Here is a 56,571-nt window from a genome sequence, read left to right as displayed (position 1 = left end):
CACAAGTTCGGCGTCGCAGCCCTGATCCAGAAGCAGGCGGACGGCGCGCAGGAGGGTCGGGAAATCTTTCTGCCAGCGCAGGGAGCCAACAGCCAAGATGCGATGCTGCGCCTGCGCCGGCCAGACGGCGGCGCCCGGCTTGGGGTCGGGCATGGCAACGGGATTGTGGATCACCTTGACCCGATGGGCGGGTAGCCGCCCCAACCGCTACAGATCGCGCGCAGACCCGGCCGAGACCGAGACATTGGCCCGCGCCCTGGGGTATGTCGCGCGGATGCTGGTCCGCTGCGCCAGCCGGTGCAGCGGGCCTTTGGTCGCGTATTGGTCCGACAGGGTGGCGTGATCGGTGGTGATGACCGGCACACCGGTCCCGCGTGCAGCCCAGACCGCGATGCTGGTCAGGGGCCACATGGCAGGCATCAGGGCCGAGGGCCGGTGCTTGTGCAGCCATTTCCGCAAGGGGGCGGCGACGCCGCGAAAACGCCTTGCCTTCAGGTCGGTGATCGGAAGCCCCGCGCGGCTTGCATCATCCATCAACGCGCCACGCGCGTTGGCAAGGATCAGATGCGGGGCATAGCCGAAATGGGCAAGCTCGGTCGCGAGGGTCAGCATCACCCGTTCCGCCCCGCCCCCCCGCAGATCGGGCAGAACGAACGCCAGTTTCGGCGCAGATGCGGTGTCCGGCTGTGTGATGGGCATATGCTTCATGCCGCCACCCCTGCAAGTGCGCGAAACCCGTCATGTTGCGCGATCAACTGCGCATAGGTGCCGCTTGCCGCTATGTGACCCTGTTCCAGCACAATAATCTGATCACAGGCTTCGACGGTCGAGATGCGGTGGGCGATCATCACGATGGTTTTTTGACCCTGAAGCGCGGCAATGGCCTTCATCACGTCGCGTTCGGTCCGGGTGTCCAGCGCGCTTGTCGCCTCGTCAAACACCAGAATATCGGGGTCGTGATACAGGGCACGGGCGATGCCGATGCGTTGGCGCTGCCCGCCGGACAGACGCACACCGCTTTCGCCAATGGTGGTGTCATAGCCATCGGGAAGCTGCGTTTCGACAAAGTGATCCAATTGCGCCATGCGGGCGCATTCCGCGATGCGGCCCATGTCGATCTGGTCGCGGGGCGTGCCAAGGGCGATGTTCTCGGCGATGCTGGTATCGGCCAGAAAGATCGACTGCGGCACATAGCCGATGGACGCCTGCCAACCCTTCACATTCGCAGGGGTGATTGGCATGCCATCGACCCCGATCCGCCCGGATTGTGGCGTTAGTAGGCCCAAGAGCAAGTCGATCAGTGTTGTTTTGCCTGCCCCGGTGCCGCCGACGATGCCGACCGATGCTCCCGCCGGGATGGTCAGGGACAGATCGGATATGCTGCGGGCGGTGCCGTCATGGGAGTAGCTGACATTGCTGACCTCCAAAGCTGAAGTCAGGCGCATCGGCTGCACTTCGTCCGCTTCGGCTTCGCCGTCCGGCAATCCCTGCATGTCGTCAAACAGCACATCCACCGCACCCGCGCCGAAACGCAGTTCGACCATCGCGCGATAGATGCCCTGCACAGATGGCAACATCCGGTAGCCCGCGAAGGCATAGACACCCAGTTTCGGCAGGATCGCGGCGGTGCTGGCGTTGGGGCCAAGGGTCGCCAGAAGCGCCACGCACAGAAGCAACATGCCGCCGAAGCCGATTGCCTCGACCAGATATTTCGGCACCTGACCCAGCACGAGGTTGGCGGCCTGCATCCGCGACACTTCGATCGAGGGCGCGCGGAAGTGGCGGATATAGGCGTCCTCTTTCGCCAAAATGCGGATGTCCTTGATGCCGCCCAGCGCCTCGCGCGCGATGGTGTATCGGGCCTCGTCGGCGGCAACCCGGCGGGCGCTGTTGCGGGTGACAAGGCGGCGGATGGTCAGGAAGATCGCACTGTACGCGGCGCCCAGAACAGCGATGGCGGTGACGGCGATAATCGGGTCCATCACGATCAGAAAACCCAGCATCGCCAGAAGCGTCACAAGCGATGTGGTCAGCCGCAACACCGGGGCCAGTGCGAACATGGTGACCTGTTCGACCTCGGACAGGATGTTTTTTGCCATCTCGCCGGTGTGTCGTCCCAGAAAGAACGCATAGGGCTGGCGCAGATAGCGGGTGATCAGCCGCGTGCCAAGGCTGTGACGGCGCATTTGCACAAACCGCGTCATCGCGTATTCCCCCGCGCTGCGGATCAGCGCACCGCTAACAAGAAGGGCGAAGGTGACAAGCGCCAGCGCCAGAAGGAAATCTTGGTGATTGGCGAACCCGCCCCATTGATAGGCGGCGGACAAGTAGGGGTTTGTGGTCACAAGATCGGGGTCAGACAGTGCCAGAAAGAACGGAAAGACCGAGGCGACGCCCAGCACCTCGAACAGCGCCATAACCAGCGCTAGGCCCAGCACCAGCGTGCCGCGCCTGCGTTCTCGTGGGGTCAGAAGCGACCAGAGCTTGCCAAGAGTTCGCATCATCACAGCCGCAGATCCGCCATTTCCCGCGGCAGGGCGGATTTGATGTCATAGATCACCGACAGGTTCTTGGCATAGCGGTTGATCCATCCCGCCGGGCGAACCAGATAGGCGCGGTGCGGCACGGCCAGCATCACACCGTCATAGCGATGCGCTTCGGGCGTGCCGGTCAGCTCGATCCCGTATTCCGCGCGGGCGGTGTCCGGGTCGGCATAGGGGTCGTGAACGTCCACCTGAACGCCGTAATCGCGCAGCTCCTCCAGAATATCCACAACGCGCGTGTTGCGCAGATCGGGGCAGTTTTCCTTGAAGGTCAGGCCCAGGATCAGCACCCGCGACTTCGCGACGTTGATTCCCTTGCGCATCATCGACTTGATCATCTGCCCAGCGACATAAGCGCCCATGCCGTCATTGATCCGGCGGCCTGACAGGATGACCTGTGGGTGATAGCCGATTTCCTCGGCCTTGTGGGTCAGGTAATAGGGGTCCACGCCGATACAGTGACCGCCGACCAGCCCCGGCTGGAAGGGCAGGAAATTCCACTTGGTCCCGGCTGCTTGCAGCACCGCGCCCGTATCAATGCCCAACCGGTTGAAGATGATCGCCAGCTCGTTCACCAGGCTGATGTTCAGGTCGCGCTGGGTGTTTTCGATCACCTTGGCGGCTTCGGCCACGCGGATGCTTTCGGCCTTGTAGGTGCCCGCCGTGATGATCCCGGCATAAAGCGCGTCGATCCGGTCGGCGGCTTCGGGGGTCGAGCCAGAGGTCACTTTCACAATCGTCGGCAGCCGGTGGTCGCGGTCGCCGGGGTTGATCCGCTCGGGGCTGTAGCCCACGAAAAAATCGCGGTTGAAGGTCAGACCCGAGGTCGCTTCCAGGATCGGCACGCAGACCTCTTCCGTGGCGCCGGGATAGACGGTGCTTTCGTAAATGACGATATCACCTTGTGACAACGCGCGGCCCACGGTTTCGCTGGCGCGGCGCAAAGGCGTCAGGTCGGGGCGGTTATGGGCGTCGATTGGGGTCGGGACGGTCACGATAAAGATGTTTGCCGCCACCAGATCACCCGGGTCGCTGGCAAAGCGCAGGTGACGGGCATTGGCAAGGTCGTCTGCGGTGACCTCCTCCGTGCGATCCATGCCGGAGCGCAACTCGCCGATGCGGTGAGGGTCGATGTCAAACCCGATGACCGGCCGCGTCTTTCCGAACTCGACCGCCAGTGGCAGGCCAACATAGCCCAACCCGATCACCGCGATCTGTCCCAGGTCCGGAAAGTCTTTCATCGCCTAATGCGTCCGTTATCCATCCACAAAACAACCATTGCGGGTGTAACATTGCGTAAATTTTCGTTAAAAGAAAGTTAAAACTCAACCTAGAGAGGTGTAATGCAGCAAGGTATCTTATCCTGCCCCGAAAACGCAGGACATCAGACCTTGAAATAGTCCCGATACCACGCGACGAAACGGTTCACCCCATCGCGGAAATCAGTGGCGGGGCGATAGCCGGTCAGGCGTTGCAGAAGCGTTGCATCCGCCCATGTGGCCGGAACATCGCCCATCTGCATCTCCATATAGTTGCGCTGGGCTTTCCGGCCCAAAGCATCCTCGATCGCATCGACGAAATCCAACAGGCGCACCTTGTCGGAATTGCCAAGGTTCACCACGCGATAGGGGGCAGCGGGGGACAGGCTGTCGCCCGGCTCAATGTCGTCCGGGCTGTCAGGGCGCACCGGGGCCGCGTCGATCAATAGGCGGATGCCGCGCACCAGATCCTCGACATAGGTGAAATCGCGGAACATGTCGCCGTTGTTGTAGATGTCGATGGGCGTGCCGTCGAGGATACCCTTGGTGAACTTGAACAGTGCCATATCGGGCCGCCCCCAAGGACCATAGACGGTGAAGAAGCGGAACATCGTTGTCGGCAGATCCCACAGATGGGCATAGCTGTGCGCCATGCTTTCATTGGCCTTCTTTGTGGCGGCATAGATGGTCAGTTGGGTATCGGCCTTCTCGGTCTCGGTGAACGGCATGTCGGTATTCGCGCCATAGACTGAACTGGTTGAGGCCATCAGCAGGTGATCGACCTTGTGACGCCGTGCGGCCTCCATCACGTTGAAGGTGCCGATCACGTTGCTGTCCAGATAGGCGCGCGGATTCTCGAGGCTATAGCGCACGCCCGCCTGCGCAGCGAGGTGCACGATCACATCGGGTTCGAAGTCGTCGGCCACCTGATCGAACAGCGCCTGATCTTCCAGCATTCCTTCGGTCATTGAAAAGCCGGGGTCTTGCAGCAACATCTGATGGCGGCGCTGCTTCAGGGTGACGTCATAGTAATCCGTCATCCCGTCATAGCCATGCACCCGAAATCCTTCGGCCAGCAGCAGTTTGGACAGGTGATAGCCGATGAACCCGGCGGACCCGGTGACCAGAACTTTGCGCGATGCCATGGGAATATGCCTTTCAGGAGAGCGTTTGCAACGCTTCTAGCGTGGGTGCCGGGCAACGCCAAGCCCGATGAAAACGGGCAATCCGCGCTGGCGTCAGGGCGCATGGAATGGTAATCCGCGTTCTGACTCCAATTTTCAGACAAGGTGGGGACCGCATGCCTGCTTATCGTTCCAGAACTTCGACCCATGGCCGCAACATGGCTGGCGCCCGCGGCCTGTGGCGCGCGACCGGCATGACCGACGATGATTTCGGCAAGCCGATCATCGCCATCGTCAACAGCTTCACGCAGTTCGTGCCGGGCCATGTCCACCTGAAGGATCTGGGCCAGATGGTCGCGCGCGAGGTCGAGGCGGCAGGCGGTGTGGCCAAGGAATTCAACACCATTGCGGTCGATGACGGAATCGCGATGGGCCATGACGGGATGCTGTATTCTCTGCCGTCGCGCGAGGTGATCGCGGATAGCGTGGAATACATGGTCAACGCACATTGCGCCGATGCGATGGTCTGTATCTCGAACTGCGACAAGATCACGCCGGGGATGCTGATGGCCGCGATGCGTCTGAACATTCCCGTCATTTTCGTGTCCGGTGGCCCGATGGAAGCGGGCAAAATCGACATTGCCGATCTGGACGTCAAGAAAATCGACCTTGTCGATGCCATGGTCGCCGCGGCGGATGAGCACTATACCGACGAACAGGTCCAGCATATCGAGGAAAACGCCTGCCCGACCTGCGGGTCGTGTTCGGGCATGTTCACCGCGAACTCGATGAACTGTCTGGCCGAGGCGCTGGGCCTGGCGCTGCCCGGCAATGGCTCGACCCTTGCCACGCACTCGGATCGCAAGAACCTGTTTCTGGAAGCCGGGCGCAAGATCGTCGAAATCACAAAACGCCACTACGTGAACGAGGAAAAGGGCCTGCTGCCGCGCGAGATCGCAACCTTTGATGCGTTCGAGAACGCCATGTCGTTGGATATCGCGATGGGTGGGTCAACGAACACCGTGCTGCACCTGCTGGCCATTGCGCATGAGGGCGAAGTGGACTTCACCATGAAGGACATGGACAGGCTCAGCCGCAAGGTGCCGTGCCTGTGTAAAGTTGCGCCCAACATCGCCAATGTTCATATGGAAGATGTGCACCGCGCCGGTGGCATCTTCTCGATCCTTGGCGAGTTGCATCGCGCGGGGCTGCTGCATGGTGATTGTTCCACCGTGCATTCTGCCACGATGGCCGAGGCGATTGCCAAGTGGGACATCAAGGTCGCCAACAACCCCGAGGCGGAAAGCCTGTTCAAGGCCGCGCCGGGTGGTGTGCGCACGACGCAGGCGTTCAGCCAGTCGAACCGGTACAAGGAACTGGACACCGACCGCGAAGGTGGCGTGATCCGGTCCAGGGACCACGCCTTCAGTGCAGATGGCGGTCTGGCCGTGTTGTTTGGCAACATCGCGCTGGATGGCTGCATCGTGAAAACGGCGGGTGTGGACGAAAGCATCCTGAAATTCACCGGTACGGCCCATGTCTGCGAAAGCCAGGATGCGGCGGTCAGTGACATTCTGACTGGCAAGGTCAAGGAAGGCGACGTTGTGGTCATCCGCTACGAAGGGCCGCGTGGCGGGCCGGGGATGCAGGAAATGCTGTATCCGACAAGCTATCTGAAATCGAAGGGTCTGGGCAAAGCCTGTGCGCTTTTGACCGATGGGCGGTTCTCGGGCGGCACCTCGGGCCTGTCGATCGGGCACGTCTCGCCGGAAGCCGCCGAAGGCGGTGCGATCGGGCTCGTGCAACAAGGCGACAAGATCGAGATCGACATCCCCAACCGGACCATCCATCTGGCGGTGTCGGATGACGAACTGGCCGCGCGCCGGGCCGCTCAGGACGAAAAGGGCTGGCACCCCGTCGCGCCACGCAAACGCAAGGTGTCCAAGGCGCTCAAGGCCTATGCGATGCTGGCGTCCTCTGCCGCCAAGGGGGCGGTGCGCATGATCGACTGATCATGGGCGACACGATGTTGCGAGGGCGGGGCAAGTCCCCGCCGTCTTCAATTTTGCAGCAACGAGTTTTCCCAGTTTCGCAGGAAACTCTGCCGTTTCAGACTGTCCAGAAACACCAGCAAGCCCGGCCCGAACCGGATCGGGCGCAGCGACGGGTTGGCGAGCAATGCTGCGGGATCAATGGCGGGCAGGCCGGATGCGGCGACCAGATCTTTGCGTGACCTCAGATCAAGCAGGAAATCCAGCATGATGCGGGCATCATCTGCATTCCTGGCCGTGCGCGGGATCAAGGCCGTGCGCGACATGACGTTTACGTAGTCGCTCATCTCGATGATTTGGAACCCATCAGTGGTATTCTGCTGGGCAACCGCATAGCTGCCCAGCACGTTATAGGCCAAGGCCAGCTTGCCTGATGCCACATCGCGGATCATGTCGCCCGAACAGCAATACAGTTTCGCATCCAGACGCCCCATCACCTCCATCAGCCGCCAGAACGCGTCCGAGTTTCGGCTGTCCTGCGTGGCCATCAGATAGCCAAAGCCCGAGCGGCGCACGTCATAGGTTCCAATCTTGCCCTGAAAAAGTTCGGGGTTGGCGCGCAGGATGGCGATCAGTTCATCCCGGTTTTGCGGCGCTTCACCGGGCGGGAAAAAGCGGTCCGAAACCACGACCACCGCCGGTTCTTGTGTAAAGGCAAACAACTGGTCGCGCCAACTTGCCCAGGTCGGAAGGGTTGCAGACGCGGTCGGGGTGTGGGTCTGGGCGAAGCCGTCATTCGCCAGTTTGGTCTGCAAATCCATGGCCGAGGAAATGGCGAGGTCGAAGGATGCGCCCTCGTCATACAGCGCCTGCATCAGGTCGGTCGTGCCCGTTACCACATAGTCCACCGATATATCCGAGTGGCTGGCCTGAAACGCGCGGATGATCGGTTCAAAAACGTCAAGATCCGCGGTCGAGATCACGCTGAGCCGGGTCCGTTCGTCCGTTGCTTCGAACAGGCGGCGATCTTCGATCTCGAAGCCCTGCGCCGCGCTGATACTCAGCAGCAGTCCAAGCAGAATGCCCGTCAAGCGCGCGGGAAAATCAGCGAAACACATGCGCCTTCCCCTTTCGTGTTGGGTGAAATCTCCAGCCGACCGCCATGTGCCTTGGCAACTTCGTCTGCGATGGTCAGACCAAGCCCCGACCCGACGATGTCACCGACATTCGCGCCGCGCATATATCGCGTGGTCAGGTCAGACAGGTTGGTGTCGCCGAACCCGCGCCCCTGGTCGGTGATCGACAGGGTGATGCTGCCGTTCAGGGTCAGGCGCGCGGTGATGTCGCTGTCATCCGGCGAATACTTGATCGCATTGTCCAGAATGTTCTGAAGCGCTGCTTGCAACAGGATGCCGTCGCCGGTGAAGGCCACGGGATCGGGGCCAAGGTCGCGCCGGATCGTGATGTCTTTCAGATCGGCTGTCGGGGCAAGCCGGTCGCAGGTTTCCTCCATAAGCGCCCGCAGGTCCAGTGCGTCTTGCGCAAGGCTGTCGGCACGAAACGTTACCATCGCGTGATCCAGCATCTGCCCGGCCGAGCGAGAGCTTTCGTCAATGGCGCGGATCATCTCGCGAATGGCTTGTTTGTGTTCGGGTTTGTTCAGTTTGCGATGGGTGATTTCAGCCTGTGCGCGAACGGTGGCCAGCGGGGTGCGAACGCGGTGGGCGGCCTCGGCAATGAAATCTTCGGTGCGCGACAGCGAGGCGCGCAGCCGTCCCATGAAGGAATTGAGCGCATTGATCAGCGGCACAAGCTCGTCCGGTGCGTTGGCTTGCACGGGGCGCAAATCGGTCGGTCCGCGGCGCGTGACCGACCCGGTGATCCGGGTGATCGGCGCCAGCGCCGACCCGGCGGCCCACAGGCTGAGTGCGGTCGCCAGCAGGAAAAATCCAACCCCGATGCCAGTTGCCGTTGCGGTGATCTGGCGGGAAATCGCGGCCAACCCCTGCCGGGTTTGGGCCACTGTCACCACGACCTGCGCGGCATTGACGCCGGTGCCGACGGGCCGGGTGACAGACACCGCGCGAATTTCGTCGCCGCGATAGGTCAGGGTCTCGACGCTGGGGGTGCTGATGCGCGGTGGCACATTGGGTTGCGGAAGGTCGGCATATCCGGTCAGCGTCCGGCCGTCTGACACGACACGATAAAACACCCGATCCTCGTTGATCGACCCCAGCATCGACAGCGCGGAATAGGGCAGGTCAAGCGTGACGCGGCCATCTTCGCTGCGCAGACTGTCCGCGATGGCCGTGGCCGAGGCAGACAGGATGTCGTCCTGCGTCCCTTCCGCGGCCCGCTCGGCCACCCCGCGCACGACCAGAAAGAAGGCCAGCGACAAGACCGCCGCGACTAGCGCAAGCTGGATGAAAAGCCGCCTGCGGATGGACCCCGAAATTCTCACCGCGCAACCATCCGATAGCCCATGCCACGCACGGTTTCGATCTTTGTTCCCGACCCTTCCAGCCGCTTGCGCAACCGGCCCACATAAACCTCGATCGCGTTTTCCGACGCCTCATCGGACAGGGAAAACAGCCGGTCGATCAGGTGGGTTTTCGAAAAGACCTGCCCGGGGGCGGCAAAGAACACCTCAAGCAGTCGCAGCTCGCGATTGCGCAGCGGGACGGTCTGACCAGCAAAACGCAGCTCTCCTTTGGTCGAATCCAGCGTGGTTTCCCCAAACGTTACCGCGTTGTCAGCCGCGCCGACCTGACGCCTCAATACGGCGCGCACGCGGGCTTCGAGTTCGGAAAAATCGAAGGGTTTGACGATATAGTCATCCGCCCCAAGATCCAGCAATCCGACGCGATCCGACACCGCAGAACGCGCTGTTATGACAATCACGGGGGTGCGTTTTTCCGCCTGTCGCTGGCGTTCCAGAAAGTCGCGGCCATCCCCATCGGGCAGCATTATATCCAGCAAAATCAAATCGTAATCCGCAACAGCCGTCAGGTCTGTGGCATCGGACAGGGTGGCGGCGTGGTCCACGGCGTGACCGTCCAGTTGCAGACGCTCGGCCACGACACCCGCCAGTTTGGGATTGTCCTCGATCAGAAGGAACCGCATTTATTGCCCTTTTTTCCGCTGCGTGACAGGTTGGTGTCAGGTTCAGGCGATTGGGTCTGAGCATGGGCGGGTGTTACGCCCCTGTCAAATGGGAGGAAACTATGACGAAACGTCTTTTCAAGGCGCTGGCGACCAGTGCCATTCTGGGCCTTGGTGCCACCACCGCTGCAACGGCTGCCGAGTGTATTGCACCGGCCAACCCCGGCGGCGGCTGGGATTTCACTTGCCGTCAAATCGGCAAAATCATGTATGACATTGGCGCGGTCGAAAAGCCAATTCAGGTGACCAACATGGCCGGCGCAGGTGGTGGCCTGGCGTTTACTCACGTCGTGTCGGAACGCAACGATGATGCCGATCTGATTGTCGCGGCGTCCTCTGCGACCTCGACCCGTCTGGCGCAAAATGCCTATGCTGGCATGACCGCCGATCAGGTCCGCTTTGTGGGCGCCATCGGGGCCGACCCCGGTGTAATCGTTGTGGCCGCAGACAGCCCCTATCAATCGCTGAACGACCTGATCGAAGCCGTGAAGGCGGATCCGGGCGGGATCGCCTTTGCGGGTGGATCGGCCGTTGGCGGATTTGACCACCTGAAACCCCTGATGATCCTGCAACGCGCAGGTGTCGAGGATGTGAAAGCGGTGAAATACATCGGTGTTGACGGCGGCGCCGATGCGATCACCCAGACCGTTGGCGGCTTCACCCAGGCGATGTCGGGCGACATGTCCGAAATCGTGGGCTTCCTGAAATCCGGCGACGTGCGCGCAATCGCGGTTCTGACCGAAGAACGCGTGCCGGGGTTCGAGGATATTCCCACCGCGAAGGAACAGGGCATCGACGTTGTCGCTGTGAACTGGCGTGGCCTTTACGTGCCCAAGGGCATCAGCGACGATGATTTCCAGAAATGGGCTGATCGCCTGCAACAGGTGGCCGACAGCGACGAATGGAAAGAGGCGATGGCAGCAAACGGCCTTGCGCCCTTCACCAAGGTTGGCAATGACTTCCAATCCTATGTCGATGGTGTGGTTTCCGAGATCCGCGCCCTTTCGAAAGAAATCGGGGTGATCCAGTAATGGCATCTGACCGTATCTTCGGAGCGGTCGTGACCCTGGTGGCGCTGGCTTATGTTGCCAGCGCCATGCAGATCCAGACCAGCTTCATGGCGGATCCGGTTGGCCCAAGAACCTTCCCGATCCTTATTGGATGTGTCGCGGCCTTGTGTGGGATGATCGTGGCGGTAAAGCCCGACCCCGATCCGGAATGGCCGGTGCTGGCGACCTTTGGTTCACTGGCGCTCGCGGTAGTTGTGCTGGTGGGCTATGCCTATGCGTTGAAACCGCTGGGGTTCCTGATCCCCACGGCGATCACAGCGTCCATTCTGAGCTATCAGATCGAGCCGCGCGCCGGGCGTGCCGTATTGGCCGGAGTGGGTCTGTCCATCGGCTTGTTCCTGATCTTCAAATTCGCGCTGGGTTTGGGGCTTGTCCCGTTTCCCAAGTCGCTGACTGGCTAAGGATACCCGCATGGAACTCTTTTCAAATCTCGCGATCGGGTTCGATATCGCGCTGTCGCCTTATACGCTGATGCTGGCGGTGATCGGCTGTTTCATCGGTACGATCATCGGCGCGCTTCCGGGCCTTGGCCCGTCGAATGGCGTGGCGATCCTGATCCCGCTGACGTTCACGATGGGGCTGGATGCGACGTCCGCGCTGGTCTTGATGACGTCGGTTTATTACGGCGCAATGTATGGCGGGCGGATCAGTTCGATCCTGCTGAACATTCCGGGGGACGAACCCGCGCTGATGACCACGCTGGATGGCTATCCGATGGCAAAAGCGGGGCGCGCAGGCGATGCGCTGGTTCTGTCGGGCGTTGCGTCCTTTGTCGGTGCGTTTCTGGCCACGGTTGGCCTGATGTTGCTGGCGCCCATGCTGGCGCAGGTGGCGTTTCTGTTCGGCCCCGCCGAGTATTTCGCGCTCTACCTGCTGGCCTTTGCCACGCTGGGTGGCATGGCGTCGAACAACCAGGCCAAGGCCGCGATTGCGTCCTGCATCGGCCTGGGCATTGCGATGATCGGGGTCGACAACAATTCCGGCCTGCCGCGCCTGACCGGGGGCAACATGCACCTGTTTGACGGCATCGACTTCCTTGTCGCCATCGTCGGCCTGTTCGCCATTGCCGAGGTGTTTTTCTTCATCGAAAGCCACGGCAAGAACACCTCCATCGGTGTGAAGCTGGAAAAGGTGACGATCCCGGTCAAGGACATCATGGCATCCGGCTGGACCATGTTGCGTTCGTCTGTTGTGGGCTTCATCGCGGGCGTTCTTCCGGGCGCGGGTGCGTCGCTGGGCAGTTTTTTGGCGTATATGAGCGAGAAATCCATTGCGGGCGAAAAGGGCGGTTTCGGCACCGGTGTGCCGCGCGGGATCGCGGCGCCCGAGGCGGGCAACAACGCCGCCGCCGGTGGCGCGTTGGTGCCGATGCTGACGCTGGGCGTGCCGGGGTCCGGCACCACGGCGGTGCTTCTGGCGCTTCTGATGACGCTCAACATCACCCCCGGCCCGATGCTGTTCACCGAACGGCCAGAGGTCGTCTGGGGCCTGATCGCTTCGCTTCTGATCGCCAACTTCGTGCTGCTCTTGATGAACGTGCCGATGGTGAAAATCTTTGTAAAGGTGCTGTCCGTCCCGCCATGGGTGCTTCTGCCCGGTGTCACGATGATCAGTTTCGTGGGCATCTATTCGCTGTCGGGCAGCTATTTCGACCTGCTTCTGATGGTGGGCTTCGGGGTGCTTGGATACGTGTTGCGTAAGCTCGATGTGCCGACCGTGCCGATCATCCTTGGCATCCTTCTGGGTGGCCATATGGAGGACGCGCTGCGCCGTGCCATGGTGTTGTCGAACGGTGATTGGACCTTCCTGTTTTCGTCCGGCATTTCGATCACCTTGTGGATCATTGCGGTGGTGGGCTTTGTCGCCCCGATGTTCCTGCGCAACATCCTGAAAAAACCGCAAAGGATCACGGATTGATGGTGAAAGTGCTTGTTCCCTCAGGCGCGTTGGGTCTGGGATATGACCGCGACGCCTTGGCCCGAGGGATCGCTGAGAAACCGGACATTATTGCAATTGATGGGGGCTCGACCGACTCGGGCCCTCACTACCTTGGCACCGGCACGTCGAAATACTCGCGCGGGTCAACCCGCGCGGAATGGGCCGAACTGATGGCCGCGCGGGCCGAGGCAGGCGTGCCGCTGGTTATCGGGACGGCCGGCACATGCGGGGCGGATGACGCGGTCGACTGGCTGGTCGACATCACCCGCGAGATTGCGGCAGAGCGGGGTGAGCACCTGAGGCTTGCGGTGCTGAAAAGCGGGCAAGATGGCGGGGCAATGGCCCGCGCGCTGGACGCCGGTCGGATCACGCCCCTGACCCCGGCGCCTGAAATCTCGGGCGAAATCTTGCGTGACTGCACCAATATCGTGGCGCTGGCCGGGGCTGAACAGATACAGGCCGCGCTTGATACGGGCGCCGATATCGTGATCGCGGGGCGCACCACGGACACGGCCATCATATCCGCGCTGCCGCTGGCGCGGGGCTGCCATCCGGGCGGCGCGTGGCATGGCGCCAAGATCGGTGAATGCGGGGCGCTGGCGACGACCAGCCCGAATACCGGTACCATCCTGATCGAATTTGACGCAGACGGGTTCACCATCACCCCGATGGGCGCGGAGGCCCGCGCGACCCGCCGCACCGTGTCGGCCCACATGCTTTATGAAAACAGCGATCCGTACCGGCTGTATGAACCCGGCGGCTATCTGGATGTGACGGCGGCACGCTACGCCGCGCTGGATGAACGTCGCGTGCGTGTGACGGGCAGTGAATGGGTAGCGACCGAACCTTATACCGTGAAGCTGGAGGGCGCACGGCGCGCGGGGTTTCAGACCGTATCGCTGGTGCTGGTGCGCGATGCGCACTATGTCGAAAACACCCGGGCCTGGGTCGATGATATTCAGACCAAGTGCACCGCCAAAGCGACTGCGCGTGTCGGCGGCGACTTCCAGATCGAGTTGCGGATCATCGGCGCGGACGCCACGCTTGGACCCTTGGACACCAGCGCCAAGCCCGGCAGCGAACTGGGCGTAATGGGCATCGTCACCGCTGAAACCGAGGCGCTGTCGCGCGAGGTTGCCAAGATGCTGAACCCCTATCTTCTGCACCACCCGCTGACCGAGCAGGAAGAAATGCCCACCTTCGCTTTTCCGTTCTCGCCCCCCGAAATGCCGCGTGGCGCGGTTTATGAGTTCTGCCTGAACCATGTGCTGGCTTTGAATGACCCGATGGACGCTTTCAGGTTGTCGACTGAGGAGATTGGCGCATGACGGCCTTGAAAGACATCGCAGACAAAGTGCGGTCGAAAAACGCGGGGCCGTTCTGGCTGACACTGGATGTGTTCTGCGGGACAGAGGAAGCATATCAGCGAATCTCGAACGGGTTGGACACGGACGCGGTGGCCCGCCTGTTCGGCACAGACCCCACCCAGTTGAAACGGTTTGATATGCCGGAGTTGAATGTGGTGAAGTTCAGCCTGCCGCGCCCCGCCGTACAGGGCACGCGCGCGGATCGGGATATGCATGGCGCAAGTTTCGCCGTCTTGTTGGGTGAGGTCCGGATTGATCGGTAAGGCTCACGTTGTGAGCCTGTAAGGGGCCTTGCCCCTCGCGGCGTTGCCGCTCACCCCAGGATATTTCTGGCCAGAAGAAGCACAGGGTGATTTCATTCGTGTGCGTCTACGGTGTGAGAGGGGGGAGCATGAAGATCAAAGCGATTGCGTTTGATGCCTATGGGACGCTTCTGGATGTCTATTCGGTTGGCGCGCTGGCGGAAACGATGTTTCCCGGCAAGGGGGTGGCGATTGCCAACACCTGGCGCGACAAGCAGATCGAATACACGCGTTTGCGCAGCATGTGCGGCAGGTTCGCGGATTTCTGGCATGTGACGGGCGACGCGCTGGATTACGCCTGCGAGGCGCAGGGGGTGGTTCTGACAGAGGGGGCACGTCGCGCTTTGATGGATGCCTATCAAGTGTTGACCGCCTTTCCCGAGAACCGGGCGGCGTTGGCGCGTTTGCAAGAGGCAGGTGTACCCATGGCCGTTCTGACCAATGGCAGCATGGGCATGATCGGGGCCGCGCTGCGGGCGTCCGGGCTGGACGGGTTCTTTGATCATGTATTGAGTGCGGACAGCGTTCGGGTGTTTAAGACCGCGCCTGAAGTTTATCGGCTTGGGCCTGATGCGTTTGGCTGCGACGCCCAAGATATGCTGTTCGTGTCGTCCAATTGCTGGGATATCTGCGGCGCGACCTGGTTTGGATATCACACGATATGGCTGAATCGCCAGGACCAGCCGATGGAACGGTTGGGGGTGACGCCGGACGCGCGGGGGCGGTCCCTGACCGACGTGGCGGATTATGTGTTGGGGTGATGGCGGGATTGCCGTTTGGGGCCGTTATTGGTGATCGTGTCCAGCGACAGAGTGTGATCCGTGTTCTGCATTCGGTGGCGCAGCATCAGGCGGGTCAGGCGCGACAGCTCTGTGGCGAAAGCGGGGTTGTCGGCAACGTTTTCCATCTCGCCCTGTTTTGCGTTATCAAACAGGAGCGGGGGCAGGTCGGCGGCAAACTCGACCAGGGTGAAGCGCGCATCGCGCAGGATGCCGAGGCAGGAGTTGCTGTTGGTCGTGCCCAGCCGCTTTTGCCAAAGGGTGGGTGCCTCTGGTTCGGCAAAGTCGAGTTCCGAGAAGGAATAGCTGCGCCAGTCATCGGGGGTTGTGCCGGTCAGGAAGGGCAACAGCGATCGCCCGTCCATTGAGTTTGGAACCGTCTGCCCGACCCAGTCGAGGATGGTCGGGGTCAGGTCAATGGATTCGGTGGGGAGGTTGACCTCGTGCCCGGCCACGCCACCCGGGGCGTGGATGATCAGCGGCGTGTGATAGGCCGCGTCATAGACGTTGTGTTTGCCCCATGCGTGGTGGTCGCCCAGCATTTCCCCATGATCGGCGGTGACGATCAGCAGGGTGTCGTCCCACTGTCCGCTGTCCTTGAGGAAGCTGACCACACGGCCGATATGGTGGTCCACCTCGGTCGCCAGCCCCAGATAGACCGCGCGCAGGGTTTGGGTGGTGTCGTTCGAGGGGGTCACGTTCGCGCAACCGATGACCATGTTGGCGGCGGTGGCGTTTTCCAGTGCAGGCCCAAAGAAGGGATGGCGCGCGGCTTCCTGTTCGCGATCTCCGATGCAGGCAGGCCGGGGCAGCGCGGTGGGGTCATACATGTCGTTATAGGGCGCGGGCGCGACCAGCGGCGGATGAGGGCGGATATACGTCAGATGCGCGAACCAGCTTTCGTTCGCATAGGATGGCATCGCCTCCAGAAACCGGTCGGTCAGGAAGGCGGTGTCGCTGTCCTCGGCCCCATAGATCGCGGGGGCGTTCAGCCGCGCGCCATCCCCTCCGGGGATATACAGCTGCCAGTAATTGTCGAAAGTGTAGCCTTTGTTCAGCAGATACGACCGCCACGGATAGGACATTTCAAGGCGCATCTCGACCTGCTCGGCAAAGCCGTCCATAGGAAACTCATAGGTCTGCATCGCGGGGTCGCCGGGATCATGAATGCGCGGGTCATGCGACGTGTCGGTGTATCCAAACAGCATCGGCAGATAGCCTGCCTTGCGCATTTCACTGGCGAGCGTCGGGGTGTCATGGCGCAGGGGGGTGCCATTGCGGACCGAGCGGTGGTTCATCGCGTATTGCCCCGTCAGGATCGACGCGCGCGACGGGCCGCAGGGATTGGTCACGGAAAAATGGCGCTTGAAGGTCACCGATGCAGTCATGAGCGCCCGCAGGTTTGGCAACTCGACATGATCGGCCAGCGCACCGTGCAGGCAATCGGCGCGAAGTTGGTCAATGATGATGAAAAGGACGTTCCTGTTCCGTGCCATAAGTGTCTTTCTGTCAGGCCCGCACCTGTCGGGGTCAGGGTGAGGTTTGGGGATATTCAAGGCTCCGGCAAGGGCTTTTTGCGACGTGTTCCGGATCCGTTGATGGTTCGTTGCGGCGCATGTGCCAAAAAAAGAGTTGATTGGCAGGATGTTGACAGCAGGCACACCGGCGCGGGACACTTTGCATGTCTTCTCCGGGCGTATGTCACATAACCGATTCTTTTCTTTTGGAGTGTTGCGCGCGTATCGGGGATGTCGCCCTTATGCCAGGGCGTAAAGTGGGGGCGCGATGTTCCACACAAGCCATGTGAAGCAGCAGGTGCCGCCAGAGCCGTGCAGCGGGTCGCTGGTCCGAACTGGACTGATCAGGCGTTGTAAGCTGGCGCTATTTCAGGTCGGGATAATGACCAACACTGTCGGCACAAAAGAAGAAAAAACAAATTCAACGGGAGAACAACATGACAACGGATACCAAATTCAGCCGCCGCTCGGTGCTGAAGGGGGCGACAACGATGGGCGCCGCCGCGCTGGCCACGCCGCTTTATGTCAAGCGAGCATTGGCATCGTCGGGCGAGGTCAACATCCTGATGTGGTCGGATTATCTGCCACCGGAGTTCATTGCCGGGTTTGAAGCGGAAACCGGAATCAAGGTGAACTACACCGGGATCGGATCAAATGAAGAGATCATCAACAAGATGAAGGCCACGAAGGGCCAGGGCTTCGACATCATTTCACCGACCAACAACCGGTCGCTGCAATGGGGGCCACTGGAGCTTTTGCAACCGTTCGACCTGTCGAAGGTGAATGTCGACGCGGTGAACCCGGCAATGGCGAAGATCGGCACGGACGCTTGGAATTTCGGGGATGCCGGGTCGCATTGGCTGCCACATATCTGGGGCACCGAAGGCATCGCCTATCGCACCGACCTTTGGCTGCCTGCGGGTGACGCACCAAGCTACGGTGACGTATGGTCGGAAGAGAACGCTGGCAAGACCATGGGCCGCGCGCATTCGATGATGCTGGGGGCCGGGCTTTACATGGAAGCGTCCGGCGAGATGGAGCCGGGGTCGATCTGGGCCGCCTATGAAGACGAAGAGACGATGCGCAAGGTCTGGGGGCAGGTCACCGACTGGTGCGTGGCACGCAAAGACCGCATCAAGCTGATCTGGAACGATGCTGACACCCAGAAGAACGGACTGCTGAACGAAGGCGTCGTGGTGGGTCAGACATGGGACGGCCCGCCGCTGGCGCTGAAATCTGCGGGTGAGCCGGTGCATTACCAGGCGCCGGTCGAAGGGGCGATGGCCTGGGTCGATGGTATGTCGATGCCGATCGGGGCCGAGAATGTCGAACAGGTCTATGCCTTTATCGACTATGCCTATCGGCAAGAGCCTGCGGGCAAGGCGATTGACAGCCACGGGTACAACTCGCCGGTTCTTGGGGCAGACACCTATTCGGGTGACACCTACAAGAAGAACTTCTCGGAAGCCTATCCGGGTGACAGTCTGGCTAACCTGAACCCATGGCCGGCGGAAGCGCCCTGGTATGCCGATGTGCGGACCGAGTTCGTCAACAAGTTCAAGAGCGCCTGATCGCCTTGGACCTGCGGTCCCCTGCCTGTGGGTGGGGGACCGTGCCAATCCAGACTGAAACGATAAACACGGAGCCGCGCCCCGCCAGAAGGGTGTGACCAGCCGTGCATGGGGAGAAGCCATATGAGTGCCGGAGTAGGCGTCGATCTCGAAAACCTGTGGATCCGCTTTGGAGATTTCGTCGCCGTGCGCGACGCCAATGTGCACATCAAGGGGGGCGACTTCTTTTCGTTTCTGGGGCCGTCGGGCTGTGGCAAGACCACGATCCTGCGCGCCGTGTCCGGGTTTCTGGAGCCCAGCGAAGGCAATGTGCTGATCGGGGGCAATAACATGAAGGGCATCGGGCCGAACAAGCGGCCCACGGCTCTGATCTTTCAGAACCTCGCCCTGTTTCCGCTGATGAAGGTCTGGGAGAACATCACCTTTTCGATGGAAATCAAGGGGGCTTCGGCGAAGGAACGTCGCAAGCGCGCGGATGAGCTTCTGGACATGATCGCGCTGCCCGGTCAGGGTGACAAGCTGCCCAGTGAACTGTCAGGGGGGCAGCGGCAGCGGGTGGCCATTGCGCGCGCCTTGTGTGCCGAACCGCATGTGCTGCTGCTGGACGAGCCCCTGTCGGCGCTGGACCTGAAGCTGCGCCAGCATATGCGCACCGAATTGCGCGAGATTCAGCAGCGCGTGGGGATCACCTTCATCTATATCACCCATGATCAGGGCGAGGCTTTGACCATGTCCGATGACATCGCCGTCATGCGCGCCGGTGTGATTGACCAGATCGGCGACGGCAAGACGATCTATAACGACCCTGCGACGGCGTTTGCTGCCTCTTTCGTGGGCGAAAACAACGTGTTCCGCGGCAAGGTGCTTGAGGTGAACGGCAATGAGGCCCTGATCCGCACCAACCGGTCAGGCGATCTGCGCTCTCGCATCTCGACCGCGAATATTGGCAAGATGAAGGTCGGGGATGATGCGATGATGTTTATCCGGCCCGAGGCGCTGGACCTTGCCCCGACCGGCACCAAGGGCGAAAACTTCGTCACCGCACAAGTCACGCATGAAGAGTTCGAAGGCAATTCCTTCAACATTTTCATGGAGGGCGACGGCGGCAAGGAAATCAAGGTTGCCATACCGAATGTCGGTCAATCCTTTGACGACCATACCGGGCAGGCCATGACGCTGGAATATGAGGTCGACAACGCGGTTGTCGTTCCCGCCGGCGAACTGGCGGCGGAATAGGGGGTCGTCATGCCGCGTTTCCTGAAAGAATTCTTCAACCGGAACGGCACGCTGATGGGGTCGCTGATGTTGGGTCTGGTCCTGTTCTGGACCGTGGGTCTGATCATCCTGCCGCAACTGTCGATGCTCGACTTTTCGTTCCGCCCGAACCTGCCGCCGCCCGAGATCGGGGGGCCGAAAGACGTCTACACGCTTGAGAACTACAAATACCTGATCTATGGGCCGGAAGGCGGCAGTCAGGACTATAACGCGGTCGATCTGCGGGTCTTCTTTCGCACCATTGTCGCCGCGATCTGCGTCACGATTTTCAACCTGATCCTGTGTTATCCGATCGCCTATTATCTGGGGCAGACCAAGGGCAACCACATCCGCATTCTCGCGCTGATGCTGATCATTCCCTATTGGATCAACGAAATCCTGCGCGCCTTCGCGCTGCGCATCATTTTCGGGGAAAGCGGCGTTCTGAACACGATGCTTGTGGGATTGGGTATCTTTGATACGCCGTTTGACTTCATCCGCAACGACATCGCGCTCTATGCCGGTCTTGGATACGCCTATATCCTGCTGATGATCTTCCCGATCTACAACGTGATCGAAAGCCTGGATCACAACCAGATCGAGGCCGCGCGCGACCTTGGCGCCCCGTGGTGGCGCATTCACAAGCGCGTGGTGATCCCCTATGCGAAGCCGGGGATCAGTTCAGGTTGCACGATGGTGTTTATGCTGTCTGCAGGTGCGCTGGCCGCGCCGCAAATTCTGGGTGGGCCATCGTCGCTTTGGTTCACGCAACTGATCTATCAGCAGTTCAACGATAACTCTGATTGGCCGCAGGGCGCGGCCTATGCGATCGTGCTTCTGGTGACCTGTATCCTTCTGGTTCTGGCCGTGATGCGCCTGTTCAAGGTGAACATGGGGGATATCGGCAAATGAACAATCCCGTCATCCGCATCTCGATCTGGGTCTATCTGGCGATCTTTTTCGCCTATCTGCTTGGCCCGCTCGTGATCATGTCGATCACCGCCTTCAACTCGCCCAGCTTTCCGCGCGCGACGCCGTGGGAATGCCTGACCTTCGAATGGTTCTCGGCCCTGTTTCGGGACGAACGTATCCTGAACGGCATCAAGAACTCGATCCTTGTGGGCATTGGCACGATCATCCTGTCGGTGTCGATGGGGCTGGCAGGGGCGCTGATGCTGACGCAAATCTGGCCCAAGCTGCGCGCGACCTACTACACGGTCATCATCGCGCCGATCCTGATCCCCGGCGTGGTGCTGGGTATCTCGACGCTGGTGTTCTGGGACCGGATCAACCGGATGCTGGGGCTGGGGGCCGATAGCGTGCTGTCAAACGGGTTGTTCCTGACCATCATCGGTCAGTCCACCTTCATCGCAAGCTATTGCATGTTGGTGCTGGTCGCGCGTCTGCAACGCTATGACCTTGCGCTGACCGAGGCGGCGCTGGACCTTGGCGCCACCCACGCGCAGGCGTTTCGCAAGATCCTTTTGCCCTTCATGCGCCCGGCGATTGCGTCGGCGGCGGTGCTGGCGTTTCTGGCGTCGTTCGAGAACTACAACACCACCACCTTCACCTTCGGGGAATACCCGACCCTGACCATCGAACTGGCGCAAAAGGTGCGCTATGGCATCACGCCCGCGATCTCGGCTTTGGCCTTCATGATTGTTGTGCTGACGGTGTTCGCGGCCCTGTTCAACGAAGCCAACATCAAACGAAAAGAGGTGTTGGCCAAGGCGCGTCGGGACGGGGCCACGGTGGGCGAGGTGTCGGGCGGCGTCAAGCTGCCCGGGTTCTTCACGGGAAATGCCGCGGCGGTGGCGCTGGTGGTGTTTGCCATTGCGACCATTGCGGTGGTTGGAACCGCCACCGTTTATAACCCCAAACAGTGCATCGCAAACGTGCAGGAACAGAAACGTCTTGAGACCGAACGGCGCATTCAGGAGCTGCGCGAACAGCGCAAGCGGGATGCCGAGGCAAAAGCAGCCAAGGATGCCGCCGAAGGGGCCACCACAACGGCGCCCAGACCGTCCAACGACAGCGGGTTCGGTGGTGTGTTTGCACCTGGCACATTGCAGGGGGACGACGAAACCGCGCCGCCTGAAGATCAGGAACCGTCCGACAACTCGGGCTTCGGAGGTGTGTTCGATCCTACCAATATCGGGGGTGGCGACTAGCGGCGAGCCCCTGGCTTAGGGGGTCTTGGCGCGATTCGTCCTTGCCGGGTGCAAAGGCATGACCGCGTCGCGCGGGCGATAGAAGTCATCATTAAGTAGAAGTCCGAGTTTTGAATGACCCCTCAGGGTTGCTGTATGGCGTGTTTGCGAGCCCCGCGGCCCTTCCGGAGCTGATTTCGATTTGTGGCAGCAATGTGGCGTGATACATTCAACGTGTTTAAATTTAGGAGGGGGGACCATGTCTCTTGTTAACACATTAAAAGGTGTTGCGGTTACCTCCGTACTGTCAATTTTCAGTATGGTGGGCGCAGTGAATGCTGCGACGTATACGCCCGATACATTGTTGGGGTCGGCTCAACTTGGCAATTCCGGCGACGGTGATGAACTGGCTGCTCTGGCTTCAATCGCCGGTGTGGATGTCAATTCTCTTTCAATAGATACCAAGGATGAAAGCGGCAGCTTCATGCGCGACGATGTGGGCAACTATTTCGTTGATGTCGCGCCACGCACTCCGGGGTATTTCATTTTGAAATTCGGCGTGGGTGGAACAAATGCGGTGTCGCATTATTTCTTCCAGAACATTGCGGATTTGACCAAGCTGGTCTGGACGGATGCACAGACCAATTCCTTGCTGGCGAATTGCACCAGCGATTGCCGTCTGAGTCATGTGACGCAGACCGGTGATGTGTCGCCCGTGCCGGTGCCGGCAGGTGGTGTGCTTTTGCTGACCGCACTGGGCGGATTTGCCTTGATGCGTCGGCGCAAGACGACGGTCTGACCGACAACATCTGACATTTTGGCGCCATGGTTTGGCGTATAAAGAAAGAAGCCCCGGTGGTCTCACCGGGGCTTCTTTGTTGGTGCTGAAAAAGGTCCGGGAAGGCCCGGACCGATCAATCACGCGTCTTCATCTTTTTTCTTCTGTTCCGGCACGATTTCTTCGCCAGTTTCCTGATCGACGACTTTCATCGACAGGCGCACCTTGCCGCGATCGTCAAAACCCAGAAGTTTGACCTTCACGTCCTGACCTTCTTTCAGAACGTCCGACGGGTGGTTCAGGCGGCGGTTTTCGATCTGGGACACGTGGACCAGACCGTCGCGCTTGCCGAAGAAGTTCACGAAGGCGCCGAAATCGACGATCTTCACGACCTTGCCGGTGTAAATCTCGCCTTCTTCCGGCTCTGCCACGATCGAATGGATCATGTCATAGGCCTTCTGGATGGCGTCGCCGTTGGGCGATGCGATCTTGATCACGCCGTCATCGTTGATGTCGACCTTGGCACCCGAGGTTTCCACGATCTCGCGGATCACCTTACCGCCCGAGCCGATCACTTCACGGATCTTGTCGGTGGGGATGTTCATGGTCTCGATGCGCGGCGCATGTGCCGAGAACTCTTCACGGCCCGAGGACAGGGCTTTGTTCATTTCACCCAGAATGTGCAGACGGCCCTCTTTGGCTTGTGCCAGGGCTTTCTCCATGATCTCGGGCGTGATGCCTGCGACCTTGATGTCCATCTGCAAGGACGTGATGCCGTCTTCGGTGCCTGCGACTTTGAAGTCCATGTCGCCCAGGTGATCTTCGTCACCCAGAATGTCGGTCAGAACAGCGTAAGAGCCGTCATCTTCCAGGATCAGACCCATCGCCACACCAGCGACCGGTGCTTTCAACGGAACAGCGGCGTCCATCATGGCCAACGAACCACCACAGACCGATGCCATTGAGGACGAGCCGTTGGACTCGGTAATCTCGGACACGACGCGGATCGTGTAGGGGAAGTCGGTCGGCGTTGGCAGAACCGCCTGCAGCGCACGCCATGCCAGTTTCCCATGGCCGATTTCACGACGGCCAGTAAAGCCGAAGCGGCCCACTTCGCCGACCGAATAGGGCGGGAAGTTATAGTGCAGCATGAAGTTCGATTTGTAGGTGCCGGTCAGCGCGTCGATCATCTGTTCGTCGTCGCCGGTGCCCAAGGTGGTCACGACCAGACCTTGGGTTTCGCCACGGGTGAACAGGGCCGAGCCATGAGTCCGGGGCAGAACACCCACTTCGGACACGATCGGGCGGACGGTGTCCAGCGCGCGACCGTCGATGCGCTTGCCGGTTTTCACCACGTCGCCACGCACCACGGCGCTTTCCAGTTTCTTCAGCGCAGAGCCGAGGTTTTCGTCTTCCTGCTGCTCTTCTGACAGCGATGCGATGATCTCGTCCTTGGCAGCAGCAACGGCGGCCACGCGCTCTTGCTTGTCGGTATGGCCATAAGCGGCGCGGATCTTGTCCTCGCCTGCCGCTTTCACAGCTGCGTAGAGATCCGAGTAATCGGCAGGCTGGAAGTCGAACGGCTCTTTCGCGGCTTCTTCGGCCAGGTCGATGATCAGGTCGATGACCGGCTGAATTTGCTCGTGTGCGAAGTTCACGGCGCCCAGCATCTCGGCTTCGGTCAGCTCATAGGCTTCCGATTCCACCATCATCACGGCGTCTTTGGTGCCGGCAACAACAAGGTCCAGACGTTGGTCGGGGTTGTTACGCAGCTGGTGCATGTCGTCGCAAGTCGGGTTCAGGATGTATTCGCCATCCTCATAACCCACGCGTGCGGCAGCAATCGGACCCATGAAAGGTGCGCCCGAAATGGTCAGTGCAGCGGATGCGGCGATCATCGCGACGATGTCGGGGTCGTTCACAAGGTCGTGGCTCAGCACGGTGCAGATCACCAGAACTTCGTTTTTGAAGCCGGGCACGAACAGCGGGCGGATCGGACGGTCGATCAGGCGCGATGTCAGCGTCTCTTTTTCCGTCGGACGCGCTTCGCGCTTGAAGAAGCCCCCGGGGATTTTACCAGCGGCATAGTATTTTTCATTATAGTGAACCGTCAGCGGGAAGAAGTCCTGACCGGGCTTCTGTTCCTTCGCGAAGGTTACGTTGGCCATCACGGATGTTTCGCCCAGCGTGGCGATGACCGATCCGTCGGCCTGACGGGCAACCTTGCCCGTTTCCAGAGTGAGGGTTTCTTCGCCCCACTCCATCGATTTTTTGGTTACGTCAAACATCATGTTTTCCTAGCTGGAAGCACTCCCGGCCCTCCGGGTCTTCCGTTGTCATGGTGGCCCCATTGCCACCGACCCCTCTACCTTCTTCATGCGCCGGGGTCGAAGCGTCACGTCTCAGATGGGCGGTCCATAACGGAAAAACAGGTGTTTGGAAACAGGATTGTTTGTGCTCAGGCCAACGGCTTCGGGCTTTCGGTGGCACCTCGCCGGGTCAGCTTGCCCCGTGGGAGTTTGGTGATGCCAAACGCCTTGCGTGCCGTCACCAGACGCAGGTCCTCCGGGTCCATGCCCATCGACAGGATCGTGTCACGGTCATACCGGGCGCGGGCGGTGTCGGGATCGTGTTTGGTCCCGAACAGACGGTCGATCCAGCCCATGCCGAAACTGACATGATAGGTGGCCTGGTGATCCTGAAAGTGATGCGCCAGGTGGCTGCGGGTGACGCGCTGCCCGAACCAGCCTTTCGGCACGTTCACATGCGCCAGCGTGTGGCAGTATTCATAGAAGGTGAACGCGCTGACCGATCCAACGAACAGGGCGACATAGGCTGTCAGCACCGCAGGCCCCAGCCCCAGAAACGGCCACAGGATCAGGCTGTGCACCGCGAACGAGATCAGACCGAACCGCACCGGATACCAGTGGTCGCCACCGGTAAAGAACTCCGGGTCGCCGGGAAATTCGTGATGCCCGATATGGCTGCGATAAAGTTCATTGAAGACACCTTGATCGGTGGGCGGTTCGCGGTGCAGCAGAAAGCGGTGCATCGCGTATTCGACAAAGAACTGCGCCACGATGCCATAGGCAACAGCCAGCAAGAGCCACGGTGTGAACCAGAACACCAGCGCAAAAACGCCGACAAGCCAGAAGGGAAACAGCCGGTGCAGACTGCCCATGTTGATCAGAATCGCCAGCGTTGCTTTCATCTCAACCTCCGTTGATCCGCTGATCTTGACGGGGCGGCGGGGGTCGGATCAAGCAAGACCTGACGTAAAGTGACCGGTTGCCGATGCGCGTAAAAAAGAAAAAAGGGGCCGCAAAGCAGCCCCTTCGTCCGATTTTCTGGTGCGCGGCTTAGCGGCGCAGGCCCAGGCGATTGATCAGGTCCTGATAACGGGCCTCGTCTTTTGCGCGGGTGTAGTCCAGAAGTTTCCGGCGCTGTGCAACCATTTTCAGAAGACCACGGCGGCCGTGGTTGTCTTTCTTGTGGGTTTTGAAGTGTTCGGTCAGGGTCGCGATGCGCGAAGACAGGATTGCAACCTGCACTTCGGGCGAACCGGTGTCGCCGTCCTTGGTGCCGAACTCTTTGATCAGGCGGGCTTTTTCATCAGGCGTAATCGACATCGGGGTCTCCTTCATAGGTTAGGGTTGATGGCGCAGGCCGGGATGTCGTCCAGCAAGGCCCGTGGAGAGATCTGCCCACACGAGGCGAGCAGATGGGGGCGTATAGGAAGATTCCCCGCAAAACGCAAAGGAAAAAACGTTTCATGCGTGCGGATGGGCTATTGCTGCATCTCGTCGATGATCTGCTGTGCCCAGTCGCCCAATACCGGGATGAAGTCGATGGACGCCAGCAGATACACCAGAATCGACACCAACAAGGATGCCCCAAGAACTGATCCCAGGCCGAAGGCCAGTCCCCGATAAAGTTGAAACAGGCCAAGCTTCCAAAGGGAATCGTGCAGTTTGATAAAGCGGTGATTGTTCATCCGCTCGACCTCGGCGCGCAGGGCGCGCACCTCGAAGGACAAGGCTTTTTCGCGCTCTGCCAGCTTCTTTCTGGCCTCGGTGCGCGGGTCGTCTGGTGTGTTAACCATTTGTTAACCAATCGTTAATTTAAGTTTGTAACTATTATTTCCTAGGAGTTTGCGCCCAGTTGCCTACAATCGCAAGCGGTTGTCTGTGTCAACCTGCTCCGTGTCGAAAGGCGTTGTGCCGCGAAGCCTGCCTGTTCGGGCTGTTATGGGAAGCGAGTCGTTAAATGTTGTTTTCGTTGTTGTTTCTGGGCCTGTTGCCCGTCGCTTTCATGGCAGAAAGCTTCGCCGAGGGTCCGTCTGACGACGAAGACGAAGATCAGGCCGGTGCTGGCACCGAACCTGACGTTGTTGCCGGCACGGGGGATTTCATCGCGGTCAGTGACGGACAATCCGACGGTGTTATGGACGAGCAGGATGTACTGTTGCCCGTCACTGGCGATCAGGTAATCCCCGGTTCCGATATCGATTCGGCTGACACAGTCCTTGCCCCGAATGACGGGTTGGGCGATGGCGATTCCCCTCATCTTCAGGCCACGCTGCTGGATCAGCTGTTGGGAACGGAAACCGACCAGCACTATGGGCGCGAGGATATGGGGCACTTTCTGGGGGCTATGGACGACATGTCGCTCACGAAGGGTGCTGACCAGATGGACCTGTCAGACGATGGTGTCGATGGCACAGGCTCAGGGGTGATCGACGAGTTCCATGGCACCCCCGTTCTGCGCGACGAAGGGCAGGAGGCCGTTGCCGTGGTCGACGGCGGTGATGGCGATGACACGCTGACATCAGGTGACGGCGCGGCCTACCTGTTCGGCGGCGATGGCGACGATCTGATCTCTGCCGGCGAAGGCGTATTGGCCGGGTTCGGCGGCGATGGCGATGACACGCTGGACGCGACACGCAGTCTTGACAGTTTTCTGGATGGCGGATCGGGCGACGACCTGTTGCTTGGCGGGGACGGTGACGATCAGTTGTTTGGGGGCGCGCATGAAGCCGCTTTGGATACGGACCAGTCCGACGATGATGTTCTGATCGGCGGGGCGGGTGATGATGCGATTTTCGGAGGTCACGGCGCCGATGTGCTGTCGGGCGGAGAGGGGAATGACGTGATCAACCACCTTGGCCACGCGATGGAACGTGGCGGGGCCGAGCGTCATGATTTCGACTGGCATATCGACGGTGATCAGGATCGGCTCGACGGCGGATTGGGCGATGACGTGCTGATCATGGACCGCAGCGATATTGCCACCGGGGGCGATGGTGAAGACGTGTTCTGGATCTACTCCGACGCGGCGGCAGGGGATGACTTTGCCGAGGTGATGGATTTCGTCCCCGGTCAGGATTTCCTGCGGGTGTCACTGGACCCGGAACAGGATGCGAAGTCGCTGGAATATGATGTTCAACCATCCGACACGGGCGAGGATGGCGTCGTGACCGTGAACGGAGAGATCGTCGCCGTCTTGCGCGGTGCGCCGGGCGCCAGTGTTCACGACGTCTATGTCGAGGTTGTTCCAAACGTGCTGGGGTGATTGTGGCAGCCTGTCGCGCGCCGGTTCAGAACCAGGGCTGCGGCTGCTGTGCATAGGCGATGTATAGCGGATGCTTCGGATGCCCATCCTTGGTCAGGCCCAGATGAAAGACGGGCCGGCCTGTGTTGCGCAACAGCGTTTCAACCTGTGCGCCGCGGTCCAAATGTGCGCCATGGGTGCCCCACCCGCAAATGATCTGGTCGGCCCAGGGACAACTTTCGGCAATGGCCGCGTCATTGGCTGTTCCGACCGGGTCGGCAGCGGCGCGCATGTTGCGCGGGTCGGTGTCGCGCCAGGCAAAGATATTGGTGACACGAAACGCCCCAAACCCAAGCGTGCGCGCACGTCGTTCGCAGCGTTCGACGGTCGGGTCGTTCTGCACCTCGGTCGCGGTTGAGGGGTTGAGCATGATGAACAACGCCTTGCGCCTAGCCGGATCCCAGGTGCGGGTCAGTTGATAGCGATATTTCTCGCAATCCGAATAGACGGCAATGGAATGGGCATCGCCCTTCTGGAACGCGCGCGTAATCATGGCGGCGTTTTGAAGGGTGTTGGCGCCATTGGCAAGCCCTTGCACCAACGCGTGTTTGATCACAGACTGGTCCCATAAGGAAAGGGCACCCCATGCTGATCGCCGAAATTATCCGCAAGAAACGAAACGGGCAGACTTTGCACACGGACGAGATTGCCAAGATGGTGCAGGGCATTTCGGATGGCGGTGCAAGTGACGCCCAGATCGCGGCTTTTGCCATGGCCGTGCTGCTGAACGGCATGGATCGGAACGAAGCTGCGGCCCTGACCATGGCAATGCGCGACAGTGGGGATGTGTTCGACTGGGCGCATTTACCTGGCCCGGTGGTGGACAAGCATTCAACCGGGGGCGTCGGCGACAATGTCAGCCTGATGCTGGCGCCGATCGTGGCGGCCTGCGGGGCTTATGTGCCGATGATCTCGGGCCGGGGGCTGGGGCATACGGGCGGGACGCTGGACAAGATGGAATCGATTCCGGGCTACGTGGCGACGCCGGACAACGACCTGTTCTCGAAGGTGGTTGCTGAGACTGGCTGCGCCATCATCGGCCAAACCACGCATCTGGCCCCTGCCGACAAGCGGTTTTACGGCATCCGCGATGTGACCGCGACGGTGGAGAGCGTCCCGCTCATCACTGCCTCGATCCTGTCGAAGAAACTGGCCGCCGGGCTTGGGTCACTGGTGATGGATGTGAAGTTCGGCAATGGGGCCTTCATGGCGGATTTCGACAAGGCGCGAGAACTCGCGCTGTCGATCACCGGTGTCGCGCAGACTGCGGGATTGCCGTGCCATGCGTTGCTGACCGACATGAACCAGCCCTTGGCAGATGCCGCCGGAAACGCGGTCGAGGTCACGAACGCCGTCGAATTCCTGACCGGCACGCGGCGCGAGGCACGGTTGACCGAGGTGGTCATCGCCCTGTGCGGAGAAATGCTTGTCACGGCGGGGATCGAAAATGACCGTCACCGCGCGCGCGATTTGGCGCTGAGCGCGCTTGAAGATGGCCGCGCCGCCGAGCGGTTTGGCAAGATGGTCGCAGCACTTGGTGGCCCCGCGGATTTCATGGAAAACCACGCTGCCCACTTGCCGCAAGCAGCCCTGCAACGCGCGGTGCCCGCCCCAGACGCGGGGGTCGTCCGCGCGATTGAAACCCGTGATGTCGGGCTTGCCGTGGTCGAACTTGGCGGCGGGCGGCGCGTGTCCAGCGACGCGGTCAACCCGGCGGTCGGCCTGACGGCCCTTCTGCCTGTCGGAACTGAAGTTGCGAAAGGTGATCCGCTGGTGCTTGTTCATGCCGACAGCGAAGATGCGGCGGATCAGGCGCAGGCCACCCTTTTGGCGGCCTATGAAATCGGTGCGCAGCCCGAGGCGCAGGCCGTCCTGCGCGAGATCATCGAGTAAGTTGGGTGGCGATTACTGATTGAACACGCGCGAGGGGTGCAATTCGCCCGCGCGATATATGCCGACAGCTACGGCCTTGCCGTCGTGCGAGGCCCACGCCTCGTCGCCATATTCGACGTCTGACGCGATCACCAAGCCGGGGTTGCCGTGGCGCAGACGCGCAGCGCCTTCGTCGGTTGTTTTCAGTTCGGGAAGATCGGCCAATCCATCCTCAAGCGGGCGCAGATAGGCGTCAAGCTCGCCGGTTTTGGCCAGCTTCTCGACCAGATCAAGGCTGACGCTATCCGCGGCATCGAAGGGGCCGGACCAGATGCGGCGCAGCTCGCGGACGTGACCCAGGCATCCCAGCGCCTCGCCCAGATCGCGGGCAATGGACCGGACATAACCGCCTTTGCCGCAGGTCATCTCCAGCGTTACGTGATCCGCGTCAGGACGGTCGATCATCGCCAAATCCTCGACCCACAGGGGGCGGGCGGCGATGTCCACATCCTCGCCGTCGCGGGCGCGTTTGTAAGCCCGTTCGCCGTCGATCTTCACGGCCGAGAATTTCGGTGGCACCTGCATGATTTGCCCGGTGAACTGACCAAGCGCGGCCTGAATGTCATCGTCCGACGGACGCAGATCGCTTTCCGCGATCACCTCGCCCTCGGTGTCATCGGTGTTCGTCGCCTGCCCCAGCCTGACAGTGAACACATAGGCTTTCAGCGCGTCGGTGATATAGGGCACGGTTTTCGTCGCCTCGCCCAGCGCCACGGCCAGAACGCCGGTGGCTTCGGGGTCCAGCGTGCCGGCATGACCGGCCTTCTTGGCGTCCATCGCCCAGCGGACCTTATTGACCACGGCGTTCGAGCTGACACCGGCGGGTTTGTCCACGACCAGCCAGCCGTGAATGTCCCGCCCCTTTTTGCGGCGTCCCATCAGGTGTCCTCCGACCCGTCCTCGTCATCCTTAGCGCGCAGGTCGCGCTGCACGCGTTCCTGTGACAAGAGGCGGTTGGTCTTGTCCATCTGGTCGAAGGTCTCGTCGACCATGAAACGCAAGTCGGGCGTGTGCTTGATCTTCAGCGCCTTACCCAGAATGCGGCGCAGTTCGCCCTTGTTGCGGGCCAGCGCCTTGATCGCCAGATCTCCATCCTTGCCGCCAAGGGGCAGGGCGAAGACGGTGGCGATGCTCAGGTCCGGTGTCACGCGCACCTCGCCGATGGTGATGGACATGCGACCCAGATCGGGGTCGTGCACATCGCCACGCATCAGGGCTTCGGACAGGGTCCGGCGGATCAGCTCGGCGATGCGCAACTGTCGCTGCGTCGGGCCGGCAGTGTCTTGAAAACGGTTCTTTGCCATGAGGGCCATGTATGCCCGATTGCGCGCCTTCGCAACAGGCTTTGCCAAGATGGGGCAAGCGCGCTAGACAGCGATGAAGCGAAGGAGATACAGATGAGCGAATTGCCGGGCATTGTGGTGATGGGCGCGTCGGGCCGGATGGGTCAGATGCTGATCCGTGAAGTCAACGCACAGGATGGCGCGCGGCTGGTGGGCGCGTTGGAGCGTCCGGGGCACGACTGGATCGGGCAGGATGTGGGCGCCTGCATGGGCGGGCAGCCGCTGGGCGTTATCGTGTCCGACGATCCATTGGAAACGATGGCAAAGGCGCAGGCGGTCATTGATTTCACTGCGCCTGCTGCCACCGTCGCGATGGCCGAGATCGCCGCACAGGCGCGGGCTGTTCATGTGATCGGCACCACAGGGCTTGGCGATGATGATCTGGCGAAACTGGCACTGGCTGGACGTCATTCGACCATCATTCGCGCGGGCAATATGAGCCTTGGCGTCAATCTGTTGGTGCAGTTGACACGCAAAGTTGCAGAAGCGTTGGATGAAGATTTTGACATCGAGATTACTGAGGCCCATCACCATCACAAGGTCGACGCCCCGTCAGGCACCGCGCTGATGCTGGGCGAAGCGGCCGCCGAGGGGCGTGGTGTCGATCTGGCGGATGTGTCGGATCGAGGCCGGGACGGGATAACCGGCGCGCGCAAACGTGGTGACATTGGCTTTCATGCCGTGCGCGGTGGCGACATCGTGGGCGAACATGACGTGATGTTTGCAGCCCCCGGCGAACGGATCGTGTTGCGCCACCTTGCGACGGATCGTGCGATTTTTGCCCGTGGCGCGGTCAAGGCCGCCCTATGGGGGCAGGGCAAGAAACCCGGCGAATACGACATGATGGATGTGTTGGGGCTGTGACCCGCAAGGGTGTCGATCAGAAATCGATCGCGATGCCCTTCTTCTCCCAATCGCCATAGCGAACGGGTTCCGGCCCATCGCGACCGCCGTATTCCTTGGGGCGGGCTTTGGCCTCTGCCTCGGCTTTTTTGCGGCGTTCTGCGGCTTCAGCAAGTGCACGTTGGGCGGCGGGCGGCAGGTCGCGCTTTTCCGCTTCTGGCTTTGACGGCGTGTCGGGCATGGGCCTGATCCTTGTGGCTTTCCGTGCCATGATATAGGTCGCGCGAAGGTAAAACGCAAAGGGTTGCCGATGAGCAAGGTTCTGGACCCGCGCCATATCGCGGTCGATCTGTTGGGGGATGTGCTGGACGAGCATCGGCTGCTGTCCGAGGCATTACCAAAACGGCTGGCGAAAGCCGCGCCCGAAGATCGCGCCCGTGCCCAGCGTCTGACCCTTCTGGCGCTGCGAAATATGGACCGGGCCGACCGCATGTTGGGGCCGCATCTGAAAAAGCGCCCCCCGGCGCGAGTGTTTAACATTCTGCGGCTGGGTGTGGCCGAGATTTGCACCGGTGGGGCTGCGCATGGTGTGGTGAATGACCTCGTGGCCGCGACCCGTGCCTCGCGCGAAACCGAACGCATGGCTGGGTTGGTCAACGCCGTTCTGCGCAAGGTCGATGGCGAGAAGGGCAAGTGGGACAGCCTGCCCATTCCTCGCCTGCCGAAATGGCTGCGCAAGCCGCTGATCGCGGATTATGGCAAGACGCAGGTCGAAGCGATCGAGGCGGTGCAGGCGCTGGCCCCTCCGCTTGATTTGACCGCGAAAAGCGATGCCGCCGAACTGGCCAAGCGGCTTGGCGGAGCCTTGCTGCCCACCGGGTCGGTGCGCTTGCAGGACGCAGGGCAGGTGACAGCACTGGACGGGTACGAGGCGGGCGATTGGTGGGTGCAGGATGCGTCTGCCGCTTTGCCCGCGAAGGTTCTGGCGCCCAAAGCCGGCGACCGTGTGCTGGATATGTGCGCCGCCCCCGGTGGCAAGACCTTGCAACTGGCCGCGATGGGCGCGGATGTGACCGCGCTGGACGTGTCCGAGGTGCGGATGAAACGGGTTGCCGAGAACTTTGAGCGCAGCGGGTTGGCCGCGCGGGTCGTGGTCGGCGACGCGCTGGAATTCGATGAACCTCAGTTCGACGCGATCCTGCTGGACGCCCCATGCACAGCCACGGGCACGATCCGCAGGCACCCTGATTTGCCGCACGCCAAGGATGGCAGCGACTTTCCCGGCCTGTTCGAGTTGCAGGAATACATGATCGACCGTGCAATTGGGCTGTTGAAGCCCGGCGGGCGGCTGGTGTTTTGCACCTGCAGCCTTCTGATCGACGAGGGCGAAGAGCAGGTGCGCGATGCGCTGGGCCGCCATGACAACATTCAGCTTGATCTGGACGCACTGCGATTGCCCGGTGTCGACGCGCGCTGGATCGGCCCCGAAGGTTTGCGCATCATGCCGCATTACAACGCGGACCTTGGCGGGATGGACGGGTTCTTCATCACGGCATTTCGCAAAACCTGACCTGCATTGCCACAATTCGCCGATGACTCTCGTCATGCGGGTCTGTATGCTTTTTGCCAAGGCCCCCGTCAGAGGGGCATGAGTTCAACACAGTTGGATGATTGAGGCGAGGCGTCCCAGTGGTGCATCAAGACGGATTTTCCGGGTTCCGAACCCGTTTCGCGAATCGCTTTCAGGCGAAGCGCGCGGCGCGTGCGCGCCCTGCCACCGGGTTCGTATCGCAGCCCGAACCCCGCACCATCGGCGCTTTTGCGCGCGGTAAGCAGTTGATTGCGGGCAACTATCTGTTTGCCGGGCATCTGGTGAATGCCCCGGACAAGGGTTTATGGGATGTAACGCCGCCCAGTCAGGGATTTTCCGAGGAAACGCAAGGCTTTGTCTGGCTGGACGATCTGGCCAGCGTCGGTGATGGCGAGGCGCGCAGGCGTGCCCAGGTCTGGCTGCTCGGCTGGATCAAACGCTATGGCAAAGGGGATGGCGACGGCTGGACGCCGGATCTGACCGGGCGGCGGTTGATCCGCTGGATCAACCACGCGATTTTCCTGATGGCGGGGATGACGCCCGACGAAAGCCGCGCCTTCTTTCGGTCGCTGGGCCAGCAGACGATCTTTCTGTCGCGCAGGTGGCATGCCGCAACCCCCGGTCTGCCCCGGTTCGAAGCCCTGACAGGCCTGATCTATGCCGGGCTGGGGCTTGAGGGGATGGAACGCCATGTCGGCCCCGCCGTGAAAGCCCTTGCGCGGGAATGCGCCGACCAGATCGACGCCGAGGGCGGGATACCCACCCGCAACCCCGAGGAATTGCTGGATGTTTTCACGCTTCTGAACTGGGCCGCGCAAGCCCTGTCTGAAAGCGGGCGTCAGGTCGCCCCCGCGCATATGGGGGCGATCGAACGGATCGCGCCGACCCTGCGCGCACTCAGGCATGCGGATGGCGGGTTGGCGCGGTTTCATGGCGGCGGGCGCGGGCTTGAGGGGCGATTGGACCATGCGCTTGCAACGTCAGGCGTGCGGGCGGGGCCTTCGACCGGGCTTGCGATGGGCTATACCCGGCTCAGCGCGGGGCGGACCAGCCTGATCATGGACACCGCGCGGCCCCCGACCGGGCTTGCGTCTGCGAACGCCCATGCCTCGACGCTTGCGTTTGAACTGACTTCGGGGCGGCGGCCATTGATCGTGAATTGCGGGTCGGGCGCGCATTTCGGGGCGGACTGGCACAAGGCTGGACGCGCCACGCCGTCACATTCGGTTCTAGGGCTGGCGGGCCTTTCGTCGTCGCGGCTGGGGGCTGCGCAGAATTATGGCGGCGGGGCAAAGGTGTTTCTGACCTCGACCCCGGCAAAGGTTCATTTGCAGCGACAGGATGACGCCAACGGCGCGGTCATTGTTGCGGCGCATGACGGCTATATCAACAGTCACGGCCTGACCCATATGCGCCAGATCGAGCTGAGCCAGAACGGCCGCGGCGTTTCGGGCGAAGACACGCTGGCGGCTGTGTCCGATGCTGATCAGGCGCGGTTTGATCGCGCGATGGATCAGGTGGCGCTGCAAGGCATCCCGTTTCACATCAGGTTCCATCTGCACCCTGATGTGGATGCGACGCTTGATCTGGGCGGCACGGCGGTGTCCATGGCGCTGAGGTCCGGGGAAATCTGGGTGTTTCGCTTCGAAGGTCGTGGCGAATTGACGCTGGAGGGCAGCGTTTATCTGGAAAAGACGCGGTTGAAGCCGCGCAAATCAAAACAAGTGGTTCTATCTGGCGTCGCAATGGATTATGCGACACGCATCCGCTGGACGCTGGCCAAGGCGCAGGAAACCCCATCGGTTTTGCGTGACCTTGAACGCGGTGACACGGCGGAGCTGCCAAGTTAAGAGCCAAAGGGGCCTACAGCCATGACCGACCTTCATCCCGTGCGCCGCGCGCTGATTTCCGTATCTGACAAGACCGGCCTGATTGATCTGGGTCAATCGCTGGAAGCGCGCGGGATTGAGATCCTGTCCACCGGCGGGACCGCCAAGGCGTTGCGCGATGCGGGTGTGACGGTGAAAGACGTGGCCGAGGTCACGGATTTCCCCGAGATGATGGATGGCCGCGTCAAGACCCTGCATCCGATGGTGCATGGTGGCCTGTTGGCCTTGCGCCACAATGACGAACACCTTGCATCAATGGAAGAACACGGCATCTGGGCGATCGACCTGTTGGTGGTGAACCTCTATCCGTTCGAGGCGACGGTCGCCTCGGGCGCCGACTATGACACTTGCATCGAAAATATCGACATTGGCGGGCCTGCGATGATCCGTGCCGCTGCCAAGAACCACGCCTTTGTAAGCGTCGTTGTCGATGTGGAAGATTACTCCAAGCTGTTGGGCGATCTGGACCAGCACGATGGATCGACCTGCCCAAAGCTTCGCAAGAAACTGGCGCAGAAAGCCTATGCCCGCACGGCGGCCTATGACGCGGCGGTGTCGAATTGGATGGCCGGCGCGCTTGACCTGAAAGCCCCACATCGGCGTGCTTTCGCGGGCGAATGGAAGCAGACGCTCCGCTATGGCGAAAACAGCCACCAGCAGGCGGCATTCTATACCGATGGGTCGAACCGCCCCGGCGTGGCAACCGCACAGCAATTGCAGGGCAAGGAACTCAGCTACAACAACATCAACGACACCGACGCCGCGTTTGAATTGGTCGCCGAGTTCGACCCAACCGACAGCCCCGCCGTGGCGATCATCAAGCACGCCAACCCCTGTGGCGTGGCGTTGGGTGACACGCTGGCAGACGCCTATCAGAAAGCCTTTGACTGCGACCGCACCTCGGCCTTCGGGGGCATCGTCGCGCTGAATCAACCGTTGGATGCGGACACCGCCACCAAGATCACCGAGATCTTTACCGAGGTGGTGATTGCGCCGGGTGCGTCCGATGAAGCCCGCGAGATTTTTGCCGCCAAGAAAAACCTGCGCCTTTTGCTGACCGATGGCCTGCCGGACCCGCGCGAACCGCTGACGGCGTTCAAACAGGTGTCGGGCGGCTTGCTGGTGCAGGATAAGGACGTCGGATATATCGGGCTGAACGACCTGAAGGTCGTGACCGAAAAGGCACCGACGAACGAGCAGTTGCGCGATCTTCTGTTTGCCTGGAAAGTCGGCAAGCATGTCAAATCGAACGCCATCGTCTATGTGAAAGACCGCGCCACGGTGGGCGTGGGCGCGGGGCAGATGAGCCGTCTGGACAGCGCCAATGTTGCCGCCGCCAAGGCCCAGCGCATGGCGGATGAACTGAGCCTGTCCGAGAGCCTTGCCAAAGGGTCCGCCGTGGCGTCGGATGCGTTTTTCCCGTTCCCTGATGGGTTACTGGAAGCCGCAGCCGCAGGCGCGACATGTGTTATCCAGCCGGGTGGGTCGATGCGCGATGACGAGGTGATCGCCGCTGCCAACGACGCAGGGCTTGCCATGGTGTTCACCGGCATGCGCCATTTCCGGCACTGACCTGACCATGCGCGCGTTGCTGATAGCGGCCATTCTGGCCTTCGCTCTGGATCAGGGCACCAAGTATCATGCGCTATATGTGCTTGATCTGGACCGCGTCGGCGTGGTCCAGATCTGGCCACCTTATCTGGTCTATCAGATGGCGTGGAACACGGGTGTGAACTTCGGACTGTTCGGGTCGGACGCCGCGACGATGCGTTGGGTTTTGGTGGGGCTGAGCGCCGTAATCTCGGCTTGGGTCATCATCTGGGTGCGCCGCGAAAAGCTTGGCAAACTGGCACATGTCGCGGCGGGCTTGCTGGTCGGTGGCGCGCTGGGCAATGCGGTGGACCGTATCTATTACGGGGCAGTGGTGGATTTTCTGAACATGTCCTGTTGCGGCATCCAGAACCCGTTTTCGTTTAACGTGGCCGACATTTTCGTCTTTGCAGGGGCGATTGGTCTGGTTCTCTTCTCATCCGCGAAGAAGACCCCGTGACGCGCGTTTCCAGATGGGCTAAGAAGCGGTAGGAAACGAGGGTTATATCGACACATGCGCTTTTCATCCGTTAAACTTCTGGCCGCTTTGTGCATCGGTGTTTTTCTGACAGCCTGCTCGAAGAACGAGCCGAGCCTGATGAACCTGAGGGCCAGCCAATCCGGCCCGGATGAATTCGCCATCTTGCCGACAAAACCCCTGCAAGAGCCGACGAGCTATTCCGAGCTGCCGACGCCCACGCCGGGCGGCACCAACATCACCGACCCAACGCCCAATGCAGATGCCATTGCCGCGCTGGGGGGGCAGTTGCGCGGATCGGGTCTGCGCGGTGGCGAAGGGGCGCTTGTCACGGCGGCCAGCCGTTATGGTGTCTCGTCCGGCATTCGCAGCCAACTGGCAGCCGAAGACCTGACCTGGCGGCAGGAAAATCGCGGCAAACTGCTTGAACGCTTGTTCAACGTGAACGTCTATTACAGCGCCTACGCGGCGCAGGAACTTGACCAGCATCGCGAACTTGAACGCCTGCGCCGTTTGGGAATCTGGACGCCCGCCGCCCCACCCGATCCGGCAGCCGCGCAGTGATTGCGGGGTCGCCTGGCCCCTGTTTCGTTTTCTGACCGTCTGCGATCACAACTCTGTTTGCGCAGGTTGAAGCCCGCGCGATCACGCGTAACTTGATCACGAACAGACAGGAGTTTCAGATGCGGTTTCTGATTGCGGCTTTTCTGGCCTTCGGGCTGGGCACCCCGGCACTTGCCAAGGATGGCGTCACCGATTTCAAACTGGACAATGGGCTTGAGGTCGTGGTGATCGAAGACCATCGCGCGCCGGTTGTCGTGCATATGTTGTGGTATCGCGCGGGTGCGGCGGACGAGGAGCCCGGCGTGTCGGGCATCGCGCATTTTCTGGAACACCTGTTGTTCAAGGCCACCGACACCATGGAAGCTGGCGAGTTGAGCCGCGTCGTTGCCGAAAACGGCGGGTCCGACAATGCATTCACATCGCAGGACTACACCGCGTATTTCCAACGGGTCGCCGCGGATCGTCTGGGCCTGATGATGCAGATGGAAGCTGATCGGATGCGCAACCTGCGGCTGACCGAAGACGACATCGTCACCGAACGCAACGTCATATTGGAAGAACGTGCCCAACGCACCGACAGCGACCCCGGCGCGCTGTTTCACGAGCAGATGAATGCGGCGGCTTATCTGAACCATCCTTACGGCACCCCGATCATCGGTTGGCGACACGAGGCGGCGAAGCTGTCGCGCGCAGATGCGCTGGCGTTTTATGAACGCTTCTATGCCCCCAACAATGCGATCTTGATTGTTGCGGGTGACGTGACTCCGGACGAGGTGCGCGCGCTGGCGCAGGAATATTACGGACCCCTGAAACCTACACCCGGCCTGACCGAACGCGAGCGCCGCGCCGAGCCGCCGCAACTGGCCGAGCGTCGAGTGCGATTCGAAGACCCGCGTGTGTCTCAACCCTATGTCTATCGACAGTATGCGGCCCCTGAACGTGATCCAGGCGCGCAGGAACAGGCCGCCGCGCTTGTCTATCTGGCCGAGATTCTGGGCGGCAGCGGGGCAACATCCGTTCTGGGGCGGGCGCTGCAATTTGACAACCCGATCGCCGTCTATGCCGGGGCGGCCTATGGATCGGTCATGCTGGACGACACCGAGTTTTCGCTGGTCGTCTATCCCAAACAGGGCGTCAGCCTGGCCGAGGCCGAAGCCGCGCTGGACGAACAGATCGCCAAGTTTCTGGAAACCGGCATCGACCCGGAACAGTTCGAACGCATCAAGTTCCAGATCCGCGCCGATCAGATTTATGCGCAAGACAGTGCGATGTCGCGCGCGCAGCGATATGGCCGTGCGCTGACCGCGGGCCTGACGATTGATGACGTGCAGGCCTGGCCTGACATATTGCAGGCGGTCACACCCGAACAGGTTATGCAGGCCGCGCGTCAGATTTTTGACGATCGCCGAAGCGTCACCGGTTGGCTGGTTCCCGAAGGCGGAGAGGAAATGAAATGATGCGTTTTTTCTATGCGTTCGTCACGCTGTTGATCGTGACCTTCCCCGCCCGCGCCGAGATCGCGATTCAGGAAATCACCACGCCCACCGGCATCAATGCCTGGCTGGTCGAAGAACACAGCCTGCCTTTCACCGCGCTGGAAATTCGCTTTCAGGGTGGCACGTCTCTGGATCGACCCGGGAAACGTGGCGCGGTGAATTTCATGGTCGGCCTTCTGGAAGAAGGGGCGGGTGAGATGGATGCGCGCGGCTTTGCCGAGGCGCGCGAAAGCCTGGCGGCGTCCTTTCGGTTCGGTGCCTATGGCGATGCGATCACGGTCTCGGCGCAGTTTCTGAGCGAAAACCGCGCCGAGGCGATGCAGCTTTTGCACAGCGCCCTGACCGAACCGCGCTTTGACGACAGTGCGATTGAGCGTGTGCGCGCGCAAATCATGTCGCATCTGGCCTCGCGCGCGACCGACCCCAATGCGATTGCCGGCGAAACATGGGACCGCATGGCCTATGGCGATCATCCTTATGGCAGCTATCGGGTCGGCACGCCGGACAGCGTGGCCGCCCTGACACGGGACGATCTTGTGTCCGCTTTCAAAGACGCGCTGGCGCTGGATCGGATCTATGTTGCGGCCGTTGGGGACATCACGGCGGATGAGTTGAGCCAGCTTCTGGATGAGCTGTTTGACGGGTTGCCCGCCACGGGGGCGCCTCTGCCACCACGGGCCGAGTTTGCCTTGTCGGGCGGCACAACCGTAGTGCCGTTCGACACGCCGCAATCGGTTACGATGTTCGGGCATATCGGCATCGCGCGCGATGATCCGGATTTCTTCGCCGCCTTTGTCCTGAACGAGGTTCTGGGCGGGCGCGGTTCGAATTCGCGCCTGATGCAAGAGGTGCGCGAGAAACGCGGGCTGACCTATGGGGTGGGGACGTTCCTTGCCAATGCCGACCTGTCCGACACGATCATGGGGCATTTCTCAAGCCAGAACGGGACGATGGGTGATGCGATCGAAGTCGTGCGGAACGAATGGGCGAAGATGGCGGCCGAGGGGATCACGCAGGAAGAACTCACCGCCGCGCAGACCTATCTGACGGGATCGTATCCGTTGCGGTTCGACGGCAACGCCAACATTGCCAATATCCTCGCGTCGATGCAGATGGAGGGCTTGCCGGTCGACTATATCGCCACGCGAAACGATCAGGTGATGGCCGTGACGCTTGAGGATACCACGCGCGTCGCCAAGCGTCTGTATGACCCCGATGCGCTGCATTTCGTGGTGGTCGGACAGCCCGAGGGCGTCGTATCAAATTAAACGCAGGTCGGGGATGCACCGGGTATTTCGCAATGGTCGAATCGGCGCGTGATGTGCTAGGTATTGTGGTATGCCTGAAGACAACCCCCATATAAGCCCCCCGTCACGTCCCGAGGACGCGTTGGGCCGCCCGGTGATCCGCCAGTTGGACGATGCCGCAATCAACCGGATTGCAGCCGGCGAAGTTGTGGAACGCCCCGCCTCAGCGGTGAAAGAACTGGTAGAGAACGCGCTGGACGCAGGGGCCACGCGGATCGAGGTCGCCTATGCCGACGGTGGCAAGACCCTGATCCGCGTCACCGATGATGGTTGCGGCATCGCGCCCGATGATCTGCCTTTGGCCCTCTCACGACATGCGACGTCCAAAATCGACGGGTCCGACCTTCTGGACATCCACACCTTCGGGTTCCGGGGCGAGGCGTTGCCGTCGCTCGGGTCAGTCGGGCGCCTGACCATCACCTCGCGCGCTGACGGGTTTGACGCTGCAACAATCCGTGTGGCCGGTGGCGCGCCCACCCCGGTCAAACCCGCCGCCCTGTCTGGTGGTACGGTGGTCGAGCTGCGGGACTTGTTCTTCGCCACCCCGGCGCGCCTGAAATTCATGCGCACCGACCGGGCCGAAGCGCAGGCGATCACCGATGTGATCAAACGACTGGCCATGGCCGAACCGCATGTGGGTTTCACCTTGCGCGATGTGTCCGGTGGTGGCGAAGGTCGCGTGACCTTCCGCGCCGATCCTGAAACGGGCGATATGTTCGATGCGCTCGCCGGGAGGCTTGGATCGATCCTTGGACGGGAGTTCACCGAGAATGCCATTCCGATTGACGCGGAACGCGACGGGCTTCGGCTGACCGGATATGCTGCGCTGCCGACCTATTCCCGCGGGGCTGCGGTGGCGCAGTTTTTGTTCGTAAATGGTCGCCCGGTGAAGGACAAGCTGCTGACCGGCGCTCTGCGCGCGGCGTATTTCGATTTTCTCAGCCGCGACCGCCACCCGGCGGCGGCGCTGTTTGTCACCTGCGACCCGCATCTGGTGGATGTGAACGTCCACCCCGCAAAGTCCGAGGTTCGGTTTCGCGACCCCGGCATCGCGCGTGGCCTGATCGTATCGGGGTTGCGACATGCGCTGGCGAATGCGGGTCATCGGGCGTCAACCACCGTTGCGGGCGCGACGCTGGGCGCGATGCGGCCCGAGCCGACGGGCCCGCGTGTTTATCAGATGGATCGACCAACCGCAGGCGCGATCCGGCAATCTTTCGCAACGCAGGCGCCCGCACCCGACGCGCCCGGCTTCGCCGAAATGTCCGCGCCATCGGCCCGCTTTGATCCGGTGGTCGCGCCGGAACAGGACAACCCGCACGAAGCCCTGCCGCTGGGCGCCGCCCGCGCGCAGGTGCACGAGAACTATATCATCGCGCAGACGGAAACCGGCATGGTGATCGTCGACCAGCATGCCGCCCACGAACGCCTGGTCTATGAAAAACTGAAACGCCAGATGGCGGAAAACGGCGTGGCGCGGCAGGCCCTGCTGATCCCCGAAATCGTCGAGCTTTCGGCGGGCGACGTGGCGCGTCTGCTTGAGGTCGCGGATGATCTTGCCCAAATGGGTTTGGTCATCGAACCCTTCGGCGGCGATGCCATCGCCGTGCGCGAAACCCCGGCTATCCTGGGCGAGATCAACGCGAGTAACATGATCAAGGATGTGCTGGACGAACTGGCCGATCTGGGCGACAGCAACATGGTACAGGCTAAGATCGAGGCTGTTCTCTCGCGTGTCGCCTGCCATGGCTCGATCCGGTCCGGCCGCTGGATGCGACCCGAAGAGATGAACGCCCTTCTGCGCGAGATGGAGGCGACGCCCCATTCCGGCCAGTGCAACCATGGCCGCCCCACCTATGTGGAACTGAAACTCTCAGATATCGAAAGGCTGTTTGGCCGCACATGATCCAGATCGGTGATACCATTTATGACCTGTCCGATCCGCTGGTTCTGGCGACCATCGGCGGGGCTGTCATGGCGCTGCTCATGTTTATCCTGCTGATCGTCGTCTTGCGCCGCGCCGGGCAGTCCGCGCGTGTGGCGGAAGATCTGGCGCGGCAGATGGGCGGTTTGGGGCAGGCCGTGCAGGTGTTGGGCGCGGGGCAAGATCAGCTGTCGGGGGGCTTGCGCACCGTGTCAGACGCGCAGTCCACAGGACAGGCACAGGTGCTGCAGGCGATGGAAACGCGGCTGGCCCAAGTGCAAAGCCAGATGAACGACCGCCTGCACGACAATGCGATGAAATCCGCCCGCGCCATGTCCGAGTTGCAGGAGCGGATGAAGGAAAGCCTGCAAGGCAACACGGTGAAGACCACCGAAAGCCTGACGCAATTGCAGGAACGTCTGGCGGTGATCGACAAGGCGCAGGACAACATCACGCGGCTGTCGGGCGATGTGCTGAGCCTTCAGGACATCCTGTCAAACAAGCAGACCCGCGGCGCGTTTGGCGAGATTCAGTTGCACGACATCGTGTCCAAGGCGCTGCCCAAAGACAGCTATGACCTGCAACAGACCCTGTCCAACGGCAAACGCGCCGATTGCCTGATCCACCTGCCCAACCCGCCGGGGCCGATCGTGATCGACTCGAAATTTCCGCTGGAGGCGTATGAGGCACTGCGCAACGCCGACACGCAATACGAATTGAACGAGGCCGCCAAGGCGATGAAGGTCGCGGTGAAGGCGCATATCAAAGCGATCTCGGAAAAATACATCATCGAAGGCGAAACCGCAGACGGCGCGCTGATGTTCCTGCCGTCCGAAGCGGTCTATGCCGAACTGCACGCCAACTTCCCAGAACTGGTCCGCGAAGGGTTCGAGGCACGTGTGTGGATCGTCTCGCCCACCACCTGCATGGCGACCCTGAACACCATGCGCGCGATCCTGAAGGATGCAAGGATGCGTGAACAGGCGGGCGAAATCAGGAAGATGCTGAAAAACCTGCATCGTGATGTGGAGCTTGTGGTCGAACGCGCGGGCAAGCTGGAAAGCCATTTCGATCAGGCACGCCGGGATGTCGAGGGGATCACGACGGCGGCTGAACGTGCCGGGAGGCGCGCGGCGCGGTTGGATAATTTTGATTTCGAAGAGCTGTCCGACGGGGCCGAGAATGTGGTGCCGATTGGGAAGGGGTGAGGGTTCAACTCGCGTGTTAATTGAAGCTCCACATCAATACACGCTAGAGAGAGATTCTCATCAGGGAGCCAATGAAAAGAACGTCTTTGATTTCGTCTCGTAGATTCCTACCCCGGCTGTTTCGTGACATTCGAATATGAACTCGGGGTCTTCAGGGAAGAATTTTTGTGCTGACCAAACCATATCTTTAATCTGCGCTGGATTTTGAGCCCACGTTTGTTCGAAGTTCTCAACTGCCTCCAATAACATGTCAGAATCTCGGGTTGCTGCTATGGTTGTTCCCGCCAACGTAATACCGGCATTGGGAATTATGGCTTTCCCATATATCCACGAAGCAGAGTTCACTCGTTTTTTTCTAAGTGTCTCTAGGCTGTTATCATCATGGTTTTCACTTAGTCCGGACACGCCGTTAAAGACATGAAACGCACCAGAATTCGGAAACTCCTGAACCAAGATTTCAAGCAAGCGCCTTGATGTCCAGCTTCCATGATCCCCAATATCCAACAGATAAGCATCATGCTCTTTGAAAATCGCAAACAGCAAAGGATCATCTCGTGAGACAAACCCATCGGGCTCAACTTCAGTTGAGAGGTGAAGATGGTGAATGCCCCAAGAATTCAACATCAAATCCAGATCGCGACGGCGGGAAACGGGCTTGTCTTTGCGAGGCGGCGAAACTGCTTCTTTGACCCCACGACTGAGGTATTTCGTCAGCGGATAGCCTGCCTGTGTATCGAGGATGATTGATGCCAAGGCCTTGCTGAAGCGAATGTCGGTCAATTTGTCAGCAACGAAACTGGATAGGTGAACTGTTCTTGGTTGAGCCGAGACCAAGCGGCAGGACCAATTGTGATAAATGACAAGTAAGCTGTGTGTGGTCTTTGAGTCCAAATACGTGGTCATAGTCGTGTCAGAAGGGTCAACTGGGAGTTCCCGAAACACCCAATCCCTAATGCTTTTCACAATCGGTCCCTCGGTCCTCATTCTAATACTCTTAACTGAATGCGCTGCCCGGCGTCGCCGCCGGGCGCTTGTCTTAGACGTGCGCCACCACCTCCACATGCTGCGCCAATTCCCGCACATGCCCCATCCACGCCTCGATCATCTCGGGATCATCGGTCGCGGCGGACACCCCGGCGGGGGCTGTGCCGTCGCGGATCATCTCAACCGCCAGCGACACGGGGATCGAGACGAGCCTTGCCATGGCGGTGCCGCGGTCGTCGCCCCATGCGTCCATCACATAGGTTTTGTGATAGACCGTCTCGCCGCCTTTTTTCGCCTTCAGCGCCACGCACATGATCACGCGGTCGGGTTCGCCTTCGTCATAGGCGTTCTCGGCCCAGAACTGGTCAGACATTTCTTTCAAGCGGGCATCGCCGGACGGGCCTTCCAGCGTTTCGACCTCGGCAAAGACATCTTTCCACGCCTCCGCCCAGCCGTTCAGGCGCAGGGTGCCGCGCACGAAGGTGTCGACGTTCCAGGCGGGGTCGAACTTGTAATCCTCCATGAAGGGGATTGAGTCGCGGTTGGGATAGACCTCGAAGCTTTCCGGGGTGGGCAGGGGGGCGTCATAGGTGCTGATCGCGTCCCAAGGTCGGGCCACGTCAAAAGGTTTGCCATCTTTGATGGACCGCGAGGGTGATCGCAGCGCCTTCAGCACCCCCAGCGGCGACCAGCTGAACTTGTAGCGGAAATCGTTGGGGGTCTTCGGCACGCCGCCGCAATAGCTGATGAAACTCAGGGTGTTGTCGGGGTCAAAGGCGTCCGATGCGCGATAGTCGGCGACCAGCCAGTGCGCCATCAGGTGGTCAATGCCGGGGTCCAGCCCGATCTCGTTCACACAAGCCAGACCTGCGTCGCGAAAATCTTCGTCCAGTGCGCGCATCTCGGGCGAGATATAGCTGGACGACACGAAATGCGCGCCTTTTTGCAGGCAGCGTTCGGCCAAGGGCACGTGCAGATCGCCGGGCAGCATTGACACCGCAATGTCGCCGGGGGCCAGGGCTGCGGTGACAGCGTCCAGTTCGAAGGCGCGAATGTCGTCGGTCAGATCGCCCACGGCCTCGCGCGCTTTGTCGACGGTCCGGTTCCAGACCACCACGTTGCGACCGGCCTCCAGCAACCGACGCAGGCCGGGGATGGCCGACAGGCCGGTGCCACACCAATGAATTGTCATAACAGGCGCTCCTTCTCAGCCGAATTTCAGTTTTGCGATGATGATGGACCCAACCAGCACAACCGCCACCGTATTGGCAACGATCATGGGCCAAGAATGCAGCATGATGCCATAGGTCAGCCACAGCGACATCGAGGCAAGAATAAGAAGGTTCGCCATAAGGGACAGGTCCTTCGTATGCCGCGTGCGCCAGGTGCGTATGGTCTGTGGGAGCCAGCAGACGGTGCTCAGGATTGCCGCCGATGCGCCGATCACGGTTTCCACGTCAGATATCCTTCATATGAGTATTGAACGTCGCTTCGGCCCGTGCCCAGACGCCGGTTTTCAGGTCGGTAAGCGTCAGAAGTGACGGCAGAAGTTGCCCAGCATAGTCGAGAGAGCTTTCGAGCGGCAGCATTGATGGCAGGTTGTCGATGGCCATCACATCCAGCACGGGGTCGTCGGCCACGCGCAAGGCAGGGGCGTCCCAGTTCGTGGCGCGGTCATAGACCGGCACCGGGTTGTAATCGCTGTCGGGGTCGCAGGCCACGTCGCCAATGGCGGTCAGCTTGCGGTCCGCCGTCAGCGCATCGCGCGGCACGAAGACCGGGGTTTGGGGGCCCGCAAGGATGCAGTTGATGAACAGGTTGTGGTCCAGGATTTCGTGGAAGGGGCCGCCATGGGCGGTTTCGGCCAAGTCCCATTTGGTGACGGTGATACCCATCGCTTCCATCAGGTCCGAAGCCCCCGTGCCAACCCGGCCAAGCGCACCGATGACGATGGCGTCGGGGCGCGCCGTTTTGGTCGCGTCCAGTTCCGCGCGCAGTTCGTTCAGCAGCGCGTCTTTGTTCTTATAGACCCCGACCGGCTCACACAGCTTGTCATGCTGTTGCGCGGCCCATGCCTTCAGCGTCACCGCCGCGCCCGCAAATCCGGCCCAATAGCCAAAGGCCGCCACGCGGCGCCCGTTTTCATCCACCAGATATTCCAGATCATAGAGCGTGCCACCCCCAGCCTTGAATCGCTCCAACAATGTGCGACCAGAATGCTGACCCTTGAAGGCGTGGCCGAACATGATGTGGCGATGCGGCAGGGGGGTGCCGTCCTCGGGCAGTTCTTTCAGGCCGAAGATGATCGCGTCACGCGGCGCGTCGGGCCACGCATTTTCCGGTGCGATCTCGCAGCCTGCGTCGCGGTAGCCCTCAATGCCGATCACGCGTACGCTGCTTTCTTCGACAGTCACCCGCAGACCCGCGTCGATCAGGGCTTTGGCGCCTTCCGGCGTCAACCCAACCCTGTCTTCGTTGGCACGTTGTTCGGCGCGAACCCAAAGATGTGTCATGTCGGATGCTCCTTAGAAATGCGTTTGCGCGTGATGGCGGTCGATGGGTTCCAGATGCGGCACGGCGTTGAACTGGATCAGGCTCAGCCCTGCCGGAGTGAGCCGCAGCCGGTGAACCGAACTGTTCATGATCGGCAGGATCGTGCGAGTGAACGGGCCGATCTCCAACCCCATGACCACTCGCGTTGCCATCCCGATGAAGCCACCCGAGGTAAAGATGATGGCATCTTCGCCACGTTCGGCAATGTCGTGTATCACTTCGCTGACGCGGGTTTGAAAGTCGTGAAAGGTTTCGGGCACATCGTCGATCTGACCTTCCTGCCAGGCCGAGAAGGTCAGAGGCAGGTGGTCTACGAAATCCTCGTGGGTGCGCGGGTGCGGAATGCCGAACTGGGCGTGCATCCGTTCGGACAGGTCGAAATACCGCACCTCGTCCAACCGGGCGTCGGCGGTGAATTTCTCGGCCCCCCATTCCTCGGCTGTTTGCTGGTGACGGGTCAGCGTTCCGGTATATACTTTCGCATAGCGTTGCCCGGTCTCGCGCATGTAATCCCCCAGCCAACGTGACTGTTGCCGCCCCAGATCTGACAGGCGATCATAGCCCAATTCGTCCGTCGCGGTGTTGTTGGCCTGACCGTGTCGGATCAGCGTGATTGTGGTCATGGGGATTCCTTTCCGCCTATTGCTAGTGAATTGGATCCAATTCGAAAAGGGGGGCTGGCGCAAAATCGGTGTGGGGTGTCGGGATTGTAAGACTGACGGGCGCTCACTCGTGGTTTATAATGCCCCCGACAGGACGGAGGTTTCCATGAGCGACGGCATTAAGTTCACACTGGACGGTCAGGACGTGATCGCGCAGCCCGGCGAAAGCATTTGGGATGTGGCCAAACGGCAGGGCACCCTGATTCCGCATTTGTGTCACAAGGATGTGCCGGATCTGCGCCCGGATGGAAACTGCCGTGCTTGTGTTGTCGAGATTGAAGGCGAGCGTGTTCTGGCGGCCTCATGTATCCGAACGCCCGAAGAAGGTATGGTCGTCACCACCGACAATGCCCGCGCCCGTCAGGCCCGCAAGATGGTGGTCGAACTTTTGATGGCCGACCAACCAGACCAGCCGCATGATGCGTCATCACACCTGTTGGACATGGCCGACCTGACCGGTGTGGAAAGCAGCCGTTTTCCGAAGCTAGAGGCGGGTCGCATCCCGCTTCTGGACGACAGTCATGTGGCGATGAGCGTCAATCTGGACGCCTGCATTCAGTGCAACCTGTGTGTCCGTGCCTGCCGTGAGGTTCAGGTCAATGACGTGATCGGCATGGCCGGGCGGGGGCATGACGCCTATCCGGTCTTTGACATCGCCGACCCGATGGGCGCGTCCACCTGCGTAGCCTGTGGCGAATGTGTGCAAGCCTGCCCGACCGGTGCCCTTATGCCCGCTAAGGTGACGGACACTGAGGATTACGACCGCGAGGTCGAAAGCGTCTGCCCTTTCTGCGGCGTGGGCTGTCAGGTCAGTTTGCGCGTCAAAGATGACAAGGTCGTCTATGTCGAAGGCATCAATGGCCCCGCCAACGAAGGTCGCTTGTGCGTGAAGGGCCGGTTCGGGTTCGACTATATCAACCACAACCACCGCCTGACCAAACCCCTGATCCGCAAGGAAGGTGCGCCCAAGGGCCTGAACGTCGACCCTGCCAACCCGCTGACCCATTTCCGCGAAGCATCATGGGACGAGGCTTTGGATTTCGCCGCCCAGGGGCTGGCCAAACTTCGTGACACTCATGGTGGCGATGCGGTGTCTGGCTTTGGGTCGGCCAAGTGCACCAATGAAGAAGCCTATTTGTTTCAGAAGTTGATACGTGCGGGATTTGGTCACAACAACGTGGATCACTGCACGCGGCTATGCCATGCGTCGTCGGTGTCGGCGCTGCTGGAAAATGTCGGCTCGGGCGCTGTGACGGCCACGTTCAACGAGATTGAGAACGCTGATGTCGCGATCGTCATCGGCTCGAACCCGATCGAAAACCACCCCGTTGCCGCAACCTATTTCAAGCAATTCACCAAACGCGGCGGCAAGCTGATCGTGATGGACCCGCGCGGTACGTCGCTCAGCCGGTTTGCCACGCATATGTTGCAGTTCAAGCCGGGCGGCGATGTGTCGATGCTGAACGCGATCATGCATGTGATTGCCGAAGAAGGCCTGACCGACAACGCCTATATCGCCGAGCATACCGAGAATTGGGAAGCGATGCGCGAACACCTGCGCGCCTTCCCGCCCGAGGAAATGGCCGAGATTTGCGGCATCCCTGCGGATGAGTTGCGCGCCGTCGCCCGCACCTTTGCCAAGGGCAAGGCCGGGATGATCTTTTGGGGCATGGGTGTCAGCCAGCACGTGCACGGCACCGACAACTCGCGCTGCCTGATCTCGCTTGCGCTGATGACCGGGAATGTGGGGCGTCCGGGCACCGGGTTGCACCCGCTGCGCGGACAGAACAACGTGCAGGGCGCGTCGGATGCCGGGCTGATCCCGATGTTCCTGCCGGATTACAAGTCAGTGAAAGACCCCGCTGTTCTGGCCGAGTTCAGTGCTGAATGGGGGGTGGACAACCTGTCCGACAAGCCCGGATTGACGGTGGTCGAAATCATGGACGCGGTGCATGATGGTCGCATCAAGGGCATGTATATCCTTGGCGAAAACCCCGCGATGTCCGACCCCGATGTAACGCATGTGCGCGAAGCGTTGGAGCGGATGGAGTTTCTGGTCAGCCAGGATATCTTCCTGACCGAAACCGCCAGCTATGCCGACGTGGTGCTTCCCGCCGCCGCCTTTGCCGAGAAAACCGGCACCGTGTCAAACACCAACCGTCAGGTCCAGATGGGCCGCCCCGCCGTACCACCGCCCGGTGACGCGAAAGAGGATTGGTGGATCACCGTCGAGTTGGCGAAACGTCTGGGGTTGAACTGGGCCTATACCCACCCGCGCGAGGTCTTTGCCGAAATGGCGCGCGTGATGCCGTCGATGGATAATATCACCTGGGACCGGCTGGAGACGCAAAATGCCGTCACCTATCCGTCCCTGTCCCCCGAGGATCCGGGGCAGGCCGTCGTGTTCGGCGACGGGTTCCCCCGCGAAGGCAAGCGCGCGCGCTTCACCCCCGCCGCGATCCTGCCCCCCGCCGAACTGCCCGACGCAGAATATCCGATGGTCCTGACCACCGGGCGGCAGTTGGAGCATTGGCATACCGGATCAATGACCCGCCGCGCCACCGTGCTCGACGCCATCGAGCCCGAGGCCAACTGCTCGATGAATCCGAAAACCCTGCGCGACATGGGGGTCGAGGCAGGCGACATGCTCCGCCTGACCACTCGCCGCGGGTCGATCGAGGTCATGGTGCGCGCCGATTACGGCGTGGCGGAAAACATGGTGTTCCTGCCCTTCGCCTATGTCGAAGCGGCGGCGAACATGCTGACCAACCCCGCGTTGGACCCCTATGGCAAGATCGCCGAGATGAAGTTCGCGGCGGTGAAGGTTGAGAAAACCGGGAGCGTGGCGGCGGAGTAGGCTGGTCTGAGATGGGGAATGTCGGTTTTGAGCCCTTAGCTGCCATTCATTCAGCGAGCAAAGGCTCCAAAGCGTCAAGCAGAGGAACAGGCGATATAGGATCGCCGCCAGTTTCCCATGCGATCTGCAGTTCCGCTATTTCAATGCCCACGAATGGGCCTTCGGCAATCACCTCACAGCAGGCCCGCAAGTCATGCAGGGACAAGCCTCCCTCATGCACATAATCCGTGGGGACGATCCCCGGATCGAGAACATCGCAGTCCAGATGCACATAGACAGGGCGACCAGCAATGGCGGCACGAAGCCGTTCTGCCAAACCGCTTCCGGGTTTGATGTGCGGAATACCTGCCCGGTCAATCAGCTCTTGTTCGAACGGGTCGAGATCGCGCTGGCCCACGAGCACAATTTGATCAAGCCCAAGGCCTGCGCCGAGGCCAGACTCCCACAGTCCTGCTGGTGCGGCAAAGGCAAGGCCTCCCAGATACCCCGTTGTCGTAACCTCTGGGGTGTTCAGGTCTGCATGGGAATCGAACCACACGATACAGACGCTGGGATTGTGTTTTGCAATGACCGGCAAAGTGGCAAGCGAGACAGCGCAGCGGCTCGTCGCTGCAATCGAAACGGCTTTGCTCGCCGCGACATCCTCAAAACGTGCCTGAACCTCCCTGAGCGCTGGAAGGGCGGCGTCCAGTTCCTCTCGCCAGCCGGTGTTCAGGGCGGGCGCTGGCTCTCCAATGATGGTGGGGGCCTGCCCGGTGCGCAGAGCAAGCGCCTCGCCAAGCGCCCGCGCTGCTGGCATCGCCAGGTCATTGTGATCGCCAGCTCTGCCTTGAAATACGGTATAAGCCCTATGCGTCATCATTGGTTTTCCTACTCTAGCATCTTCATGTGCGGTTAGCATAGAATGGCAGCAATGTCCCGCAAAGCCGCCGTTAATATCTCGGGAACCCGCTTAAGTACGCGAGCGGGAAACAGCATGTCTTTCACCCGAAAACCCCCACCATCCCCTAGACACCCCCCACCATCCCTGATACATCGCGCAGGTCGCGTGGCCTCGGATTCGTTCCGGGGCCTTGTGACATTTGGAATTTGGGGACCTTCGGGGCCCTGTAACTCAGGCAGGTGACTGCCTCAAAGCAACGGAAGACAGAAAGCATGGCACTCAAGTCGTACAAACCGACGACGCCAGGCCAGCGTGGGCTGGTTCTGATCGACCGTTCGGAGCTTTGGAAAGGTCGCCCGGTTAAGGCTCTGACAGAGGGTCTTACTAAATCGGGTGGTCGGAACAATACCGGACGGATCACGTCGCGCCGCCGTGGTGGTGGTGCAAAGCGTCTCTATCGTATCGTGGACTTCAAACGTTCGAAGTTTGATGTCGCCGCCACAGTTGAGCGGATCGAATACGACCCCAACCGCACAGCCTTCATCGCGCTCGTGAAATACGAAGACGGCGAACAGGCATACATCCTGGCCCCGCAGCGTCTGGCTGTTGGCGACCAGATCATCGCTTCGGCCAAGGCCGACGTGAAGCCCGGTAACGCGATGCCCTTCTCGGGCATGCCCATCGGTACCATCGTGCACAACATCGAGATGAAACCGGGCAAAGGCGGCCAGATCGCCCGTGCAGCCGGCACATATGCTCAGTTTGTTGGTCGTGACGGCGGTTACGCCCAGATCCGTCTGAGCTCGGGCGAACTGCGCCTTGTGCGTCAGGAATGCATGGCCACCGTTGGTGCCGTGTCGAACCCCGACAACTCGAACCAGAACTACGGTAAAGCCGGTCGTATGCGCCACAAAGGCATCCGCCCCAGCGTCCGTGGTGTTGTCATGAACCCGATCGACCACCCGCACGGTGGTGGTGAAGGCCGGACTTCGGGTGGTCGCCACCCGGTGACCCCGTGGGGCAAGCCGACCAAGGGTGCGCGAACCCGCAACAAGAACAAGGCGTCGTCGAAGCTGATCATCCGCTCGCGTCACGCCAAGAAGAAGGGGCGTTAAGATATGGCACGTTCTGTCTGGAAAGGCCCTTTTGTTGACGCTTACGTCCTCAAAAAAGCCGAGAAAACCCGCGAGTCGGGTAAAAACGAGGTCATCAAGATCTGGTCGCGTCGGTCGACCATTCTGCCCCAGTTCGTGGGTCTGACCTTTGGCGTCTATAACGGTCAGAAGCACATTCCGGTGAGTGTGACGGAAGACATGATCGGCCAGAAGTTCGGTGAGTATTCGCCGACCCGTACGTATTACGGTCACGCGGCTGATAAAAAAGCGAAGAGGAAGTAAGCCATGGGTAAGGATAAAAATCCCCGCCGCGTGGCCGATAACGAAGCAATGGCGAAAACCCGCATGCTTCGCACGTCCCCGCAAAAACTGAACCTGGTTGCTGGCATGATCCGCGGCAAGAAGGTCGACAAGGCTCTGAACGACCTGACCTTCTCGAACAAGCGTATCGCTCAGGACGTGAAGAAATGCCTTCAGTCCGCCATCGCCAACGCCGAGAACAACCATAACCTGGACGTTGATGAGCTGATCGTGGCGGAAGCCTATGTCGGCAAGAACCTGACCATGAAACGCGGTCGCCCGCGTGCCCGTGGTCGTTTCGGCAAAATCATCAAACCGTTCTCGGAACTCACCATCAAGGTGCGTCAAGTTGAGGAGCAAGCCTAATGGGTCAGAAGGTAAATCCGATTGGCATGCGTCTTCAGGTCAACCGCACCTGGGACAGCCGCTGGTATGCAGACACGAAAGATTACGGTGATCTTCTTCTGGAAGACCTGAAAATTCGTGACTTCATCAAGACTGAATGCAAACAAGCTGGCATCAGCCGTGTGATCATCGAACGTCCGCACAAGAAGTGCCGCGTCACGATCCACACTGCCCGCCCCGGCGTGATCATTGGCAAAAAAGGCGCAGACATCGAAACCCTGCGCAAGAAAATCGCCAAGATCACCGACTCGGAACTGCACCTCAACATCGTTGAAGTGCGCAAGCCCGAGCTGGACGCCGCACTGGTCGCTGAATCGATCGCGCAGCAGCTTGAGCGCCGTGTGTCCTTCCGTCGTGCCATGAAGCGCGCCGTGCAGAACGCAATGCGTATGGGCGCCCTTGGCATCCGTGTGAATGTTGCTGGTCGCCTTGGTGGCGCTGAAATCGCCCGTACCGAATGGTATCGCGAAGGCCGTGTGCCGCTGCACACCCTGCGCGCTGACATCGACTACGCCCACGCCGAAGCAATGACGCCGTATGGCATCATCGGCATCAAAACCTGGATCTTCAAAGGCGAAATCATGGAGCACGATCCTGCTGCTCGTGATCGTCGTCAAGCGGAACTCCAGGAAGGCCCTGCGCCCCGTGGCGCCGGCGGCCGTCGTTAAGGAGGGCTGAGATATGCTTCAACCAAAGCGTACAAAATTCCGCAAGATGCACAAAGGCCGGATCAAGGGTGAGGCCAAAGGCGGCTCTGACCTGAACTTCGGATCCTACGGTCTGAAAGCTCTCGAGCCTGAGCGTGTGACTGCACGTCAGATCGAAGCTGCCCGTCGTGCCATGACGCGTCACATGAAGCGTCAGGGTCGCGTATGGATCCGCATCTTCCCGGACACCCCGGTCACCGCCAAGCCCATCGAAGTTCGTATGGGTAAAGGTAAGGGTTCCGTGGACCGTTGGACCTGCAAAGTAAAGCCGGGCCGCGTGATGTTCGAGATCGACGGCGTCAACGACGACGTTGCTCGCGAAGCTCTGCGCCTTGCCGCGATGAAACTGCCGATCAAATCGCGCGTTGTGGTTCGTGAGGACTGGTAAATTTCGCTAACGCGAAAATCGCTTGAGAATTGAAGCCCCCGTCGAGAAATCGGCGGGGGTTTTGTGTTACACAGGGTCGGAACATGCTGCTACACTTTAGGTGGAGTAATGAGAGCCCTTAGATGAACCGTATAGGCCGTATATTTGAGATGCTTTCTCGCAACCAATTGTTGGCTTGGTTGGGTGTATCACCGTTTGTCATATACTTGGGTGTAGCTATTCTCGGACAAGAGTTCGTGAAAGTCCTGCTGTACGTCGCGCCTCTTGTGACCATTTTTTCTGCCCTTCTTCTTTCTAACGCGGTTGCAGGATTTTTGAGTTCAAGTTTCCTGAATGACGACGAACGATTGGGGCGGCGGATTGAATTGGGCCTTTGGGTGTTTTTTTCGACGATCTCCTTGTGGCCGATCAGATATCTTTACCGAGAATACGGGATCTCAGATTCGGATCTAATGGATCCGATAGATTGCCTGTTGGCCGCTGCCCTTCTCGGGTTTGCAGTGTTCTATTTCAGTAGCGGTAAGGCCGACGACTAGATGCAGGCCCGTGCCCCGCACACCCCCCGGGGAGGGCGTTCAGCGACGTATCAAATTGCGGGATTGTTTTCAGTGGGGCAATGCCCCCAGAAACGCAACCGACCAAAACGCCCACCCAGGGTCGGGCGTGGCTTTACACGCGACCCCAAGCACCCAAATCGCCTCTTCCAACTGGGTCTCTTCACATCCGAAATGCGTCTGCACCCCGGTCTCCAGTTGTCGAATCCCGCGCGGGATTCGCACAACCTCTTGAACAGTCATGGGGGGCAGCCACTCTGCAGTTTGGTCACTGGACAGCACCTTGCCTTCCCGACGGCAACGTGACCCGCATTGCCAGATACTCCGCACGAATCTGCGATGATTGGAATCGACTGATTTGCCGGGGCGAAACAAGATTGATTTGCGTCGATGGGTGAAAATCATTGGAAAAGCGCGCGAGAAACCGCGCGACTTGGTCCGCCACAATCCCCGGCCCCCTTGAAACAGAGGTCTGGAAGCCCAATTTCATAAGGGTCTGCAAAAAGATTTCGCCAATTTGGCATTTTTCTAAAAAAAGGGGTTGCGACTCTTTGCGGGTAGGCCTAGAACCCCCTTCACCGGC

General features: G+C 60.6%; 55 protein-coding genes (1 of these 55 only partly in view). 31 read left to right on the top strand and 24 right to left on the bottom strand.

All coding sequences use genetic code 11. The annotated features are described in order from the left end of the window. The 5 genes from IE188_RS15815 to IE188_RS15795 form a co-directional block, all read right to left on the bottom strand. Window positions 1–174 carry the start of a glycosyltransferase gene (locus IE188_RS15815; RefSeq protein WP_191287493.1) on the bottom strand. It extends 438 nt beyond the left edge of the window, so only the first 174 of its 612 coding nucleotides appear in the window; it begins with the start codon at window positions 172–174; its stop codon lies beyond the left edge, outside the window. 33 nt (window positions 175–207) lie between these two features. Further along, on the bottom strand, window positions 208–708 hold the full coding sequence (locus IE188_RS15810; protein ID WP_191287492.1) for a glycosyltransferase: 501 nt from the start codon (window positions 706–708) through the stop codon (window positions 208–210). Then, entirely contained in the window at window positions 705–2,504 is a 1,800-nt protein-coding gene (locus IE188_RS15805) for an ABC transporter ATP-binding protein (protein ID WP_191287491.1), read from the bottom strand. Before IE188_RS15805 ends, IE188_RS15810 begins: the two co-directional genes overlap by 4 nt. Continuing rightward, the gene (gene tviB, locus IE188_RS15800; protein ID WP_191287490.1) at window positions 2,504–3,784 is read right to left on the bottom strand and encodes a Vi polysaccharide biosynthesis UDP-N-acetylglucosamine C-6 dehydrogenase TviB; all 1,281 of its coding nucleotides are present in this window, start codon (window positions 3,782–3,784) and stop codon (window positions 2,504–2,506) included. The genes IE188_RS15805 and tviB overlap by 1 nt, the downstream gene beginning before the upstream one ends. Before the next feature lie 143 nt (window positions 3,785–3,927). Further along, a complete protein-coding gene (locus IE188_RS15795; protein ID WP_191287489.1) occupies window positions 3,928–4,947 on the bottom strand; it encodes an NAD-dependent epimerase/dehydratase family protein in 1,020 nt (339 codons plus the stop codon). 155 nt (window positions 4,948–5,102) lie between these two features. Here IE188_RS15795 and ilvD point away from each other — a divergent pair, with 155 nt between their 5' ends. After that, the gene (gene ilvD / locus IE188_RS15790; protein ID WP_191287488.1) at window positions 5,103–6,938 is read left to right on the top strand and encodes a dihydroxy-acid dehydratase; all 1,836 of its coding nucleotides are present in this window, start codon (window positions 5,103–5,105) and stop codon (window positions 6,936–6,938) included. 47 nt (window positions 6,939–6,985) lie between these two features. Here ilvD and IE188_RS15785 read toward each other — a convergent pair whose 3' ends face one another. From IE188_RS15785 to IE188_RS15775, 3 genes are read right to left on the bottom strand one after another with little or no spacing between them, the layout of a single operon-like run. Beyond that, window positions 6,986–8,035, bottom strand: coding sequence for an ABC transporter substrate-binding protein (locus IE188_RS15785; RefSeq protein WP_191287487.1), 1,050 nt, complete (start codon window positions 8,033–8,035; stop codon window positions 6,986–6,988). After that, the gene (locus IE188_RS15780; RefSeq protein ID WP_191287486.1) at window positions 8,005–9,378 is read right to left on the bottom strand and encodes a sensor histidine kinase; all 1,374 of its coding nucleotides are present in this window, start codon (window positions 9,376–9,378) and stop codon (window positions 8,005–8,007) included. Before IE188_RS15780 ends, IE188_RS15785 begins: the two co-directional genes overlap by 31 nt. Further along, a complete protein-coding gene (locus tag IE188_RS15775) occupies window positions 9,375–10,040 on the bottom strand; it encodes a response regulator transcription factor (protein WP_191287485.1) in 666 nt (221 codons plus the stop codon). Before IE188_RS15775 ends, IE188_RS15780 begins: the two co-directional genes overlap by 4 nt. Window positions 10,041–10,141: 101 nt before the next feature. Here IE188_RS15775 and IE188_RS15770 point away from each other — a divergent pair, with 101 nt between their 5' ends. The 6 genes from IE188_RS15770 (at window position 10,142) to IE188_RS15745 (ending at window position 15,517) form a co-directional block, all read left to right on the top strand. Beyond that, entirely contained in the window at window positions 10,142–11,110 is a 969-nt protein-coding gene (locus IE188_RS15770; protein WP_191287484.1) for a Bug family tripartite tricarboxylate transporter substrate binding protein, read from the top strand. Beyond that, the gene (locus tag IE188_RS15765) at window positions 11,110–11,550 is read left to right on the top strand and encodes a tripartite tricarboxylate transporter TctB family protein (protein WP_191287483.1); all 441 of its coding nucleotides are present in this window, start codon (window positions 11,110–11,112) and stop codon (window positions 11,548–11,550) included. The genes IE188_RS15770 and IE188_RS15765 overlap by 1 nt, the downstream gene beginning before the upstream one ends. Window positions 11,551–11,560: 10 nt before the next feature. Then, on the top strand, window positions 11,561–13,066 hold the full coding sequence (locus IE188_RS15760; RefSeq protein ID WP_191287482.1) for a tripartite tricarboxylate transporter permease: 1,506 nt from the start codon (window positions 11,561–11,563) through the stop codon (window positions 13,064–13,066). Continuing rightward, a complete protein-coding gene (locus IE188_RS15755) occupies window positions 13,066–14,415 on the top strand; it encodes an acyclic terpene utilization AtuA family protein (RefSeq protein ID WP_191287481.1) in 1,350 nt (449 codons plus the stop codon). The genes IE188_RS15760 and IE188_RS15755 overlap by 1 nt, the downstream gene beginning before the upstream one ends. Further along, a complete protein-coding gene (locus tag IE188_RS15750; protein ID WP_191287480.1) occupies window positions 14,412–14,717 on the top strand; it encodes a DUF4387 family protein in 306 nt (101 codons plus the stop codon). Before IE188_RS15755 ends, IE188_RS15750 begins: the two co-directional genes overlap by 4 nt. Window positions 14,718–14,845: 128 nt before the next feature. Then, entirely contained in the window at window positions 14,846–15,517 is a 672-nt protein-coding gene (locus IE188_RS15745; RefSeq protein WP_191287479.1) for a haloacid dehalogenase type II, read from the top strand. On the opposite strand, the gene IE188_RS15740 is transcribed toward IE188_RS15745, so the two are convergent. Then, entirely contained in the window at window positions 15,502–17,031 is a 1,530-nt protein-coding gene (locus tag IE188_RS15740) for a sulfatase-like hydrolase/transferase (protein ID WP_191287478.1), read from the bottom strand. The two genes, IE188_RS15745 and IE188_RS15740, sit on opposite strands and share 16 nt — an antisense overlap. A gap of 458 nt (window positions 17,032–17,489) precedes the next feature. Here IE188_RS15740 and IE188_RS15735 point away from each other — a divergent pair, with 458 nt between their 5' ends. The 5 genes from IE188_RS15735 (at window position 17,490) to IE188_RS15715 (ending at window position 22,826) form a co-directional block, all read left to right on the top strand. Beyond that, a complete protein-coding gene (locus IE188_RS15735) occupies window positions 17,490–18,623 on the top strand; it encodes an extracellular solute-binding protein (RefSeq protein ID WP_191287477.1) in 1,134 nt (377 codons plus the stop codon). Between the two features lie 123 nt (window positions 18,624–18,746). Continuing rightward, entirely contained in the window at window positions 18,747–19,859 is a 1,113-nt protein-coding gene (locus IE188_RS15730; protein ID WP_191287476.1) for an ABC transporter ATP-binding protein, read from the top strand. A gap of 9 nt (window positions 19,860–19,868) precedes the next feature. After that, window positions 19,869–20,789, top strand: a complete 921-nt coding sequence (locus IE188_RS15725; RefSeq protein WP_191287475.1) for an ABC transporter permease — start codon at window positions 19,869–19,871, stop codon at window positions 20,787–20,789. Then, the gene (locus IE188_RS15720; protein ID WP_191287474.1) at window positions 20,786–22,048 is read left to right on the top strand and encodes an ABC transporter permease; all 1,263 of its coding nucleotides are present in this window, start codon (window positions 20,786–20,788) and stop codon (window positions 22,046–22,048) included. The genes IE188_RS15725 and IE188_RS15720 overlap by 4 nt, the downstream gene beginning before the upstream one ends. 238 nt (window positions 22,049–22,286) lie before the next feature. After that, a complete protein-coding gene (locus IE188_RS15715) occupies window positions 22,287–22,826 on the top strand; it encodes a VPLPA-CTERM sorting domain-containing protein (RefSeq protein ID WP_191287473.1) in 540 nt (179 codons plus the stop codon). 119 nt (window positions 22,827–22,945) lie between these two features. On the opposite strand, the gene pnp is transcribed toward IE188_RS15715, so the two are convergent. The 4 genes from pnp to IE188_RS15695 form a co-directional block, all read right to left on the bottom strand. Beyond that, complete coding sequence (gene pnp / locus IE188_RS15710; RefSeq protein WP_191287472.1) at window positions 22,946–25,093, bottom strand: polyribonucleotide nucleotidyltransferase; 2,148 nt, start codon at window positions 25,091–25,093, stop codon at window positions 22,946–22,948. A 170-nt stretch (window positions 25,094–25,263) separates the two neighbouring features. Next, on the bottom strand, window positions 25,264–26,016 hold the full coding sequence (locus tag IE188_RS15705) for a sterol desaturase family protein (protein WP_191287471.1): 753 nt from the start codon (window positions 26,014–26,016) through the stop codon (window positions 25,264–25,266). A gap of 148 nt (window positions 26,017–26,164) precedes the next feature. Beyond that, entirely contained in the window at window positions 26,165–26,434 is a 270-nt protein-coding gene (gene rpsO, locus IE188_RS15700) for a 30S ribosomal protein S15 (RefSeq protein WP_191287470.1), read from the bottom strand. A gap of 158 nt (window positions 26,435–26,592) precedes the next feature. Beyond that, entirely contained in the window at window positions 26,593–26,907 is a 315-nt protein-coding gene (locus IE188_RS15695) for a DUF5665 domain-containing protein (RefSeq protein WP_229836930.1), read from the bottom strand. 164 nt (window positions 26,908–27,071) lie between these two features. Here IE188_RS15695 and IE188_RS15690 point away from each other — a divergent pair, with 164 nt between their 5' ends. Then, on the top strand, window positions 27,072–28,376 hold the full coding sequence (locus IE188_RS15690) for a calcium-binding protein (RefSeq protein ID WP_191287469.1): 1,305 nt from the start codon (window positions 27,072–27,074) through the stop codon (window positions 28,374–28,376). A gap of 25 nt (window positions 28,377–28,401) precedes the next feature. Here IE188_RS15690 and IE188_RS15685 read toward each other — a convergent pair whose 3' ends face one another. Continuing rightward, window positions 28,402–28,908, bottom strand: a complete 507-nt coding sequence (locus IE188_RS15685) for a DUF1643 domain-containing protein (RefSeq protein WP_191287527.1) — start codon at window positions 28,906–28,908, stop codon at window positions 28,402–28,404. A 92-nt stretch (window positions 28,909–29,000) separates the two neighbouring features. Here IE188_RS15685 and deoA point away from each other — a divergent pair, with 92 nt between their 5' ends. Beyond that, complete coding sequence (gene deoA / locus IE188_RS15680) at window positions 29,001–30,308, top strand: thymidine phosphorylase (protein ID WP_191287468.1); 1,308 nt, start codon at window positions 29,001–29,003, stop codon at window positions 30,306–30,308. 12 nt (window positions 30,309–30,320) lie between these two features. Here the strand turns inward: deoA and truB are convergent, their stop codons facing one another. Together truB and rbfA are read right to left on the bottom strand one after the other, a co-directional pair. Further along, a complete protein-coding gene (gene truB, locus IE188_RS15675) occupies window positions 30,321–31,226 on the bottom strand; it encodes a tRNA pseudouridine(55) synthase TruB (protein WP_191287467.1) in 906 nt (301 codons plus the stop codon). After that, the gene (gene rbfA, locus IE188_RS15670) at window positions 31,226–31,651 is read right to left on the bottom strand and encodes a 30S ribosome-binding factor RbfA (protein WP_191287466.1); all 426 of its coding nucleotides are present in this window, start codon (window positions 31,649–31,651) and stop codon (window positions 31,226–31,228) included. The genes truB and rbfA overlap by 1 nt, the downstream gene beginning before the upstream one ends. 93 nt (window positions 31,652–31,744) lie before the next feature. On the opposite strand from rbfA, the gene dapB reads away from it, so the two are divergent. Beyond that, window positions 31,745–32,554 (top strand): 4-hydroxy-tetrahydrodipicolinate reductase, encoded by an 810-nt coding sequence (dapB, locus tag IE188_RS15665; protein WP_191287465.1) that lies wholly within the window; start codon window positions 31,745–31,747, stop codon window positions 32,552–32,554. A 16-nt stretch (window positions 32,555–32,570) separates the two neighbouring features. On the opposite strand, the gene IE188_RS15660 is transcribed toward dapB, so the two are convergent. Further along, window positions 32,571–32,774, bottom strand: a complete 204-nt coding sequence (locus IE188_RS15660) for a DUF1674 domain-containing protein (protein ID WP_191287464.1) — start codon at window positions 32,772–32,774, stop codon at window positions 32,571–32,573. Between the two features lie 69 nt (window positions 32,775–32,843). On the opposite strand from IE188_RS15660, the gene IE188_RS15655 reads away from it, so the two are divergent. From IE188_RS15655 to IE188_RS15615, 9 genes are all read left to right on the top strand, one after another. Then, the gene (locus tag IE188_RS15655; RefSeq protein ID WP_191287463.1) at window positions 32,844–34,103 is read left to right on the top strand and encodes an RsmB/NOP family class I SAM-dependent RNA methyltransferase; all 1,260 of its coding nucleotides are present in this window, start codon (window positions 32,844–32,846) and stop codon (window positions 34,101–34,103) included. A gap of 119 nt (window positions 34,104–34,222) precedes the next feature. Continuing rightward, window positions 34,223–35,974 (top strand): heparinase II/III family protein, encoded by a 1,752-nt coding sequence (locus tag IE188_RS15650; RefSeq protein ID WP_229836928.1) that lies wholly within the window; start codon window positions 34,223–34,225, stop codon window positions 35,972–35,974. A gap of 21 nt (window positions 35,975–35,995) precedes the next feature. Beyond that, window positions 35,996–37,585: a bifunctional phosphoribosylaminoimidazolecarboxamide formyltransferase/IMP cyclohydrolase gene (gene purH / locus IE188_RS15645; RefSeq protein ID WP_191287462.1), complete on the top strand. Its 1,590-nt coding sequence runs from the start codon at window positions 35,996–35,998 to the stop codon at window positions 37,583–37,585. Window positions 37,586–37,592: 7 nt separating this feature from the next. After that, entirely contained in the window at window positions 37,593–38,063 is a 471-nt protein-coding gene (gene lspA, locus IE188_RS15640; RefSeq protein WP_191287461.1) for a signal peptidase II, read from the top strand. Between the two features lie 54 nt (window positions 38,064–38,117). Then, window positions 38,118–38,645, top strand: coding sequence for a DUF3035 domain-containing protein (locus tag IE188_RS15635; RefSeq protein ID WP_191287460.1), 528 nt, complete (start codon window positions 38,118–38,120; stop codon window positions 38,643–38,645). 119 nt (window positions 38,646–38,764) lie between these two features. Then, window positions 38,765–40,102, top strand: a complete 1,338-nt coding sequence (locus tag IE188_RS15630; RefSeq protein ID WP_191287459.1) for a M16 family metallopeptidase — start codon at window positions 38,765–38,767, stop codon at window positions 40,100–40,102. Continuing rightward, window positions 40,102–41,409, top strand: coding sequence for a M16 family metallopeptidase (locus IE188_RS15625; protein WP_191287525.1), 1,308 nt, complete (start codon window positions 40,102–40,104; stop codon window positions 41,407–41,409). Before IE188_RS15630 ends, IE188_RS15625 begins: the two co-directional genes overlap by 1 nt. Before the next feature lie 70 nt (window positions 41,410–41,479). Then, the gene (gene mutL / locus IE188_RS15620; RefSeq protein ID WP_191287458.1) at window positions 41,480–43,354 is read left to right on the top strand and encodes a DNA mismatch repair endonuclease MutL; all 1,875 of its coding nucleotides are present in this window, start codon (window positions 41,480–41,482) and stop codon (window positions 43,352–43,354) included. Beyond that, complete coding sequence (locus tag IE188_RS15615; protein WP_191287457.1) at window positions 43,351–44,580, top strand: DNA recombination protein RmuC; 1,230 nt, start codon at window positions 43,351–43,353, stop codon at window positions 44,578–44,580. The genes mutL and IE188_RS15615 overlap by 4 nt, the downstream gene beginning before the upstream one ends. A gap of 60 nt (window positions 44,581–44,640) precedes the next feature. On the opposite strand, the gene IE188_RS15610 is transcribed toward IE188_RS15615, so the two are convergent. From IE188_RS15610 to IE188_RS15590, 5 genes are all read right to left on the bottom strand, one after another. Beyond that, on the bottom strand, window positions 44,641–45,483 hold the full coding sequence (locus IE188_RS15610; protein WP_191287456.1) for a hypothetical protein: 843 nt from the start codon (window positions 45,481–45,483) through the stop codon (window positions 44,641–44,643). 133 nt (window positions 45,484–45,616) lie between these two features. After that, entirely contained in the window at window positions 45,617–46,756 is a 1,140-nt protein-coding gene (locus IE188_RS15605) for a saccharopine dehydrogenase family protein (protein ID WP_191287455.1), read from the bottom strand. Window positions 46,757–46,771: 15 nt separating this feature from the next. Beyond that, window positions 46,772–47,020 carry a SemiSWEET family sugar transporter gene (locus IE188_RS15600; RefSeq protein WP_191287454.1) on the bottom strand — a complete coding sequence of 83 codons (249 nt, stop codon included), beginning with the start codon at window positions 47,018–47,020 and terminating at the stop codon, window positions 46,772–46,774. Between the two features lies 1 nt (window position 47,021). Continuing rightward, on the bottom strand, window positions 47,022–48,077 hold the full coding sequence (locus tag IE188_RS15595) for a saccharopine dehydrogenase (RefSeq protein WP_191287453.1): 1,056 nt from the start codon (window positions 48,075–48,077) through the stop codon (window positions 47,022–47,024). A 12-nt stretch (window positions 48,078–48,089) separates the two neighbouring features. Next, a complete protein-coding gene (locus tag IE188_RS15590) occupies window positions 48,090–48,740 on the bottom strand; it encodes a histidine phosphatase family protein (RefSeq protein WP_191287452.1) in 651 nt (216 codons plus the stop codon). 145 nt (window positions 48,741–48,885) lie between these two features. Between IE188_RS15590 and fdhF the strand changes: the two genes are divergently transcribed. Beyond that, window positions 48,886–51,636, top strand: a complete 2,751-nt coding sequence (gene fdhF / locus IE188_RS15585) for a formate dehydrogenase subunit alpha (protein ID WP_191287451.1) — start codon at window positions 48,886–48,888, stop codon at window positions 51,634–51,636. Between the two features lie 46 nt (window positions 51,637–51,682). Here fdhF and IE188_RS15580 read toward each other — a convergent pair whose 3' ends face one another. Next, on the bottom strand, window positions 51,683–52,537 hold the full coding sequence (locus IE188_RS15580) for an arginase family protein (protein WP_229836926.1): 855 nt from the start codon (window positions 52,535–52,537) through the stop codon (window positions 51,683–51,685). A gap of 254 nt (window positions 52,538–52,791) precedes the next feature. Between IE188_RS15580 and rplB the strand changes: the two genes are divergently transcribed. The 6 genes from rplB (at window position 52,792) to IE188_RS15550 (ending at window position 55,970) form a co-directional block, all read left to right on the top strand. Further along, complete coding sequence (gene rplB, locus IE188_RS15575) at window positions 52,792–53,634, top strand: 50S ribosomal protein L2 (protein WP_191287450.1); 843 nt, start codon at window positions 52,792–52,794, stop codon at window positions 53,632–53,634. 3 nt (window positions 53,635–53,637) lie between these two features. Beyond that, window positions 53,638–53,916, top strand: a complete 279-nt coding sequence (gene rpsS / locus IE188_RS15570) for a 30S ribosomal protein S19 (RefSeq protein WP_191287449.1) — start codon at window positions 53,638–53,640, stop codon at window positions 53,914–53,916. A 3-nt stretch (window positions 53,917–53,919) separates the two neighbouring features. After that, entirely contained in the window at window positions 53,920–54,300 is a 381-nt protein-coding gene (rplV, locus tag IE188_RS15565) for a 50S ribosomal protein L22 (RefSeq protein WP_191287448.1), read from the top strand. After that, the gene (gene rpsC / locus IE188_RS15560) at window positions 54,300–55,007 is read left to right on the top strand and encodes a 30S ribosomal protein S3 (RefSeq protein ID WP_191287447.1); all 708 of its coding nucleotides are present in this window, start codon (window positions 54,300–54,302) and stop codon (window positions 55,005–55,007) included. The genes rplV and rpsC overlap by 1 nt, the downstream gene beginning before the upstream one ends. A 13-nt stretch (window positions 55,008–55,020) precedes the next feature. Next, window positions 55,021–55,434 (top strand): 50S ribosomal protein L16, encoded by a 414-nt coding sequence (rplP, locus tag IE188_RS15555; RefSeq protein WP_108857553.1) that lies wholly within the window; start codon window positions 55,021–55,023, stop codon window positions 55,432–55,434. 122 nt (window positions 55,435–55,556) lie between these two features. Continuing rightward, on the top strand, window positions 55,557–55,970 hold the full coding sequence (locus IE188_RS15550; protein WP_191287446.1) for a hypothetical protein: 414 nt from the start codon (window positions 55,557–55,559) through the stop codon (window positions 55,968–55,970). A gap of 286 nt (window positions 55,971–56,256) precedes the next feature. Here the strand turns inward: IE188_RS15550 and IE188_RS16800 are convergent. Beyond that, the coding region (locus IE188_RS16800; RefSeq protein WP_229836923.1) for a hypothetical protein at window positions 56,257–56,571 on the bottom strand (315 nt) is incomplete at its 5' end.

Source organism: Aliiroseovarius zhejiangensis, assembly GCF_014656375.1.
Taxonomy (GTDB): domain Bacteria; phylum Pseudomonadota; class Alphaproteobacteria; order Rhodobacterales; family Rhodobacteraceae; genus Aliiroseovarius; species Aliiroseovarius zhejiangensis.
Note: the sequence above shows the minus strand (reverse complement) of the source record. Positions and strands in the feature narration are given on the sequence as shown.

What these genes read in the sequence shown, in the direction of transcription:
- IE188_RS15785 (WP_191287487.1), bottom strand. Translation starts at nt 8,035, where the DNA reads ATGTGTTTCGCTGATTTTCCCGCGCGCTTGACGGGCATTCTGCTTGGA.
- IE188_RS15720 (WP_191287474.1), top strand. Translation starts at nt 20,786, where the DNA reads ATGAACAATCCCGTCATCCGCATCTCGATCTGGGTCTATCTGGCGATC.
- IE188_RS15775 (WP_191287485.1), bottom strand. Translation starts at nt 10,040, where the DNA reads ATGCGGTTCCTTCTGATCGAGGACAATCCCAAACTGGCGGGTGTCGTG.
- IE188_RS15745 (WP_191287479.1), top strand. Translation starts at nt 14,846, where the DNA reads ATGAAGATCAAAGCGATTGCGTTTGATGCCTATGGGACGCTTCTGGAT.
- rplV (WP_191287448.1), top strand. Translation starts at nt 53,920, where the DNA reads ATGGGTAAGGATAAAAATCCCCGCCGCGTGGCCGATAACGAAGCAATG.
- dapB (WP_191287465.1), top strand. Translation starts at nt 31,745, where the DNA reads ATGAGCGAATTGCCGGGCATTGTGGTGATGGGCGCGTCGGGCCGGATG.
- IE188_RS15605 (WP_191287455.1), bottom strand. Translation starts at nt 46,756, where the DNA reads ATGACAATTCATTGGTGTGGCACCGGCCTGTCGGCCATCCCCGGCCTG.
- IE188_RS15690 (WP_191287469.1), top strand. Translation starts at nt 27,072, where the DNA reads ATGTTGTTTTCGTTGTTGTTTCTGGGCCTGTTGCCCGTCGCTTTCATG.
- IE188_RS15590 (WP_191287452.1), bottom strand. Translation starts at nt 48,740, where the DNA reads ATGACCACAATCACGCTGATCCGACACGGTCAGGCCAACAACACCGCG.
- lspA (WP_191287461.1), top strand. Translation starts at nt 37,593, where the DNA reads ATGCGCGCGTTGCTGATAGCGGCCATTCTGGCCTTCGCTCTGGATCAG.
- truB (WP_191287467.1), bottom strand. Translation starts at nt 31,226, where the DNA reads ATGGGACGCCGCAAAAAGGGGCGGGACATTCACGGCTGGCTGGTCGTG.
- rpsC (WP_191287447.1), top strand. Translation starts at nt 54,300, where the DNA reads ATGGGTCAGAAGGTAAATCCGATTGGCATGCGTCTTCAGGTCAACCGC.
- IE188_RS15660 (WP_191287464.1), bottom strand. Translation starts at nt 32,774, where the DNA reads ATGCCCGACACGCCGTCAAAGCCAGAAGCGGAAAAGCGCGACCTGCCG.
- rpsS (WP_191287449.1), top strand. Translation starts at nt 53,638, where the DNA reads ATGGCACGTTCTGTCTGGAAAGGCCCTTTTGTTGACGCTTACGTCCTC.
- IE188_RS15770 (WP_191287484.1), top strand. Translation starts at nt 10,142, where the DNA reads ATGACGAAACGTCTTTTCAAGGCGCTGGCGACCAGTGCCATTCTGGGC.
- ilvD (WP_191287488.1), top strand. Translation starts at nt 5,103, where the DNA reads ATGCCTGCTTATCGTTCCAGAACTTCGACCCATGGCCGCAACATGGCT.
- IE188_RS15630 (WP_191287459.1), top strand. Translation starts at nt 38,765, where the DNA reads ATGCGGTTTCTGATTGCGGCTTTTCTGGCCTTCGGGCTGGGCACCCCG.
- IE188_RS15635 (WP_191287460.1), top strand. Translation starts at nt 38,118, where the DNA reads ATGCGCTTTTCATCCGTTAAACTTCTGGCCGCTTTGTGCATCGGTGTT.
- IE188_RS15760 (WP_191287482.1), top strand. Translation starts at nt 11,561, where the DNA reads ATGGAACTCTTTTCAAATCTCGCGATCGGGTTCGATATCGCGCTGTCG.
- IE188_RS15715 (WP_191287473.1), top strand. Translation starts at nt 22,287, where the DNA reads ATGTCTCTTGTTAACACATTAAAAGGTGTTGCGGTTACCTCCGTACTG.
- rpsO (WP_191287470.1), bottom strand. Translation starts at nt 26,434, where the DNA reads ATGTCGATTACGCCTGATGAAAAAGCCCGCCTGATCAAAGAGTTCGGC.
- mutL (WP_191287458.1), top strand. Translation starts at nt 41,480, where the DNA reads ATGCCTGAAGACAACCCCCATATAAGCCCCCCGTCACGTCCCGAGGAC.
- rplP (WP_108857553.1), top strand. Translation starts at nt 55,021, where the DNA reads ATGCTTCAACCAAAGCGTACAAAATTCCGCAAGATGCACAAAGGCCGG.
- pnp (WP_191287472.1), bottom strand. Translation starts at nt 25,093, where the DNA reads ATGTTTGACGTAACCAAAAAATCGATGGAGTGGGGCGAAGAAACCCTC.
- IE188_RS15610 (WP_191287456.1), bottom strand. Translation starts at nt 45,483, where the DNA reads ATGACCACGTATTTGGACTCAAAGACCACACACAGCTTACTTGTCATT.
- purH (WP_191287462.1), top strand. Translation starts at nt 35,996, where the DNA reads ATGACCGACCTTCATCCCGTGCGCCGCGCGCTGATTTCCGTATCTGAC.
- IE188_RS15595 (WP_191287453.1), bottom strand. Translation starts at nt 48,077, where the DNA reads ATGACACATCTTTGGGTTCGCGCCGAACAACGTGCCAACGAAGACAGG.
- rplB (WP_191287450.1), top strand. Translation starts at nt 52,792, where the DNA reads ATGGCACTCAAGTCGTACAAACCGACGACGCCAGGCCAGCGTGGGCTG.
- IE188_RS15735 (WP_191287477.1), top strand. Translation starts at nt 17,490, where the DNA reads ATGACAACGGATACCAAATTCAGCCGCCGCTCGGTGCTGAAGGGGGCG.
- IE188_RS15765 (WP_191287483.1), top strand. Translation starts at nt 11,110, where the DNA reads ATGGCATCTGACCGTATCTTCGGAGCGGTCGTGACCCTGGTGGCGCTG.
- tviB (WP_191287490.1), bottom strand. Translation starts at nt 3,784, where the DNA reads ATGAAAGACTTTCCGGACCTGGGACAGATCGCGGTGATCGGGTTGGGC.
- IE188_RS15695 (WP_229836930.1), bottom strand. Translation starts at nt 26,907, where the DNA reads ATGGTTAACACACCAGACGACCCGCGCACCGAGGCCAGAAAGAAGCTG.
- IE188_RS15685 (WP_191287527.1), bottom strand. Translation starts at nt 28,908, where the DNA reads ATGATTACGCGCGCGTTCCAGAAGGGCGATGCCCATTCCATTGCCGTC.
- IE188_RS15705 (WP_191287471.1), bottom strand. Translation starts at nt 26,016, where the DNA reads ATGAAAGCAACGCTGGCGATTCTGATCAACATGGGCAGTCTGCACCGG.
- rbfA (WP_191287466.1), bottom strand. Translation starts at nt 31,651, where the DNA reads ATGGCAAAGAACCGTTTTCAAGACACTGCCGGCCCGACGCAGCGACAG.
- IE188_RS15750 (WP_191287480.1), top strand. Translation starts at nt 14,412, where the DNA reads ATGACGGCCTTGAAAGACATCGCAGACAAAGTGCGGTCGAAAAACGCG.
- IE188_RS15805 (WP_191287491.1), bottom strand. Translation starts at nt 2,504, where the DNA reads ATGATGCGAACTCTTGGCAAGCTCTGGTCGCTTCTGACCCCACGAGAA.
- IE188_RS15550 (WP_191287446.1), top strand. Translation starts at nt 55,557, where the DNA reads ATGAACCGTATAGGCCGTATATTTGAGATGCTTTCTCGCAACCAATTG.
- IE188_RS15655 (WP_191287463.1), top strand. Translation starts at nt 32,844, where the DNA reads ATGAGCAAGGTTCTGGACCCGCGCCATATCGCGGTCGATCTGTTGGGG.
- IE188_RS15810 (WP_191287492.1), bottom strand. Translation starts at nt 708, where the DNA reads ATGAAGCATATGCCCATCACACAGCCGGACACCGCATCTGCGCCGAAA.
- IE188_RS15755 (WP_191287481.1), top strand. Translation starts at nt 13,066, where the DNA reads ATGGTGAAAGTGCTTGTTCCCTCAGGCGCGTTGGGTCTGGGATATGAC.
- deoA (WP_191287468.1), top strand. Translation starts at nt 29,001, where the DNA reads ATGCTGATCGCCGAAATTATCCGCAAGAAACGAAACGGGCAGACTTTG.
- IE188_RS15580 (WP_229836926.1), bottom strand. Translation starts at nt 52,537, where the DNA reads ATGCTAACCGCACATGAAGATGCTAGAGTAGGAAAACCAATGATGACG.
- IE188_RS15740 (WP_191287478.1), bottom strand. Translation starts at nt 17,031, where the DNA reads ATGGCACGGAACAGGAACGTCCTTTTCATCATCATTGACCAACTTCGC.
- IE188_RS15795 (WP_191287489.1), bottom strand. Translation starts at nt 4,947, where the DNA reads ATGGCATCGCGCAAAGTTCTGGTCACCGGGTCCGCCGGGTTCATCGGC.
- IE188_RS15725 (WP_191287475.1), top strand. Translation starts at nt 19,869, where the DNA reads ATGCCGCGTTTCCTGAAAGAATTCTTCAACCGGAACGGCACGCTGATG.
- fdhF (WP_191287451.1), top strand. Translation starts at nt 48,886, where the DNA reads ATGAGCGACGGCATTAAGTTCACACTGGACGGTCAGGACGTGATCGCG.
- IE188_RS15625 (WP_191287525.1), top strand. Translation starts at nt 40,102, where the DNA reads ATGCGTTTTTTCTATGCGTTCGTCACGCTGTTGATCGTGACCTTCCCC.
- IE188_RS15615 (WP_191287457.1), top strand. Translation starts at nt 43,351, where the DNA reads ATGATCCAGATCGGTGATACCATTTATGACCTGTCCGATCCGCTGGTT.
- IE188_RS15730 (WP_191287476.1), top strand. Translation starts at nt 18,747, where the DNA reads ATGAGTGCCGGAGTAGGCGTCGATCTCGAAAACCTGTGGATCCGCTTT.